Genomic DNA, 54,861 nt, shown 5'->3' on the forward strand with positions numbered 1-54,861 from the left:
TCAGCCTCGGCGAACTCGCGGCGGCCGGAGAGCACGCCGCGGCCGCGGTCGACAACCCCGCGCACGACCGGGGCCGCGTGCACCGGCTCGCCATACTCAGCACGATCGAACTGCGGCAGGGCAACGCCGACAAGGCGGCGGCCACCGCGGTGCGAATGGCCGAACAGGCCCGTGGCATGGAGTCCCAGCGCCTGCGCGACAGACTCCGCGCGGTACGCGAGCACCTGGTGCGCAACGGGTGCGCGGGCACCGCCGAGGCCGCCGAACTCATCGACGGCGCACTGCGCGTACCGCTCTGACGTCCCGGCCCGGGGCACACCGCGCCACCGCCACGCCGTGAGCGGCCGTCGTGCGCCTGCTGCCGGACCGCTGCTGCTGCGATATTGCCACCTACTCAAGGAAGGTGGCAGAACCGTGCAGTGGACGAAACAGAACGAACAAACTGTGTACTCAAATCGCTGGTTCAGCGTCAATCTCGCCGACGTCGGGTTACCGGACGGCCGGCATCTCGACCACTTCCTCATACGGATGCGCCCCGTGGCCGTGGCCACGGTCGTCAACGAGGCGAGCGAGGTCCTCCTGCTGTGGCGGCACCGGTTCATCACCGACAGCTGGGGCTGGGAACTGGCGGCCGGTGTCGTCGAGGACGGCGAGGACATCGAGGTGGCCGCGGCCAGGGAACTGGAGGAGGAGACCGGCTGGCGGCCGGGACCACTGCGCCACCTGATGAGCGTGGAGCCGTCCAACGGGCTCACCGACGCCCGGCACCACATCTACTGGGCCGACGAGGGCGTGTACGTCGGCCACCCCGTGGACGACTTCGAGTCGGACCGCCGGGAATGGGTCTCCCTCAAGCTCGTTCCCGACATGGTCACCCGCGGGGAGGTCCCGGCCGCCAACATGGCGGCAGCGTTACTCCTGCTTCACCACCTCAGGCTCGGCCAGGACACTGCCTAGTGTCCGAGGGCCTGCCAGACCGCCACGACCAGGGCGCCCACGGCCGTGACGACCGTGACCGCGGGCAGTGGCCAGCGGGCGTGCTCCAGGATGGTCAGCCGTGCGTTCAGGTCCTCCAGCTCCTTGGCGGCCTCCTCGGTGCGGTGGGAGAGCAGGGCCAGCCCGCCCTCGACGCGGGCGTAGGCCACGTCCAGCCGGCGTCGTAACTCCGCGAGTTCTCCCTGGGCGACGGAATGCTCGGGATCGGCGGTCACGAACCGCTCCTTTCCGTAGTCGTCTCACATCCCTTGCATGTGCATGGTGAGTCAACCCGCCTGGTGGGCGAGTGGGGAGCGTGTGCGTACGGCATATGCGAGCCCGAGCCGCACACGCCGTGTGAATGCCGCGGGCCCGGCACCTCGACAGGTACCGGGCCCGCGGCGCGTCGCTCTTGGTAATCAGCCGTAGGAGTAGAACCCCGACCCGCTCTTGCGTCCCAGCCGCCCGGCGTCGACCATGCGCTGGAGCAGCGGGGGAGCGGCGTACAGCGGCTCCTTGTACTCCTCGTACATCGAGAAGGCGACCGAGGCGACCGTGTCCAGGCCGATCAGGTCGGACAGCTTCAGCGGGCCCATCGGGTGGGCGCAGCCCATCTCCATGCCGTTGTCGATGTCCTCGCGGCTGGCGATGCCCGACTCGAACATCCGGATCGCGGAGAGCAGGTAGGGGATCAGCAGCGCGTTGACCACGAAACCCGAGCGGTCCTGGGCGCGGATGGAGTGCTTGCCCAGCACCTTCTCGGTGAAGAGCTGGGCCCGGCTGAGCGTGCCCTCGGAGGTGGTGAGCGCCGGGATCAGCTCGACGAGCTGCTGCACCGGGGCCGGGTTGAAGAAATGGATGCCGATGACGTGGTCGGGCCGCGAGGTGGCGACCGCCAGCTTCACCAGCGGGATCGAGGAGGTGTTGGAGGCCAGGATCGCGTCCGGCCGGGTCACGACCTGGTCGAGCACCTGGAAGATCTCGGTCTTGACCTGCTCGTTCTCGACGACGGCCTCGATCACCAGATCACGGTCGGCGAACTCGCCGAGGTCGGTGGTGAAGCTCAGCCGCGCCTGGGTCGCGTCCCGCTCCTCCTCGGTGATCTTGCCGCGCTCGGCAGCCTTGGTGAGCGAGTTGTACAACCGGGTCCGGCCGATCTCCAGAGCCTCGCCGGTGGTCTCGGCGACCATCACCTCCAGACCGGAGCGGGCGCACACCTCGGCGATGCCCGCCCCCATCTGACCGCAGCCCACCACGCCGACACGTGCGATATCTCCCGAGATGCCGGTCACATCGTCCCTTTCGCTGACTCCACGACTGAGGCAGGTACGCCGGGGTCCCCGGCGCCTGCTCCGATCGTGCACGTTACCTCCGAATGGTCACGGATCCGTCCTCCGGGTCGGGCATGCTGAGAGACCGTCCACGATCCGTGACCGTGCGGATCCACAGCGTTCAGGAGGTTCCCCCATGGGCCGTGTCTCGCGTCGTGCCTTCGCGGTGGCGGCGTTGTCGGCGTTCACGATGGCGCCCGGGGCGTCGGCGGCGCCGGTTCCGTCCGGCGCGCGGACCCCGCCGACGGCGCCGGGCCCCGCCGCCGTACCGTCCGCCCGCGGCGTCGCCACCGGGATGCGGGGCATGTGGCTGGCCACGGTGGCCAACCGCGACTGGCCCACCCGACCGGGGCTGCGCGCCGCGGAGCAGCGCGCGGAACTCGTCGGACACCTCGACACAGCGGTCCGGCACCGTCTCAACACGGTGATCTTCCAGGTGCGGCCGGCGGCCGACGCGCTCTGGCCGTCGGCGTACGAACCCTGGTCGCAGTACCTGTCCGGCAGCCAGGGCCGCGACCCGGGCTGGGACCCGCTGGGCACGGCCGTCGAGGAGGCCCACGCCCGCGGCCTGGAACTGCACGCCTGGTTCAACCCGTACCGCGTCGCCACCCACGACGACCCGGCCCAGCTCGTGCCCACCCACCCCGCGCGCAAGCACCCCGAGTGGGTGGTGCCGTACGGCGGGAAGCTCTACTACAACCCGGGGCTCCCCGAGGTCCGGGCCTTCGTCCAGGACGCGATGATGGACGCGGTGGAGAAGTACGCCGTGGACGGCGTCCACTTCGACGACTACTTCTACCCCTATCCGGTGGCGGGCCGGAGCTTCGACGACGGAGGCACCTACAGCACCCACGGCAGCGGCTTCTCCACCAGGGCCGCCTGGCGGCGGGACAACATCGACCTGCTGGTGCGCGAGACGGCGGCCCGCGTGAAGAAGGTCCGCCCGGCCGCCCGCTTCGGGGTCAGCCCGTTCGGGGTGTGGCGCAACGCGGCCACCGACGCGAAGGGCTCGGACACCCGGGCGGGGGTGCAGACCTACGACGACCTGTACGCGGACACCCGCAAGTGGGTGCGCGAGGGCTGGCTCGACTACATCGTGCCGCAGCTGTACTGGAACATCGGTCTGGACGCCGCCGACTACGCGAAGCTGCTCCCCTGGTGGGCGCAGGTGGCCAAGGGCAGCCGGACGCGGTTGTACGTGGGTGAGGCGCTGTACAAGGCCGGCGACCCGGCGCAGCCCGCCGCCTGGCAGGATCCGGACGAACTGTCCCGGCACCTCACACTGGCACGCGAGCACCCCGAGGTACGGGGGCATGTCTTCTTCGCGGCGAAGGACATCGCCGACGACCGGATCGGCGCGATGGCACGGGTGCGGGCCGACCACTACGCGCGGGCGGCCGGCACCCCGCGCCAGGACGGGTAGGCGGGCGGAACGGGCACGGACGGGCGGGGCAGCCGTCCGCTGCCGCCGGACTTCGGCCTACAGCTGTATCTCCCTGTGCCGGATCTCGGAGTCGGGGCCGGGCGAGCACACCGCCTCGTGCCCGTCCTGGAACCGGACCCGGTACGGGGGAGCGCCCTCCTCGCCCATGACTTCGACGATCTCCGCCACCTTGTCGTGTTCGCCGACCACCCGGCCGTGCTGGACCAGCTGGTCGCCCTTGGTTGCTCGCATGCGTGAGGCCTCCTCACCTGTGTGTGCCGCTCAGCCCCGGGCCCGCTGGGTGACCGCGATGCAGACCAGTACCGCCGCGGCGGTCAGCGGAGCGGCCACCGTCAGGTGCTCGCCCAGGAGAAGTACCGACCACACCAGTGTGAGCAGCGGCTGGGCCAGCTGCAACTGGCTGGCCTTCGGAACGCCGATGGCCGCCATGCCCCGGTACCAGACGACCAGTCCGAGGAACTGCGAGCCCACCGCGACCCACAGCAGCCCGGTCACGCTGTGCGCCGTCAGCCGCACCGGCTCGAACGACAGCGCCACGGCGGCCATCGGCACGGTCAGCGGCAGGCACAGCGTCAGCGCCCATCCGATGACCTGCCAGCCCGGCATCACCCGGGCCAGCCGGCCGCCCTCGGTGTAGCCGGCCGCGCACACCAGCAGCGCCGCGAAGAGGAAGGCGTCGGCCGTGTTCAGGGCGCCGCCGCTCTGCTGCGCCGTGAAGGCGAGCACGGCCGCCGCACCCGCGAGGGCCGCGAGCCAGAAGGTGCGCGAAGGGCGGGTGCCCAGACGCAGCGCGGACAGCAGCGCGGTGGTGAGCGGGAGCAGGCCGACCACGACGGCGGCGTGCGCGGTGGTGGAGGTCCGCAGGGCGAGCGTGGTCAGCAGCGGGAAGCCCAGGACGACGCCACCGCCCACCACCGCGAGTCCGAACCAGTGCCGCCGCTCGGGCAGCGGGACCCGCAGCGCCAGCAGACAACCGCCGGCGATCAGCGCGGCGAGGATGCTGCGCACGGCGATCAGGGACCAGGGGCCGAAGCCCTCCAGCCCCCAGGCGGTGGCGGGAAAGGTGAGCGAGAAGGCGACGACACCGAGGGCGGCCTGAAGCGTGCCGAACGAGCGAGCGCCGGACGCGGAGTGCTGACTTCCCGGGCTGCTCGCGCTGCTGGGGCTGCTCGGGCTTTCCGGGCTGCTCGGGCCGCCGACTGCTATCGCCCTTGAGGGGGTAGCGCTACTCTCTGCTCTCATGCATGAGCGTAGCAGCGTTGCTGAGCTGGCGAGCCAGTTGCGGCGGGAGTTGGACCGCTACTCACCCGGCGGAAAGCTCCCGTCCAGCCGGGCCCTCGTCGACCGGTTCCGGGTGAGCCCGGTGACCGTCTCCCGCGCCCTGGCGCAGCTGGCCGCCGAGGGGCTGGTGGTCACCCGGCCCGGCGCCGGGGCCTTCCGCGCCCGGCGGCGCGAGCCGGCCGCGCCCTCGGGGGACACCTCGTGGCAGGAGGTCACGCTGAGCGCCGACGGCGCCGCCGACCTCGTACCGCGCTCGGTGGACGCCTCCGGAGTCCTGGTCTCGCTGACCGCCCCGCCGCCCGGGGTCGTGGAGTTCAACGGCGGCTATCTGCACCCGTCGCTGCAGCCGGAACGGGCGATGGCGGCGGCGCTGTCGCGGGCCGGGCGGCGTCCCGGTGCGTGGGGCCGCCCGCCGATGGACGGGCTGCCGGAGCTGCGGGAGTGGTTCGCGCGCGGCATCGGCGGAGCCATCACGGCGGCGGAGGTGCTGATCACCGCGGGCGGCCAGTCCGCGCTGACCACCGCCCTGCGTGCCCTCGCACCGCCCGGCACCCCCGTTCTCGTCGAGTCCCCGACCTACCCGGGCATGCTGGCCATCGCGCGGACGGCCGGCCTGCGTCCGGTACCGGTCCCCGTGGACGCGGACGGAGTGCGCCCGGCCCTGCTCGCCGACGCCTTCCGGGCGACCGGCGCCCGTGTCTTCGTCTGCCAGCCCCTGTTCCAGAACCCGACCGGTGCCGTGCTCGCCCCCGAGCGGCGCGGCGAGGTGCTGCGCATCGCCCGCGCGGCAGGCGCCTTCGTCGTCGAGGACGACTTCGTACGGCGGCTGGCGCACGAGGACGCGGGCCCCCTGCCCGCTCCGCTCGCCGCCGACGACCCGGACGGCGTCGTCGTCCACGTCTGCTCGCTGACCAAGGCGACCTCACCCAGCTTCCGGGTGAGTGCCCTGGCCGCGCGCGGGCCGGTGCTGGAGCGGCTGCGGGCCATCCAGGTCGTCGACACCTTCTTCGTGCCCCGGCCCCTCCAGGAGGCGGCACTGGAACTCGTCGGCTCGCCCGCCTGGCCTCGCCATCTGCGATTCATCTCGGCGGAGTTGCAGGCCCGCCGGGACGCGATGGCGTCCGCGCTGCGCCTGCACCTGCCCGAGCTGTCCCTGCCCCACGTCCCCTCCGGCGGCTACCACCTGTGGCCGCGCCTGCCCGACGGGACGGACGAGGCGGCGCTCACCTCGGCGGCCCTGCGCGCGGGCGTCGCCATCACCCCCGGCCGGCCGTACTTCAGTGCCGAACCCCCGGCCGCCCATCTGCGGCTGAGTTTCGCCGCGGTCGCGGGCGCCGGGGAGATCGCGGAAGGGGTACGACGCCTGTGCGCGGCCCGCGAGGAGGTGTGGGGCGGAAGCCCATGAGCGGAGGCCCGCAGGCGGAGGCCGCAGGCGGAGGCCGGCAAGGGGACGCCCGCGGGCGGACGCCCAAAAGGGGTCGACGTGGTCTCACCCCTCCTGCGAGCATCCCGGCATGAAGGCGACGCCGCCCCTCCCCGAGGGCTACGAGATCTCCACCGACCCGCACCGGATCGACGCCGGACGCGTGCACCACTGGCTGTCCACCGACGCGTACTGGGCCCTCGGACGCCCCAGGGACAAGCACGACCGGGCGGTCGAGAGCTCGCTCAACTTCGGGATCTACGACGCGGCGTCCGGGGAGCAGGTGGCGTACGCCCGGGTCGTCACCGACCGGGCGACCTTCGCCTGGCTGTGCGACGTGTACGTCGACCCCTCGGTGCGTGGCAAGGGACTCGGGACGGCGCTGGTCGCGGCGGTACGCGAGCACCTGCGGCCGGACGGGCCGCGGCGTCTCCTGCTGGCCACGCACGACGCGCACGGCGTCTACGAGAAGCTCGGCTTCACGGCGCTGGACCGGCCGGACCAGTGGATGGTGCTCGCCTTCGGCCAGTGAGCCGTGGCACACCCTCGGTAACCCGCAGGTAACACCCCTTGACCTGGGTACCTCCGCGCAGCACCATCACCGCATGGCGCTTCGGGTCACGTTCGTCGCGGCCGCACGCAGCTCACCGCTGCTCGCGGAGCGTTTCGACGACGACCGGCCGCTGGACCAGGCCGGATGGGACGAGGTGCTGCGCGCCGCGGGCCACCTGCTGCCGCTCGCGGCGGCCGAGCTGCGCTACTGCTCGCCCACGCCCCGCAGCCGGGCCACCGGGGACGCCCTCGGCTGCGCGCCGCTCGTTCAACTCGCCCTGCGGGAGTGCGACATGGGTCGCTGGCGCGGGCTGACCCTCGGGGAGGCCATGGCCCGCGAGCCGGCCGTCGTGGACGCCTGGCTCGCCGACCCGCGGACGGCTCCGCACGGCGGGGAGCCGCTGCTGGCCTTCATCTCCCGGGTCGGCGGCTGGCTCGACACCCGTCCCGGCGCGGACGGCGACCGTATCGTCGCCGTGGCCGAGCCGTCCGTGATCCGGGCCGCGCTGGTGTACGTCCTGAAGGCGCCGCCCGCGACCTACTGGAACCTGGACGTGCGGCCCCTGTCGACGACCACCGTCACGGGCCGCGCGGGCCGCTGGCACCTCCGCTTCGAGGGGACGGCCGCCTAGAGTGCCACGAACGCCTGCCCGGCGGCCCGGGGAACCGACGTCTCACGGAGGTGGTCCGTCGTGAGCAGCAGGTCCTTGGCCGGGCCGCCCACGCGCCACACGGTCCGCCAGTGGTCCTCGTCCCGGACGGTGAACTCGCCGCGGTAGAGGTCGGCGGCGCACGGGTGGTCGGCCACGTGGCGGCCCGAGGTCAGATCCAGACCGTGGAAGGGCCGCCCGTCCGCGAACCGCACCTCGGCGGTGCCCGGTGCGGCGCCCGGTTCGTATCGCAGCGTCCGCTCGGCTGGGCGGGTCACGCCCTGCCAGGTGAAGTCCCCGGTCTCCCGGCTCAGCAGCCCGCCGCCGGCGAGTGCGTCGAACGCCGTGGTCCCCGCGAAGCGGCCCTCCGCGCCGCTCGCCAGATCCCGCACCGACCGCTCTGTGCGCCACCGGCCCGCGAGATACGCCAGCACATCGGGCACCGGCCACAACTCGCCCATTTCCACCCGCTTTCCGTCTCCGGCCCCCTGGTTGCCGCGCGAACCATTGACGCGCCTTCGCCCCCTCCCTATCTTGCCGTTCGAAGTGCTGACCAAAGTCCGATATTTCGAACGACCTAGTGAGAGCCGCGGAGTATCCATGTCACGCACCCGCTGGAGACTCGGTCTCAGCGTCACCGCCCTCCTGGCCGCCTCGGCCCTGCTGCCGTCGCCGGCGCACGCGGAGGCCGTCACCGACTACGCGATCACCGTCGACCCGTCCGCCGAGGGCGCCGCGATCGACGACACGATGTACGGCGTCTTCTACGAGGACATCAACCGGGCGGCCGACGGCGGCCTGTACGCCGAACTCGTGCAGAACCGGTCCTTCGAGTACTCCACCGCCGACAACGCCTCCTACACGCCGCTCACCTCCTGGGCGGCCGAGGGCACGGCCCAGGTCGTGAACGACGACGGCCGCCTCAACGAGCGCAACCGCAACTACCTCTCCCTGGGAGCCGGTTCGTCCGTCGCCAACGCCGGCTACAACACCGGCATCCGGGTGGAGAAGGGCAAGAAGTACGACTTCTCCGTGTGGGCCCGCGCCGAGAGCGGCACGACCCTCACCGTCACCCTCCGGGACGCCGCCGGCACGCTCGCGAAGGTCCGACAGGTCGCCGCGAAGGGGAAGTGGCGCAAGTACACCGCCACCTTCAAGGCGGCCCGCACCAGCAGCCACGGCCGCCTCGCCGTGGCCACCACCGCCCCCGCCGCCCTCGACATGGTGTCCCTCTTCCCCCGCGACACCTACAAGCACCAGTCCAACGGCCTGCGCAAGGACCTCGCCGAGAAGATCGAGGCCCTCGACCCCGGCTTCCTGCGCTTCCCCGGCGGCTGCCTGGTCAACACCGGCTCCATGGAGGACTACAGCGAGGCGAGCGGCTGGCAGCGCCAACGCAGCTACCAGTGGAAGGACACCATCGGCCCGGTCGAGGAGCGCGCCACCAACGCCAACTTCTGGGGCTACAACCAGAGCTACGGCCTCGGCTACTACGAGTACTTCCGCTTCGCGGAGGACATCGGCGCCATGCCGCTGCCCGTCGTCCCCGCCCTGGTCACCGGCTGCGGCCAGAACCGGGCCACCGACGACGACGCGCTGCTGAAGCGGCACATCCAGGACACCCTGGACCTCATCGAGTTCGCCAACGGCCCCCGCACCAGCGAGTGGGGCGGTGTGCGCGCCGAGATGGGCCACCCGAAGCCCTTCCACCTCACCCACATCGGCGTGGGCAACGAGGAGAACCTCCCCCGGGAGTTCATGGCCCGCTTCGAGGAGTTCCGCGCCGCGATCGAGGCGGAGTACCCGGACATCACCGTCGTCTCCAACTCCGGCCCGGACGACTCCGGCACCACCTTCGACACCGCCTGGCAGCTGAACCGCGAGGCCGGCGTCGAGATGGTCGACGAGCACTACTACAACAGCCCGCGGTGGTTCCTCCAGAACAACGACCGCTACGACTCGTACGACAGGAACGGCCCGAAGGTCTTCCTCGGCGAGTACGCCTCCCAGGGCAACGCCTGGAAGAACGCGCTGTCCGAGGCCGCCTTCATGACCGGCCTGGAGCGCAACGCGGACATCGTCAAGCTCGCCTCCTACGCCCCGCTGCTCGCCAACGAGGACTACGTGCAGTGGAGCCCGGACATGATCTGGTTCAACAACCACGCGTCCTGGAACTCGGCCAACTACGAGGTCCAGAAGCTCTTCATGAACAACACCGGTGACCGCGTCGTCCCCTCGAAGGCGACCGGCACACCGGCCGTCAGCGGCCCCATCACCGGCGCCGTCGGACTGTCGACGTGGGCGACCAGCGCGGCGTACGACGACGTGAAGGTGACGTCGGCGGACGGGAAGACCCTCCTGACCGACGACTTCTCCGGTGACGCGTCCCAGTGGACCCACTCGGGCACCGGCAGCTGGGCCGTCCAGGACGGCCAGTACGTCCAGACCGACGCCGCCGCCGAGAACACCCTGGTCACGGCCGGCGACCCGGCCTGGGAGAACTACGACCTGCACGTCAAGGCCACCAAGAAGTCCGGCGACGAGGGCTTCCTCGTCGCCTTCGGCGTCAAGGACACCGGCAACCACTACTGGTGGAACCTGGGCGGCTGGAACAACACCCAGTCCGCCGTCGAGCAGGCGTCGGACGGCGGCAAGTCGACGCTCCTGTCCAAGGCCGGCTCGATCGAGACGGGCCGCGCCTACGACATCGACATCAAGGTGCGGGGCCGCCAGGTGACCCTCTACCTCGACGGCCAGGAGTGGGGCAGCTTCACCGACGACAAGCCGGCCGAGCCGTTCCGCCAGATCGTCACCGAGGACGCGCGCACCGGCGACCTGATCGTCAAGGTCGTCAACGCCCAGGACGCGGCGGCCCGCACCGCCGTCGACCTCGGCGGGGCGAAGGTCGCCGCCAAGGCCCGCGTCACCACGCTGGCCGCCGACCCGGACGCGGTCAACACCGAGACGGACACCCCGGTCACCCCGGTGCGGTCGACCTTCTCCGCGGTGGCGGGTGAGTTCACGTACACCTTCCCGGCGAACTCGGTGACCTTCCTGCGGATCAGGCAGCGGTAACCACCGGAACCGGCCTGGGACGGCCCCGCCAGTACGCGCGGTCGTCCCCGGCCCGGGACCCGGCGCACCCCACCGGGCCGCCCTCCTCGTCCGAGTACCCGCCCCCGCGGCCCCCACGGCGCTAGCGTGGGGTCCCATGATCGTATGGCTCAACGGCACCCACGGCGCGGGCAAGACGACGACCAGCGCGTTCGTGCAGCGGCTGATCCCGAACTCGCGGGTGTTCGACGCCGAGAAGGTCGGCGAGACACTCATGGACATCACGCCGGGGCTGCCCGGGGCCGGTACGGACAACTTCCAGCACTGGCCGCCGTGGCGGCCCCTCGTCGTCGAGACCGCCCGCCACGTACTCGACTACACCGGCGGCGTCCTGGTGATGCCCATGACGGTCCTGGTCGAGCGGTACTGGCGCGAGATCGGCGCGGGCCTCGCCCGGCATTCCATTCCGGTCCGGCACTTCGTCCTCCACGCCGACCAGGACACCCTCCGGGGGCGCATCGAGGGCGACATGGTCCTCGGCCCCTCCTCCTTCCGTCTCGCACACCTCGAGCCCTACGCCGAAGCGGCCCGTACGTGGCTGCACGACGAGGCCGAGGTCGTCGACACCACGCACCTCACACCCGCCGAGGCCGCCCTGCGGATCGCCGATGCCGTCAAGAGCTGAGGCCGTGCCCGCCACGCGAGCCGGGGCGGGGGACCGCACGCACACGCTCGGTGGCACGGGAAGCCGATTGCATAAACGTGCAGCGAAACGTATAGTCATGCCATCTAGGAGGAGGGTTTTTCATGGCGGTACGTGCGGCGGTGGCCGGAGCGAGCGGGTATGCGGGCGGTGAGCTGCTGCGTCTGCTCCTCGCGCACCCCGAGGTCGAGATCGGCGCCCTGACCGGCAACTCCAACGCGGGCCAGAGGCTCGGCACGCTGCAGCCGCATCTGCTGCCGCTGGCCGACCGGATCCTGGAACCGACCACGGCGGAGGCGCTCGCCGGGCACGACGTCGTCTTCCTCGCCCTGCCGCACGGGCAGTCCGCCGCCGTCGCCGAGCAGCTCGGGCCGGACGTGCTGGTCGTGGACATGGGCGCCGACTTCCGGCTGAAGGACGCCGGTGACTGGGAGCGGTTCTACGGTTCCCCGCACGCCGGCACCTGGCCCTACGGCCTCCCCGAGCTGCCGGGCGCCCGCGCCGCGCTGGAGGGGTCCAAGCGCGTCGCGGTGCCCGGTTGCTACCCGACCGCCGTGTCCCTGGCGCTCTTCCCGGCCTACGCCGCCGCACTCGCCGAGCCCGAGGCGGTGATCGTCGCCGCCTCCGGCACCTCCGGCGCGGGCAAGGCCGCCAAACCGCACCTGCTCGGCAGCGAGGTCATGGGCTCCATGTCGCCGTACGGCGTCGGCGGCGGCCACCGGCACACCCCCGAGATGATCCAGAACCTCGGCGCGGTCGCCGGCGAGCCGGTCTCCGTCTCCTTCACGCCGACCCTCGCGCCGATGCCCCGCGGCATCCTCGCCACCTGCACCGCCAGGGCGAAGCCCGGTGTCACCGCCGAGTCCGTCCGCGCCGCCTACGAGAAGGCCTTCGCCGACGAGCCCTTCGTACACCTGCTGCCCGAGGGCCAGTGGCCGGCGACCGCGTCCGTCCACGGTTCCAACGCCGTTCAGGTGCAGGTCGCGTACGACGCCGCCGCGGGCCGCATCATCGCCATCAGCGCCATCGACAACCTGGCCAAGGGCACCGCGGGCGGTGCCGTCCAGAGCATGAACATCGCCCTGGGTCTCGACGAGACCACCGGACTGACGACGATCGGAGTCGCGCCGTGAGTGTGACGGCAGCAAAGGGGTTCACGGCGGCCGGTATCGCCGCCGGGATCAAGGACAGCGGCGGCCCCGACCTGGCCCTCGTGGTCAACACCGGCCCCCGCCGCGCCGCCGCGGGCGTCTTCACCTCCAACCGGGTCAAGGCGGCGCCGGTCCTGTGGTCCGAGCAGGTACTGAAGAGCGGGCAGCTGTCCGCCGTCGTCCTCAACTCCGGCGGCGCCAACGCCTGCACCGGCCCCAAGGGCTTCCAGGACACCCACGCCACCGCCGAGAAGGTCGCGGAGGTGCTCGGGACGGGTGCCGGAGAGGTCGCCGTGTGCTCCACCGGGCTCATCGGCGTACTCCTCCCCATGGACAAGCTGCTCCCGGGCGTGGAGGCGGTCGCCGGTCAGCTCTCCGAGCACGGCGGTGAGAAGGCCGCCATCGCCATCAAGACCACCGACACCGTGCACAAGACGTCCGTGGTGACGAAGGACGGCTGGACCGTCGGCGGCATGGCCAAGGGCGCCGGCATGCTCGCGCCCGGCCTGGCCACGATGCTCGTCGTCCTCACCACCGACGCCGACCTGGAGACCGAGGTGCTCGACCGCGCCCTGCGCGACGCCACCCGGGTCACCTTCGACCGCGTCGACTCCGACGGCTGCATGTCCACCAACGACACGGTGCTGCTGCTCGCCTCGGGCGCCTCGGGTCTGGCTCCGGAGTACACCGAGTTCGCCGAGGCCGTACGCACCGTCTGCGACGACCTCGGACAGCAGCTCATCCGGGACGCCGAGGGCGCCAGCAAGGACATCAAGGTCGAGGTCGTGAACGCCGCGACCGAGGACGACGCCGTCCAGGTGGGCCGCACCATCGCCCGCAACAACCTCCTCAAGTGCGCCATCCACGGCGAGGACCCCAACTGGGGCCGCGTGCTCTCCGCCATCGGCACCACCTCCGCCGCCTTCGAGCCGGACCGCCTCAACGTCGCCATCAACGGCGTCTGGGTCTGCAAGAACGGCGGCGTCGGCGAGGACCGCGAGCTGGTCGACATGCGCTACCGGGAGGTGCACGTCGTCGCCGACCTCGCCGCCGGTGACGCCACGGCCACCATCTGGACCAACGACCTCACCGCCGACTACGTCCACGAGAACAGCGCGTACAGCTCATGAGCACGACGAGGAAGCACACCGCGCTCCCCAAGGCCCAGATCCTCATCGAGGCGCTGCCCTGGCTGACCCGGCACCACGGCAAGACGGTCGTCATCAAGTTCGGCGGCAACGCCATGGTGGACGAGGACCTGAAGGCCGCCTTCGCCCAGGACGTCGTCTTCCTGCGCCACGCCGGCCTCAAGCCCGTCGTCGTGCACGGCGGCGGGCCGCAGATCAGCCGGGCGCTCGACAAGGCCGGCATCGTCAGCGAGTTCAAGGCCGGCCTGCGCGTCACCACCGAGGACGCCATGGACGTCGTACGCATGGTGCTGGCCGGGCAGGTGCAGCGCGAGCTGGTCGGGCTGCTCAACGAGCACGGGCCGTTCGCCGTCGGCCTCACCGGCGAGGACGCGCACACCATCACCGCCACCAGGCACCAGCCCGAGATCGACGGCGAGTTCGTCGACATCGGGCGGGTCGGTGAGATCACCGAGATCGACACCGGCGCCATCGAGGCACTGCTCGCCGACGGCCGCATCCCGGTCGTCTCCTCGATCGCCCGCTCCCAGGACGACGGACATGTCTACAACGTCAATGCTGATACGGCGGCTGCGGCACTCGCTGCGGCGCTCGACGCCGAGACTCTCATGGTCCTCACCGACGTCGAGGGCCTCTACGAGGACTGGCCGAACTCCGACGAGGTGATCAGCCGCCTCACCGCCTCCCAGCTGGAGAAGCTGCTGCCCGAGCTGTCCAGCGGCATGGTGCCGAAGATGGAGGGCTGCCTGCACGCCGTACGGGGCGGCGTCACCACCGCCCGCGTCATCGACGGCCGGGTCCAGCACTCGATCCTGCTGGAGATCTTCACCGACGAGGGCATCGGCACGATGGTCGTGCCGGACGAACAGGGGGAGTCGTGAGCAACACAGGGGGAGCAGTGCGCAACGAAGAGCTGACCGAGCGGTGGCAGGGGGCGCTCATGAACAACTACGGCACCCCGCGCCTGCCCCTGGTACGCGGCGAGGGCGCCCGGCTCTGGGACGCCGACGGCAACGCGTACCTCGACTTCGTCGGCGGCATCGCGGTCAACGCGCTCGGCCACGCCCATCCGGCCGTGGTCGAGGCGGTGAGCCGGCAGATCGCCTCCCTCGGCCACGTCTCCAACCTCTTCATCGCCGAGCCGCCCGTCACCCTGGCCGAACGGCTCCTCCAGCACTTCGGCCGCGACGGCAAGGTCTACTTCTGCAACTCCGGCGCCGAGGCCAACGAGGGCGCCTTCAAGATCGGCCGGCTGACCGGACGGCCGCACATGGTCGCCACCGACGGCGGCTTCCACGGCCGCACGATGGGCGCCCTGGCGCTGACCGGCCAGCCCGGCAAGCGGGAACCGTTCCTGCCGCTGCCCGGCGACGTCACCCACGTACCGTACGGCGACGCGCAGGCGCTGGCGGCGGCGGTGACCGAGGAGACCGCCCTCGTCGTCATCGAGCCGATCCAGGGCGAGAACGGCGTCGTCGTCCCGCCGCCCGGATACCTGAAGGCGGCCAGGGCCATCACCGCCGCCACCGGGGCGCTCCTCGTCCTGGACGAGGTGCAGACCGGGGTCGGCCGGACCGGGCACTGGTTCGAGTACCAGGCCCACGAGGGCGTCCTGCCGGACGTCGTCACCCTCGCCAAGGGCCTCGGCGGCGGCCTGCCGCTGGGCGCGACGGTCGCCTTCGGACGCGCCGCCGAACTCCTCCAGCCCGGTCACCACGGCACGACCTTCGGCGGCAACCCGGTCGCCTGCGCCGCCGGACTCGCCGTCCTCGACACCATCGCGGACGAGGGACTGCTGGACAACGTCAAGCGGCAGAGCGAGAGGATCCGCGGCGGCGTCGAGACCCTCGGCCACCCGCTGGTCGGCCACGTCCGGGGCGCGGGTCTCCTCCTGGGTATCGTGCTCACCGAGCCGCTGGCACCCCGGGTGCAGCAGGCGGCTCAGGACGCCGGAATCCTGGTGAACGCGCCCGCACCCGATGTCGTACGGCTGATGCCCGCGCTGAACCTCGGCGACGACGTGGTGGAAGCGTTCCTCGGGGCGCTGCCCGGCATCCTTGACCAGGCCCACGCGGCCCACGGGGACGGACGATCCGGAGAATGAGACGACGATGAGCCATGCGCAGGAGCACGAGCAGACGGCCGGGCCCGCCCTTCCGCAGACCCGCACCGCACGCCACCGCCGGATCGTGGACATCCTCAACCGGCAGGCGGTGCGCTCGCAGAGCCAGCTGGCGAAGCTGCTCGCCGACGACGGGCTGACCGTCACGCAGGCGACGCTCTCCCGGGACCTGGACGAGCTGAACGCGGTGAAGATCCGCAACACCGAGGGCGACCTCATCTACGCGGTGCCCAGCGAGGGCGGTTTCCGCACCCCGCGGGCCCCGCTCGGGGAGTCGGCGAAGGAGGAGCGGATGCGGCGGCTCTCCGCGGAGCTGCTGATCTCCGCGGAGGCGTCGGCGAACCTCGTGGTCCTGCGGACCCCTCCGGGGGCGGCACAGTTCCTCGCCTCGGCGATCGACCAGGCGGAGCTGCACGACATCCTGGGCACGATCGCGGGCGACGACACGCTGATGCTGATCAGCAGGGAGCCGACGGGTGGGCAGGCGCTGGCGGATCACCTGCTGCGGTTGGCCGGGAACGGCCACTGAGCGCCGCGGCGGCTCGTGCTGGTGGCCGGGTGCGGGTGATCTGTGGCTGGTCGCGCAGTTCCCCGCGCCCCCCCGCTGCGGGCAGTCGTGCCGCTGGGGCGGCACGGGTGGGCGCGGCGGTACCCCGCCTGCGCGGCGAGTGACACCCCGGTACCTCAGCCGGAGCGCGGTTCACCCCAGCCACCCCGCCAGACCCCCCGTGCACCGCACCTCATCCCCGGCAGTCACCAACAGCCCCTCGGCCCCGTCCAGAGACTCCAGCCACCGCAACCCCTCCCGCGACCCCATCGCGAACGCCGCCGTCGCCCAGCAGTCCGCCCACGTCAGCCGGGCCGCCACCACCGTCACCGACACCAGGTCGGTCACCGCGGAGCGCCCGGTGCGCGGATCGACGATGTGCGCACCCCGCTCCGCGCTGCCGGAGGTCGCCACCGCCAACTCGTCCGCCCCCGCCGCGGAGACGACGGCCGCCAGCCCGCCCGGACGCAGCGGGTCCGACACGCCGACCCGCCACGGCCGCCCCGCCCCCGGCGCTCCGAGCAACTGCACGTCCCCGCCCCCGTTGACGCTGACGCCACTCGCCCCCGCCGCCGCGACCCGCCGGGCGGCGCGCTCCACGGCCCAGCCCTTGACGATCCCGGTCGGGTCGAGACGGCCCTGGTACGACGTGCTGAACCAGCCGTCGCTCACCCGCTCCGCCTCGGCGGCCAGTTCCAGCACCTCGGCGACCTCGGGCGCGCACGCGTCGACGGTCAGTTCACCGTGCGCCAGACGGGAGACCTGGCTGTCCTGCCGGTAGGTGCTGAACACCTCGTCGACCCGGCGCAGCCCCGCGACCGCCTCGTCCAGTGCCGCGTGAACGGCCGTGGGTTCCCCGCCGCGGACGTCGAGGGAGAAGACGGTCCCCATCGTCTCCTCCACACGACGCACCGCGGCGGGAGCCTGTGCGGATCCGGCGGATTCGGCCACGACGTCAGCCGCCGGCCTGGTCCAGCGCGGACTGCAGCGACTGCTTGTCTCCGGCGCTGGTGTAGGTGGCGCCGGAGACGGCGTCGATGTCGGCGTTGCCGGCGGTGAGGGCGGCCTGGTTGAGTCTGGGTACGGCGTCGGCGGTGATCTGGTCGCTCTGTCCGCCCCTGGGCGCCTGGAGGGTCTCGGCGCCCGTGATCTTCCCGCCGCTGACGGTGACGCGGACCTGCACGGGCCCGTACCGGGTCTGCGCGGCGGTACCGGTGAGCGTCTGAGCGTCCTGGGCGCCCCCGTCCGCACCCGCGCCGCCCGAGCCCTTTCCGGCGGACCCCGCGGCCACCTGGTCCAGCGCCGACTGCAGCGATTTCATGTATCCGGCGCTGGTGTAGGTGGCGCCGGAGACGGCGTCGATGTCGGCGTTGCCGGCGGTGAGGGCGGCCTGGTTGAGTCTGGGTACGGCGTCGGCGGTGATCTGGTCGCTCTGTCCGCCCCTGGGCGCCTGCACGGCCTCGGCGGCCGTGATCTTCCCGCCGTTCACCGTGAGCCGGACCTGCACCGGGCCGTACCGGGTACTCGCCGCGTCACCGGTGACCGTGCCGGCGCCCGCGCCCCGCCCGCCCTGCGGCGACCGCGCGGCCACCGGCGGGGCCGCGCCGCCCGCCGCCGAGGCGGAGCCCGGGTCGGACGCCGGTTTCAGCGACAGCAGCAGCACGATCCCGGACACGGTCGCGGCGCCGGCGAGCACGGCGCGCCGGACGGGGTGGCTTTTCCTCATCTGTCCTGGACTCCTGATGTCCGTCGCTCACATCTCGAACGACTCGTGATGGATACGGCGGGCGGGGACTCCCGCGCCGCGCAGTGCCTCGTACACCGACCGGGCGAAGCCGGGCGGCCCGCACAGGAAGACGTCGTGGCGGTCGACGTCCGGGATCTTGCGGCTCAGGGTCTGGGCGGAGATGTCGGGGCGCTCCCCGTCCGGACTGTTCACCGCGTACATCAGCCGGGCCCCGCGCTCGTCGGCGATCCCGGCGAGCTCGTCCCACAGCGCCAGATCGTGGGTGCTGTTGGCCCGGTAGAGCAGGGTGATGTCGCCGGACGCGCCGGGCAGCGTCTCGAACAGCGCCCGCATCGGCGTGATCCCCACCCCGCCCGCCACCAGCAGCACCTTGCCGCGGCTGCGGCGCTGGGCGGTCAGGGCGCCGTACGGGCCCTCCGCCCACACCCGGGTGCCGGGCTCCAGCTCACGCAGCCGGGCGCTGTGGTCGCCGATCGCCTTCACGGTGATCCGCAGCATGTCCGGGCGCGGGGCCGCCGACAGCGAGTACGGGTGCGAGCTGAACCGCATCCCCGGCGCCAGGAACCGCCAGCGGAAGAACTGCCCGGCCTGCGCGCCCATCCGGTGCAGCCGGCGTCCGCCGATCAGCACCGACACGATGCCGGGCGTCTCCTCGATCACCGCCTCGACCCGCATCCGGTGCCGCAGGTTGAGACGGAGGGGAGTCAGCACCCGGTACCAGAGGACGAGCGCGGTCACCGCCCCGTACAGCGCGTACCAGGCGGTCCTGGCGACCGGCTCGACGGCGAAGTCGTTGCCGGTGGTCAGCTGGTGCCAGAAGGTCAGGAACACCGCCACGTAGGTGAGCAGGTGCACGTGGTACCAGGCGTCGTACGGGATCCTGCGGCGCACCGGGCCGGCCGACAGCAGCCCGATGAGGACCAGCAGGCCGGTGCCGATGGCGGCCTTGCCCATGTCCGGCAGCTGGTTCACGGAGCTGATCGTCTGCCGCACGATGTCGCCGAGGCCCTGGCCGGCCTGGGCGGCGTATCCCCACATGATCAGGAAGACGTGGGCGAGGACCAGGCAGAGCGTGTAGCGGCCGGTCACGGCGTGCCAGCGGGCGACCCGGTCCGAGCCCACCCGACGCTCCAGCGCCGGCACGCGTGCCATCTGGAGCACCACCAGGGCCATCAGGTATCCGGCGAGCAGGCCGGTGATCCGGCCCGCGTTCAGGATCATGCCGGTCCGGTCGGAGATGGCGGGCGTGTTGCGCCACCACAGCCACAACACGCCCGCCGCGCCCGCCCACACGGCGAGCAGCAGGGGGACGGCGGGGGAGCGGCGCGGACGGATGCGCCGCATCGTCTGACGGCGGGCGGCACGGCCGCCGGCGAGCGTGGTGGTCACGGTTCCTCCGTGGGACTCGGCCCTTGGCCCACAGATACGCGCCGCGCCACCCGGGCGTTCAGCCCGGCACCGTACCCGTCCCTCGCCCGGGAGCTCAGTAGCGCGTGATCGCCGTCGCCCCGCCCGAGGTGCCGATCGCCAGGTGCGGCCGGGCCGCCGGGTCCGCCCACCGCAGGATGCGGCGCATCGCCTCCGCCGGTACCGACACGCAACCGGCCGTCGCCCCGCGCCCGTCGACGTGCAGGAAGATGCCCGCGCCGCGTCCGCGTACCGGACGGTGGTAGTTGAAGCCGACGACCAGGGCGTGCGCGTACTGCGCCGTGTAGGTGATCAGGTGCTCGGCCTCGGCGGCGCGGCAGTCGGCGGGGCGCGGCTCGGTCCAGCGGTTGTAGGAGTGGGAGGCGTTGTCCTGGCACCACCAGGAGTCCTGGCGCACCGGGCGGTACCGGTACCGCGTCCCGCGCGGCGCCGCGCGGATGCCGAAGGCGTACGGCAGGTCGTACAGCCCGGTCGGGGTGGTGTTCGTGCCCTGTTCGCGGGTGGCCCCGTCGGTCAGCCCGCCGGAGCCGAAGCGGGCGGGCGCGGAACCCGCCTCCACCCATCGCCCGCCGCCCCCGCCGCCTCTGCGGTCCCACCAGGTGACCCGGCCCTCGGTCGAGCCGGTCTCCGGCGCGACCGCGGTGATCAGCTGACCGCCGCCGCCGGTGTCCGCCATCCGGGCCGGCAGCGGCCGGGGGACGGGCCCGCCGGCGGGCGCGGCGGCGAGCACCAGGAGGGACGCGGAGACGAGGACGGCGACGGCACCGGGGCGCATGGGTCAGACGGTAGACGGGGGCAGCGGCAGCGGCAGCCCGGGGAGGCCGTCCAGGCTCGTCGCCACGTGGTCCTTCTTGGTGAAGTACTCGTTGAGCGAGGCGTCGTCCTCGCGCGCGAACCGCTTGCCGTGCAGGTCCCGCTCCGATTCGTACGCCATGAAGGGGACGGCGTAGCCGCAGGTGTCGCGGATGAGTCCGGCGGTCACGACGATGATCGCGCGCAGTCCGTGCCGGGTGGTGTCGATGTCCGGGAAGTGGGTGAGGAGCTCCGGGAAGCGGGGGTCGTCGCGGAAGACGGGCTCGCCGCTGCCGTGCACCCGGACGATGTTCGGCGGACCCTGGAAGGCGCACCACATGAGGGTGATCCGCCCGTTCTCCCGCAGGTGGGCGATGGTCTCGGCGGTGGATCCGGCGAAGTCGAGGAAGGCCACGGTGAGTTCGTCGAGCACCGCGAAGCTGCCCGTGAGGCCCTTGGGGGACAGGTTGACCGTGCCGTCACCGGCCAGGGGAGCGGTGGCGGTGAAGAAGAGGGGCTGCGCCTCGATGAAGGTGCGGAGTCTGCCGTCTATGCGTTCATAAGTCTTTCCCATGACTAACGATTATGTGTGCTGATCGTTCGCCTGTCCGGAGAATCACCGGCGGTCCCGTCATGCGGACGCGACTTCGCCCGCCCCTCGACCGGTTCGCCGGATTGACGAATCATGCATCGCTCTGCATACTCATGCATGTCACCGGATGTACCGTGCGAAGGCGGTGGCACATCGACGGCCCTGAGGAGCGACCCAAGTGAGCAGCAACAGCGGTGACGTCCGGCTCTGGGGCGGCCGTTTCGCCGACGGTCCCGCCGAGGCCCTGGCGAAGCTGTCCGCGTCCGTCCACTTCGACTGGCGGCTCGCGCCCTACGACATCGCCGGCTCGCGTGCCCACGCGCGCGTGCTGCACGCGGCGGGGCTGCTCACCGAGGACGAGCTGACCCGGATGACCGCCGGCCTCGACCGGCTCGAAGCGGACGTCGCCGACGGCTCCTTCGTCGGCACCATCGCCGACGAGGACGTCCACACCGCCCTGGAGCGCGGCCTGCTGGAGCGGCTCGGCCCCGACCTCGGCGGCAAACTGCGCGCGGGGCGCTCCCGCAACGACCAGGTGGCGACCCTCTTCCGCATGTACCTGCGCGACCACGCCCGGACCGTCGGCGCTCTGGTCGCCGACCTCCAGGACGCGCTGATCGGCCTCGCCGAGGCCCACCCGGACGTGGCGATGCCCGGCCGCACCCACCTCCAGCACGCCCAGCCGGTGCTCTTCGCCCACCACGTGCTCGCCCACGCGCAGGCGCTGTCCCGGGACGCGGAGCGGCTGCGCCAGTGGGACGAGCGCACGGCCGTGTCGCCGTACGGTTCCGGAGCGCTCGCGGGCAGCAGCCTCGGCCTGGACCCGGAGGCGGTCGCCCGCGACCTCGGCTTCGAGCACGGCAGCGTCGGCAACTCCATCGACGGGACGGCTTCGCGCGACTTCGTCGCCGAGTTCGCCTTCATCACCGCGATGATCGGCGTGAACGTCTCCCGGATCGCCGAGGAGATCATCATCTGGAACACGAAGGAGTTCTCCTTCGTCACCCTGCACGACGCCTTCTCCACCGGCTCGTCGATCATGCCGCAGAAGAAGAACCCGGACATCGCCGAGCTGGCCCGCGGCAAGTCCGGCCGCCTCATCGGCAACCTCACCGGCCTGATGGCCACCCTCAAGGCCCTCCCGCTCGCGTACAACCGCGACCTCCAGGAGGACAAGGAGCCGGTCTTCGACTCCATCGACCAGCTGGAGATCCTGCTCCCCGCCTTCACCGGCATGATGGCCACCCTCACCGTGCACCGCGAGCGGATGGAGGAGCTGGCCCCGGCCGGGTTCTCGCTCGCCACCGACATCGCCGAGTGGCTGGTGCGGCAGGGCGTGCCGTTCCGTGTCGCGCACGAGGTGGCCGGCGAGTGCGTGAAGGCCGCCGAGGCCGAGGGCAAGGAGCTGGACGAGCTCACCGACGAGCAGTTCGCGAAGATCTCCGCCCACCTGACCCCCGAGGTCCGCTCGGTCCTCAACGTCCCCGGCGCCCTCGCCTCCCGCGACGGCCGCGGCGGTACGGCGCCCAGCGCGGTCGCCGTCCAGCTCGCCGAGGTGAAGGCGGACGTGGCCGGCCAGCACGCGTGGGCGGACGCCCGGAAGTAGCAGCCGGTGTGCCGACGGGGCATCGCGGTTACGTTGGTCGCCAGGGCCTGTCCGCCGGACGGACCCCGGATTCAGCACCGACCGAACGGAGCCCGCGATGCCCTTCGCCCGCCTGGCCGCGGCGACCACCCCCACCTGCCACATCGGCCTGGGACTCGCCGCCGTCGGCCGCCCCGGCTACATCAACCTCGGCCGTGACGGGGACCTGCCGGCCGACCGCAGCGTCGAGGCGATGCGCGAGCGCACCCACGACCTCCTCGACGCCGCCTACGCGCAGGGGGTCCGGTACTTCGACGCGGCCCGCTCCTACGGGCTCTCGGAGGAGTTCCTGGCCGGCTGGCTCCGGGACCGCCCCGACGTCGACGACGTGGTCGTCGGCAGCAAGTGGGGCTACACCTACACGGCCGACTGGTCGGCCGACGCCGAGCGGCACGAGGTCAAGGACCACGGCGCCGCGACGTACGAGCGCCAGCACGAGGAGACCGACGCCCTGCTCGGCGACCGGCTCGACCTCTACCAGATCCACTCGCTGACCCCCGACAGCCCGGCGCTCACCGACAAGGAACTGCACGCGAAGCTGGCCCGGGCCGCCGCGCGGGGTGTCACCGTCGGCTTCTCCACCAGCGGGCCCGCCCAGGCCGACGCCATCCGTGCCGCGCTCGCGGTGACCGTCGACGGCGAGCCGCTCTTCCGGACCGTGCAGTCGACGTACAACGTGCTGGACACCTCCGCCGGGCCCGCGCTGGCCGAGGCGCACGAGGCCGGACTCACCGTGATCGTCAAGGAGGGCATGGCCAACGGCCGCCTCGCGGAGCCCCACGCGCCCGGCGCTCTCAGGGCCGTCGCGGAGGAGGCGGCCCTGGGCTGCGACGCGGTCGCTCTCGCGATGGTCCTGCGGCAGCCCTGGGCCGGCGTCGTCCTCTCCGGCGCCGCGACCGTGAACCAGCTCGGCTCGAACCTGCACGCCGCCGTCGTCGACCTCGACGACGACCAGGTGGCCCGCCTCGGCGCACTCGTCGAGGAACCGCGCGCCTACTGGGAGCGGCGCGGGCAGCTGCCCTGGCACTGAGCCTCCACCGAGGGGACGCTGCCGAGCGGGTCCGAGCAGGGTCCTGGCCGCCCACCCACCGTGACTGACCCCCAGAGGTGAGTCACGCACGCCCTGTATGAGACAAAGATGTCTCATGTGGGCTATCGTTGTCTCATGGCTGTTGACCGAGACCAGGTGCTGCGCAGCGCGGCGGCCCTGCTGACCCGCAGGGCCACCGCGACCATGGACGAGGTCGCCAGGGCTGCCGGGCTGAGCCGGGCCACGCTGCACCGGCACTTCGCCGGACGTGACGCCCTCGTCCGGGCGCTGGAGTCGCTCGGCATCGCCGAGTGCGAGGCCGCCCTCGACGCGGCCCGCCTGGACGACGGGCCGGCGACCGACGCGGTGCGCCGGCTCGTGCGCGAGATCGAGTCCGCCGCCGGTCTGCTCGCCTTCCTCTACACCGAGAACCAGCTGTTCGAGGGCGAGGAGCAGAACGAGGGCTGGGCCCGCATCGACGCCCGGCTGGCCGCGGTCTTCCGCCGTGGCCAGGAGAGCGGCGAGTTCCGCATCGACCTCACCCCGGCCTGGCTCACCGAGGCGCTCTACGGCCTGCTGGCCTCCGGCGCCTGGGCGGTGACCGAGGGCCGCGTGGCCCGCAACGACATGTCCCACATGGTCGTCGAGCTGCTGCTCGGCGGCGCTGTCCGAAGAGAGAAACCATGACCCGCACCCTGCAGCCGGCCCACCCGACCGAGGCGGTGAAGCGTCCCGGCCGCTGGCTCGCGCTGTCCGTCCTCGTGCTGGCCGTGCTGCTGGTGGCCGTCGACGCGACCGTGCTCGGTCTCGCGACTCCCTACATCAGTGAGGACCTCGCCCCCACCGGCACCCAGCTGCTCTGGATCGGCGACGTCTACTCCTTCGTCATCGCCGGTCTGCTCGTCTCCATGGGCAGCCTCGGCGACCGCATCGGCCGCAAGCGGATCCTGCTCATAGGCGCCACGGCGTTCGGTGCGATATCCGTACTCAACGCCTACGCGTCCACACCCGAGCTGATGATCCTCGCCCGGGCCCTGCTCGGCGTCGCGGGCGCCACCCTGATGCCCGCCACCCTCGCCCTGATCCGCAACCTCTTCCACGACCCGCGCGAACGCAGCCTCGCCATCGGCGTCTGGGGCGCCGCGGCCTCCGCCGGCATGGCGGTCGGCCCGGTCGTCGGCGGATTCCTGCTGGAGCACTTCTGGTGGGGCTCGGTCTTCCTGATCAACCTGCCCGTGATGGCCGTCCTGGTCGTCGTCGGCATCAAGCTGCTGCCCGAGTCGCGCAACCCGGACCCGGGCCCGTGGGACCTGCTCAGCGTCACCCTCTCCCTGGCCGGCATGGTCGGCATCGTGTACGCCGTCAAGGAGGCCGCCGCGCACGGCTTCGCGTGGGCCACGCTCGCCGCGGGGCTGCTGGGCGCCGCCGCGCTCTACGGGTTCATCCGCCGTCAGCTGACCATGCCGATGCCGCTGCTCGACATGCGGCTGTTCCGCAGCCGTGGTTTCAGCGGCGCGGTGCTGGCCGACCTGCTGACCATCCTGGGCCTGTCGGGGCTGGTGTTCTTCCTCTCCCAGTACCTGCAACTCGTGCAGGGCAGGCGTCCGTTCGAGGCGGGCCTGGCCGAACTGCCCGCCGCCGTCGGCGCGGTGGCGGCCGGCCTGATCGCCGGCCGCGCGGCCCGGCGCTTCTCGGTGCGTGCCGTGGTCTCCGGCGGACTCGCCGCCGTCGGTCTCGCGCTCGCCGCGCTGACCGTCATCGACCAGAACACCGGCTATCCGCTGCTCGGCGGAGTCCTGCTGGTCGTCGGTGTCGGCGCCGGGTTCGCGTTCACCGTCACCGCCGACGTGATCCTCTCCAGCGTGCCCAAGGAGCAGGCGGGCGCCGCCTCCGCGGTCTCCGAGACGGCGTACGAACTCGGCGCCGCCCTCGGCATCGCCGTGCTCGGCTCGATCGTGACCGGCGTCTACCGCGGCTTCACCGGCCCGGACGGCACCCCCGCCGCGGCGCACGAGTCGCTGGGCGGCGCGGTGGAGGCGGCCTCCGGCCTCCCGGCCCAGCCGGCCGAGGCCCTGCTGGACGCCGCCCGCCAGGCCTTCGTCGACGGCCTGACCCTCGCGGCGGGCGTCGGCGCGGCCGTCCTGCTGGCCGCCGCGGTGGCCTCCTGGTTCCTGCTGCGGGGCCAGCGCCTGGAGGACGGGGTGGAGCACCCGTAGGAGCGGCACCGGCCGCGGCACCGGCAGCGGTACGCGTACGGGGCGCCAGCTTCACCGGAACACCGGCGTTCGGTACGCGAAGACGGCGGGTCGCTCACCGAGCGACCCGCCGTCTTCGTATCCGTTCGCGTCCGTTCGTCCCGCTGCCCTACGCCGCCTTCGCCTTGCTCGCGTACATGTCCACGTACTCCTGGCCGGACAGCCGCATGACCTCGGTCATCACGGAGTCGGTCACGGCCCGCAGGACGTAGCGGTCGCGGTCCATGCCCTCGTAGCGCGAGAACTCCATCGCCTCGCCGAAGCGCACCGTGACCCTGCCCGGCCGGGGCAGGCCGGCGCCGCCCGGCTGGAGCTTGTCGGTGCCGATCACGGCGAACGGGACGACGGGGGCGCCGGTCATCAGGGTGAGCCGGGCGATGCCGGTACGGCCGCGGTAGAGGCGGCCGTCGGGGGAGCGGGTGCCCTCCGGGTAGATGGCGAAGACCTTGCCCTCGTCCAGCACGCGGCGGCCGGTCATCAGGGCCGCGACCCCGCCCCGGCCGCCGTCCCGGTCGACCGGGATCATGCCGACGCCGGTGAAGAACCAGGCCATCAGCCGGCCCTTGAGGCCCTTGCCGGTGACGTACTCGTCCTTGCCGATGAAGAAGACCTGCCGGTCGCACTTCAGGGGCATGATCACCGAGTCGATGAAGGTGAGGTGGTTGCCGGCCAGGATCACCGGACCGTCGCCCGGGATGTTCTCCACGCCCTCCACCCGTGGGCGGAACATCAGGCGCATGATCGGGCCGAGCACTGCCTTGATGAGCGCGAAGCGGGACAACGGGTCCTCCGGTGTCGGGGATGCGGTATGAGTCTGTGCAGGTGAGGACATTACTCGCGGCCGAGGGGGTCACGCACGTCGGGTCATCCGGGTCTTACACGGTGTTGACGTGTGCTCACCTGCGGTGCAGGCTGTCGCGGGGCCGTGAGGCCCTCAGGAGGATGTGAGGCAGGTCGCGTCCGCAGGGGAGGGAACCGCGTGCCGATCCTCGCCGCACTCGCCGTGCTCCGTGTCGTCATGGCCGCCGCCGTCACCGTCCTGGTCCGCAGGGACCGGCGTCGCTGGTCCGGGGGACCGGACACCGCACGGATCGAAGCACGGGCGACGAGCGGACTGCGCGAGGCGCGCCGCTGGAGCCGTGCCGCCGACCCCTTCTCCGTGGCCACGGGGCTCGTCCGGCACCGCCACGACGAACGCGGCCACTGACCGCGTACCCCGCCCGGCCGCCGCGAAGCCGACGACGCGTCAGACGTCCTCTCCCACCCCCCTCACCGGCCCCTCCACTCCCACACGACATCCCCGGGCACCCGCGTGTTCCGGTCGCGGTCTCCCGCTCGTCATGTACGCGCCCCTACGATCGGCCCGCACTGACGGTCAACGGCAGGAGGGCCCTGATGGGAACGCAGGAGTCGGACGAGCAGCTGGGCGGCACCGGACGGCGGGCGCTCCTCGGAGCGGCGGTGCTCGGCGCGGGCGGAGCCGTACTCGGCCTGTCCGGCACGGCGAGAGCCGCCGACACCCGGCACGGCGGCGGACACGGCGGTCACGGCGGCGGGGTGAAGAGCCTGTCCGTGCCGACGGTCATCGGGCACCGCGGCGCCAGCGGCCACCGCCCCGAGCACACCTTCGGCGCCTACGAGCTGGCCCTCGACATGGGCGCCGACATCGTCGAGGCGGGTGACCTGGTCCCCACCAAGGACGGTCACCTCGTCTGCCGGCACGAGCCGGAGATCGGCGGCACCACGGACGTCGCAGACCACCCCGAGTTCGCCGGCCGCAAGCGCACCAAGCAGCTCGACGGCGCCTCGGTCACCGGCTGGTTCACCGAGGACTTCACGCTCGCCGAGCTCAAGACGCTCCGCGCCACCGAGCGCATCCCGGCCAACCGCCCGCACAACACCCTCTACGACGGCCGCTGGGAGATCCCCACCTTCGAGGAGGTGCTGCGCTGGCAGGACGAGCAGACGCGCAGGCGCGGCAAGCAGGTCTGGATCTACCCCGAGCTCAAGCACCCCACCTACTTCCGCAAGCTGGGCCTCGGTACGGAGGAGCGCCTCGCGCGGCTGCTGCGCAAGTACGGCAAGGACCGGAAGAACTCGCCCGTCATCATCCAGTCCTTCGAACCCACCAGCATCCAGCGGATGAACCGGCTCGTCGGCAACCCCCTCGCCGTCCTGCTGTCCGGCGCGAAGAGCCGTCCCTGGGACTTCGTCGAGACCGGCGACCCGCGCACCACGGCCGACCTCGTCACGCCGAAGGGCCTCAGGGAGATCGCCTCCTACGCCCAGGGCATCGGCCCGACCCTGGACCTGATCATCCCGAAGGACTCCGCCGGCCGGCTCACCGAGCCGACCACGCTGGTGCGTGACGCGCACCGCGCGGGCCTGATCCTGCACCCCTACACCATGCGCAACGAGAACCCCTTCCTCCCCGCCGACTTCCGCAAGGGCAGCGACCCGGACGCCTACGGCGACGCCTTCGGCGCCTTCCGGGCGTACTTCGCCACCGGCATCGACGGGATCTTCACCGACCACCCGGACACGGGCGTGCTGGCCCGCGAGGACTTCGTCAACAAGTGAGCCACCGCCCCCGGTTGGGGTGAATTCGCGGCCGCCCGGGCAACCGTGGCCCGGGCGGCCGCGTCGACCTGCATATGACGCACGACCTGGTCACCTCCCTGCGCCCCCTGCTCACCGCCGAGGTCTCCGCCGAGGCATATGCGTCCGGAGCCGAACCCGGCGACCTCGAACAGGCGGTCTGGCTGCGCCTTCTGGAACGACTGGAGACCGAGGGTCCGCCCCGCGACCCCCGCCGCTGGCTGCGCAGCGCCGTCCGCATCGAGGCCCGCCGCACCCGCCGTACGACCCGCGACGAGCGGCCGTACGAGATCGAACCCGCCGGCGCCGCCGAGCACGAGCCCGAGCAGCTCGCGATCACCGCGGCCCGGCACCGCGCCCTGCGCGACGCCGCGCGCCGGCTGCCCGGCCGCTGCCCCCGGCTGATCGAGGCCCTGCTGTCGCCGAAGGACCTCACATACCGGGAGATCGCGGGGGAGTTGGGTATCTCACAAGGCAGTCTTGGACCGGAACGTTCCCGATGTCTGGGATGTCTGCGCCGATTGCTGACGCCGGAGGTTGCGGCCCGCTGAGGACGGGGATAGGAGTGGGGGACCACAGGTGATCAGGTGAGCGGGAGGCATGCGCACATGGGCATGAGCGTGACCATCTCGGCGGCGTCCGAGCAGGACGCCGAGCAGATCTTCCGGCTGCAGTACCTCTGTTTCCAGAGCGAGGCGGCGCTGTACGGCAACTACCGCATCGACCCGCTCGTCCAGACCCTCGACTCCGTGCGCGAGGAGGTCGCCGACGACTGCGTCTTCGTGGCACGGCTCGGTGACGAGGTCGTCGGCTCGGTACGCGGCCGGGCGGGCGAGGACGGGGCCGCGTCCATCGGCAAACTGTGCGTGCACCCCCGGCTCCAGGGACACGGGATCGGCGCCCGACTGCTGCGGGCCGCCGAGTCCGCCCTCGCCGAGGAGCGCGGCGCCAAGCGCTTCCGTCTGCACACCGGGCACCGCAGCGAGAGCAAACTGCGGCTCTACCGGCGGGTCGGCTACGAGAGGGTGGGCACCGCGCGGGGCGCGGACGGCGTGGCCATGATCGTCCTGGAGAAGCCGGCCGGGACGTACGCGACCACGGCCTGAGACGCCCGCGGCATCCGGGCCCTGCCGTCGCTACGCGGCACGGGCCCGGCGCAGCCAGTACAGGGCCGACAGCGGCAGCAGCACGGGAATGAAGAGGTACCCCATCCCGAAGTCCGACCACACGGTCGTGTCGGGGAAGGCGGACGGTTCCAGCAGGGTCCAGGTACCGACCGTCAGGACGCCCACGAGTTCGGCGGCGCAGCACACCAGCGCCGCCCTGCGGGCCGTCTCGCCGCCACGCACCAGGGTGTACGTGATGAAGCCGTAGACGACGCCCGCGACGGCCGACAGGGTGTAGGGGAGCGGTGCCCGGTCGAACTCGGTCGCGATCTGGTAGGCGGACCGGGACACGGCGCCGACGACCATCACCCCGTACAGCCACACCAGCAGGATGCCCGGCCCGCCGATCAGCCGCTGCCGGGCCGGCTTCTCCTGCGTGGCCACCATCTCAGCCTCCCCAGATGTCGTACAGCCGTACCTCGAGGACGGCGAGGACGACACCGCCGGCGGCGACCGTCACCGAACCCCAGCGGGTGCGCTCGGCCAGCGACATGAACCCCGCCGCCGGGACGCAGGCGAAGGCGCCCAGCAGATACGAAACGAAGATCGTCGTGCCCTGCGCCGGCTCCTCGCCACGCGCCAGCAGCACGACCCCGACCACCAGCTGGATCAGCGCCAGCACCGAGACCACGGCCATGCCGATGAAGTGCCAGTCCTTCGTCGGCTGGTCACGGTAGGCCGCCCAGCCGCACCAGGCGGCGAGCAGCAGCGCGGCGACGCCGGTCACCAGCGTCAGGACGTCAAGCATGGCAGCGACCCTATTACGCCCCAAAAGCCCCGCCGCCCCCGGCCCCGCTTCCGGCCCCGCCCCTGGCCCCGTCCGCCGCTCGGTACCGACCTGATCCGCCGGACAGGCCCTCGTGCCCGCGCGCCCGCGCCCGCGCCCGCGCCCTCGGCGTCGACCCGGCCGCCCGCGTCGTCTTCGAGGACGCCCCCGCGGGTCTCCGGGCCGCCCGCGCCGCCGGCATGACCACCGTGGCGTTGGCCACAGCCCACCGGGCCGACGGACTCGACGCCGACCCGGTGGTCGCCGGCCTGTCGGCCCTGTCGGTACTGGTCACCGATACCGGAGTCGAGATCTCCGCCCGGGGCTGATCCGCGCCCCCGCGAGCGTCCACCGTCCGGCCAACCGTCCATGGCTGTCCACCATCCGGACGGCGGTGTCCGATCAGGAGTACACGTCTGCTTTACTGATCGCATGAGCACGACGAGCGACCGCACCCCTGCGACCGAGGCGACGATGACGCCCGGTGCTCGTTGTATGTGTCGAATGTGCGCCTTCTAGAGGGCCCCCGCACCACCTGAGCCTCGCGCCCCGAAGCGAGCGCCCGCTCATGTCCGCCACCGCGCCCCGCGCACGCGGCTGAGTCATGCCCCGCGCACACGTTCTCCCAGGTCCCACCGCCACCGCGCATCGCCACCGCGAGACCGTGCCGCGTTCCGAAGGACCCCAAGCCCCAGAAGAACAACGCCCCGTGCCCGGCGCACAGCACCGCGCCGCGCACTCGACAGTGACGGAAACCCACGTGATCACCACATCGGGCCTTACCAAGGTCTACCGCTCACGCGGCCGCGAGGTCACCGCCCTGGACGGCGTCGACCTGCACGTCCGCGAGGGCGAGGTGTACGGCGTCATCGGCCAGTCCGGCGCCGGCAAGTCCTCGCTCATCCGCTGCGTCAACCTCCTGGAGCGCCCCACCGCCGGCACGGTCACCGTCGCCGGCCAGGACCTCACCGCGCTCGCCGGCCGGGGCCCCCGGGCCGGCAAGGAGCTGCGGCAGGCGCGCAGCCGTATCGGCATGGTCTTCCAGCACTTCAACCTGCTCTCCACCCGGACCGTGCGGGACAACGTCGAACTGCCGCTGGAGATCCTCGGCAAGTCCGGGAAGGAACGTTCCCGCAAGGCGTTGGAACTGCTCGACCTCGTCGGTCTCGCCGACAAGGCGGGGGCCTACCCGGCTCAGCTCTCCGGCGGCCAGAAGCAGCGCGTCGGCATCGCCCGCGCCCTGGCCGGCGACCCCAAGGTCCTGCTCTCCGACGAGGCCACCAGCGCCCTCGACCCGGAGACCACCCGCTCCATCCTCCAGCTGCTGCGCGACCTGAACCGGCAGCTCGGGCTGACCGTCCTGCTCATCACCCACGAGATGGACGTCGTCAAGAACGTCTGCGACTCGGCCGCCCTCATGGACCGGGGCCGCATCGTCGAGTCGGGCACGGTCGGCGAGCTGCTCCGCACGCCGGGCTCCGAGCTGGCCGCCACCCTCTTCCCGGTCGGCGGCGAGGCGTCCGGGGACGACCGCACCGTCCTCGACGTCACCTTCCACGGCGACGCCGCCACCCAGCCCGTCATCTCCCAGCTGTCCCGCACCTACAACATCGACATATCGATCCTCGGTGCCGCCATCGACACCGTCGGCGGCCACCAGGTCGGCCGGATGCGCATCGAACTGCCCGGCCGCTACGAGGACAACGTCGTGCCCGTCGGCTTCCTGCGCGAGCAGGGCCTCCAGATCGACGTGATCAGCGGTGAGCCGTCGCTGCTGGTGAAGGAAGGTGCCAAGTGACCTGGTCCGAGATGCAGCCACTGTTGGAGCAGGCGTCCTGGGAGACCCTGATCATGGTCGGCTGGTCCACCCTGATCGCGGTGGTGGCCGGGCTCCCGCTCGGTGTACTCCTCGTCCTGACGGACCGTGGCGGCCTGCTGCAGAACGTCGTGGTGAACAAGGTCATCGGGCAGGTCGTGAACATCGGCCGGTCGATGCCGTTCATCATCCTCATGGTCGCGCTGATGAGCTTCACCCGCTGGGTCACCGGGACGACCATCGGCAGCGAGGCCGCCATCGTCCCGCTCGCCATCGGCGGCATCCCCTTCTTCGCGCGGCTCGTCGAGACCGCCGTCCGCGAGGTCGACGGAGGGCTCGTCGAGGCAGTCCAGTCCATGGGCGGCAACACCTGGACCATCGTCCGCAAGGTCCTGGTCCCCGAGGCGCTCCCGTCGCTGATCGCCAGCACCACGACCACGATCATCGCCCTCATCGGCTACTCCGCCATGGCCGGCACCGTCGGTGGCGGCGGACTCGGCGACCTCGCCGTCCGCGTCGGTTACCAGCGCTTCGAGACCGGAATGATGTGGATCACCGTCGCGATCCTCGCCGTCGTCATCTCCCTCATCCAGTTCGCCGGCGACTACGCGGCCCGTACCCTGCACCGCCGCGGCGGGCGCGGGGGCGCGGCCCCCAGGCTCCGGCTGCTCAAGGCCAAGGAGCCCGCGGCCGCCGACGTGAGCAAGGCCGCGTAACCCACCCCCCCCAGACTCCCCGTACCTACCCAAGACGGGGTCGCACCACCTCAGGAAAGGCACTTTTCGTGCGTAACACCGCCAAGACAGCCACCGCCGTCCTCGCCGCCGGAGCCCTCACCCTCGGTCTCTCCGCCTGCGGCTCGGACCAGGACTCCGCCTCCGACACCTCCGGCCCGCTGGTCGTCGCCGCGACGCCCGTCCCGCACGCCGAGATACTCACCTACGTCAAGGACAACCTGGCGCAGAAGGAGGGCCTCGACCTCGAGGTCAAGGAGTTCACCGACTACGTCACGCCGAACACGGCGACGGAGGACGGCTCGGTGGGCGCGAACTACTTCCAGACCGAGCCCTACCTCGCGGACTTCAACAAGAAGAACGGCACCCACCTGAAGTCCGTCGTCTCGGTGCACCTGGAGCCCCTCGGCCTCTACTCGAAGAAGGCCGAGAACGCCGGCGACCTGAAGAACGGCGCGACCGTCGCCCTCCCCAACGACACCGTCACCGAGGCCCGCGCCCTGCAGCTGCTCGCCTCGGAGGGGCTGATCACCCTCAAGGACGGCGCCGGCAACTCGGCCACCCCCGCCGACATCACCAAGAACCCGAAGGACCTCGAGTTCAAGGAACTGGAGGCGGCCCAGACCGCGCGTTCCCTGGGCGACGTCGACGCGGCGGTCATCAACGGCAACTACGCCCTGGAGGCCGACCTCAAGCCGGCCGAGGACGCCCTCGTCCTGGAGTCCGCCGAGGACAACCCGAACGTCAACCTCCTCGTCGTCAAGGAGGGCCAGGAGGACGACCCGCGTGTGAAGAAGCTCGCCAAGCTCCTCACCTCGCCCGAGGTCGAGAAGTTCATCGAGGACAACTACGCCGGGTCCGTGCTCCCGACCTTCTGATCCGGGCCCCGAGTCCCCACCGGGTCCGCTCCGAACCGGGGCGGACCCAGTGGTGTGGTTGAGTGCTTGCATGCTGCATGCTGGGCAGTTCGAGCAGGCCCTGACGGTCACACAGGTTACGGAGCGGCGCATGACGAGCACCTTCCCCAACATCTCCATCAGCACGGAGCGGTTGGTGCTGCGCCCCCTCGACGAGGACGACGTCCCCGCCCTCACCGCCATGATGAACGACGAGCAGGTCGCCGCCTGGACGCACGTCCCGCAGCCCTTCGACGAACAGGGCGCACACACCTGGATCGGCGAGTACGCCCCCGCCCGGCGCACGGCCGGCCGCGGACTCGACCTCGCGGTCACCGAGTTCCTCACCCAGCGACTGGTCGGCATCATCCGGCTGACCGGCACCGACTGGCACGTACGGGCCACCGAGCTGTCGTACATCGTCGCCCCCTGGGCCCGGGGCGAGGGATACGCCTCCGAGGCGGCGCTGGCCACCGCGCAATGGCTCTTCGCCGACCAGAAGTTCGAACGTATCGAGCTGCGCACCGCCGCCGGCAACACCGCCTCCCAGCAGGTCGCCCAGCGCATCGGCTGCATCAGCGAGGGCGTGCTGCGCAACGCCTGCATAGCCCGCGTCCGTACCGACGACGGTGTCTGGACGGACGTACGCACCGACTTCATCGTGTGGAGCCTGCTGCCGGAGGACCTCGAGGGCGCGGCCGGGCCACTGACCGACCACAACGGTTTCACCACCTTCACCGACTGGAACTGATCCAGCGGGGCCCGACCGCGCCACCACCCCGCCCCCGGACCGCACCAGGTACCCTCACGGGGCGCGCCCGCGAACGGTCCCGCACCACGACCCGCGAACACCCTGGAGACTGACGACGATGGCCGACCGGGTCACGGTGATCGGCTGGGACGGTTCGCCACTGACCGCCGCGGCACGCTCCGCACTGGGCGCCGCCACGCTGGTGGCCGGCGCCGCCCACCACCTGGCACTTCCCGAGGTGCCCCCCGCGGCCGAGCGCATCCGTCTCGGCAGCGTCGCCCTCGCCGCCCGCCGCGTCGCCGCCCACCGGGGCACGGCGGTCGTGCTCGCCGACGGCGACCCCGGCTTCTTCGGCGTCGTCCGCACCCTGCGCGACCCCGAGTTCGGCCTGGAGGTCGAAGTCGTCCCGGCGGTCTCCTCCGTGGCCACCGCCTTCGCGCGCGCCGGTATGCCCTGGGACGACGCCCATGTGGTCGTAGCCCACCCCCGCACCCTGCGACGCGCGGTGAACGTATGCCGGGCCCACACCAAGGTCGCGGTCCTCACCTCCCCTGGCGCCGGACCCGCCGAACTCGGCCTGTTGATGGAGGGCGTCCACCGCACCTTCGTCATCTGCGAAGAGCTCGGCACCACCCGAGAACGGGTCACCGTCGTCACCTCCGACAAGGCCGCCGACCACACCTGGCGCGACCCGAACGTCGTCATCGTCGTCGGCGGGAGCGTCGGCCCCGGCACCGCGACCGACGGCACCGGCTGGATCGCCGGCCGCGACCCCGCCGCCGGGCCGCGCGGCTGGGCCCTGCCCGCCGAGGCGTACGGCGCCGGACTGGGCGAGGGCGAGACCGACCTGCTGCGCACGGCCCAACTGGCCCGGCTCGGACCGCGCCTCGGCGACCTGGTGTGGGACATCGGCTGCGGCAGCGGTGCCTTCGCCACCGAGGCCGCCCGCGCGGGCGCCGCCGTCATCGCGGTCGACCGCGCCCCGGACGCCTGCGCCCGCACCGAGGCCACCGCCCGCCACTTCGGCGCTCAGCTCCAGATCGTGCACGGCACCGCCCCGCACGTCCTGGAGGACCTCCCCGAACCCGATGTCGTCCGGGTCGGCGGCGGGGGAGCGGCCGTGGTCTCCGCGGTCGCCGACCGGCGGCCGCAGCGCATCGTCGCGCACGCCGCCACCCGTGACGCGGCCGAACTGGTCGGCAGGGACCTGACGGAGCACGGCTACCGGGTGGAGTGCGCTCTGCTGCAGTCCGTCGGACTCGACACCCGGGCCTGGACGGAGACGGAGCGGAGCGTCGCGTTCCTGCTCACCGGAGAAATTGTGCGGCGCGAAGCGTCTCGTTGAGGGGCGGCGGTCGGGTGACGGGTGGGACTTCGCGACCGCGCCCCGTGATCGGGTTGTCATACAGCGCGGGGTAGGCTGGCGGATTGTTGTACCGCGTTCGGACACCCGGCACTTCGTCGGTCAATGTCCGTAAAAACCGGCCCGTTCCGGGCCGGACGTGGTAGGGCAGAACCGGAGGACGCGCAACGTGGCGCAGTCCACAGCGGGCCGTCGCGGATCAGGCTGTCGTGACGGGGGAACGACCGCGACAATGCCACTCAATGGCTTTGTCGTCTTTTCCGGCGGGTCGTTCGTGCCGCTGGGCACGCACGCTCGTTCTTCACTACGGGGCGGTCGGTGCGCCGTCCCGGGTGTAGCTGGTCGTAGAAGCACTAACCGATGGGCGAGGGGTTACGCATGACCGACACCGGCCAGATCCCGGGCGAGGGGCTGCCGGAGAACGCAGGCATGGTGGAGCAGCCGGGCGTCCCCGCACCCGGCGCGTACACCTACCTCTCCGAGACCACCGCCGAGGACGAGGACCTGTTGTTGCTGCCGGGAGCCCAGAGCGCCTGGGGCAACGAGGTCGCGCCGCCCGCGCCGGAGCCGGTCGTCGAGACCGTGCACCAGCCGGGCGCGCACGAGCTGTCGGGCCGCGACAGCGGCTCGGTCGACCTTCGTGGCGTCCGCCTGCCCGAGCCGGCGCCGGAGCCCGCGTCCGCCCCGGTGCCGCCGCGCAGACCGCTGCACCTGGGTCCGCCGATCCCCGACACCTCCGCGAGCCCGGTCCGCTCCCTCGCCGACCGCGGCCCGGCCGACGTGCCCGTCCGGCACGCCGGTCCGCCGAGCGCCGGTCCCGAGTACCTCGACGTCCCGCAGGCCGCCGCGATGCCGCCGCAGGGGGCGGCGCCCTGGGGAGCGCAGGCCGCTCCGCAGGCGCCGGAGGCTCCGGTGAACTCCGGGGCCGCGTATGCGGAAACGGTTGCTCCGGTACCGGAGCAGACGCCGGTTCCGGTGCCGGAACCCGTACAGGTGCCCGAGCCGGTGGGCGCGGCCCAGGCGCTCGTGACCCGCGTGGCGACGGAGGCCGTGGCGGCGACGGGCGGGACGACCGGGGAGGCCGAGGCCGAGGCTCAGGCCGGGGACGCCCCTGCCGTTGCCCTTGCCGAGGTTCGGACAACCGAGACCGTGTCCGGCGACGCCGACGGGTCTGACACCGTGCCGGGCGACGAGGTGACGTACGGCCCGCAGACGCCGGTCGTCGGTGACCATGGGCAGGAGCCCGTGGACGTGGACGTGAGCGTGGCCGAGACCGGCGCGGGCGAGGTGACCGCACCGGAGGCGGTGCGGGTACCGGAGGCCGAGCAGGCCGCCGCCCCGCCCGCTCCCGAGGCCGAGGCCGAGCAGGCGGCCGATCCGGGCTCTGCTCCCGCCCCCGCCCCCGTCGAGGAAGCCGTACCGGCTCCCGAGGCGGTCGCCCCGGAGCCCGCGCCCGAGCCCGTGCAGCCGCTCCAGCAGCCCCTCGAGGTCGCCGAAGAGCCCGTGTCGGAGAAGCCGCAGGTCGCGGAGGCGCCCGAGGCACCCGCGCCCGAGCCCGTCCGGGCGGCCGAGCCGGCCGAGGCCCCCGAGCCGCAGGAAGCCACGCCCGCCGAGGCCCCCGTGGCCCTGGATGTCCAGGAACCCGACGTGCCCACGGTGGTCCAGGCCTCCGATGCGGTCCAGGCCCCCGATGTGGTCGTCCCAGAGCCCGCTGCGTCCGAACCGACCCCGGAGGCACCGGCCGCCACGCAGCAGCCCGCACCGGCACAGGAAGCGGCCGTGCAGCCTGAGCCGGCCGTGCAGCCTGAGCCGGCCGTGCAGCCTGAGCCCGCCGTGCAGCCTGAGCCCGCCGTACCGTCAGCGGATACGCACCCGCAGTCGGACGTGCGGCCCGCACCGCAGGGTGTCGCCGCGCCGCGATCGGACGAGCCGTCCGCCGCGCAGGGTGACGCCGCGCCGCAGCCGGACGTCCAGCCTCCGGCCCAGGACCAGCCGCTCTTCCAGCCCGCCGCCGCACACCAGTCGGACGGCCGGACCGCCGCCGCGCACCAGCAGCCCCCCGTCCCGGGCGACCCGCAGCCCGCTCAGGGGCCCCAGTCCCTCATGGACGCCGGTGTACCGCACGTAGCGGACATGGCCCACAGCGCGCCCGAGCCCTCGGAAGCCGACGTGGCCCCCGCGAGCACCAGCGACCCGGAGGCGGCTCACCCCGACCAGTCCGTGGGCCAAAGCCCCGACCAGGCCGCAGGGCAGCGCCCGGACCCGGCGGTAGCGACGCACCCCGACGAGTCCGCAGGCCAGTTCGTGCCGGTCGACGGCGGTCAGGTGCCCACCGCTCCGCATCTCGCGCCGGCGCCGCCCGAGGCTCTCGTCCTCCCCCTGGAGCCCCAGGTACCCCAGATGCCCCAGATGCCCCAAGCGGCAGCGCAGGTGCCGGACCCCGTCGCCCCGGTCCCCGCCCCGCGCGAGGCCGACCCCGAACGCGTCCAGAACGCCGACGACCTCGACACCCACGCCGCCGACCAGGAAGACCCCGCGGCGCGGGTGGCCGAGGCGGAGAAGGCCGGCCGCGCGCACCAGGAAGCCGGCGCGGAGCGGGAAGCCGGCGAAGTCCGGGCCGACCCGCACGACGTGAGCACGGGCGAGGTGACGGAAGTACGGCAGTCCACCGGCCCGGCGGCACCCGCCTACGCCGACGCCGAACGCGAGGCCGTCCTGAAGGTCATGCGGGAACGCCGTGACATCCGCAACGGCTTCCGCGGCGACCCCATTCCGCACGAGGTGCTGCTCCGTGTCCTGGAGGCCGCCCACACAGCGCCCTCCGTCGGCCACTCGCAGCCCTGGGACTTCGTCGTCATCCGCTCCGCCGACACCCGCCGCGCGATGCACGAACTGGCGACGCGTCAGCGAGACGCGTACGCGAAGTCCCTCCCCAAGGGCCGGGCCAAGCAGTTCAAGGAACTGAAGATCGAGGCCATCCTCGACACCCCGGTCAACATCGTCGTCACCGCAGACCAGACCCGCGGCGGCCGGCACACGCTGGGCCGGCACACCCAGCCCCAGATGGCGCCGTACTCCTCCGCGCTCGCGGTCGAGAACCTCTGGCTCGCCGCCCGTGCCGAAGGCCTCGGCGTCGGCTGGGTCAGCTTCTTCGACGAGCGCGAGATGGTCCGCGCCCTGGGCCTGCCCGAACACCTGGACGTCGTCGCCTACCTGTGCGTCGGGTACGTCGACGAGTTCCCGGACGAGCCCGAGCTGATGCAGGCCGGCTGGTCCAAGCGCCGCCCGCTGTCTTGGGTCGTGCACGAAGAGACGTACGGCCGCCGCGCCCTGCCCGGAGAGGAACCCCACGACCTGCTTGCCGAGACCGTCGCACAGATCCGCCCGCTCGACGCCAAGGCACTCGGCGAAGCCTGGGAACGGCAGAAGCGCATGACCAAGCCGGCCGGCGCGCTCGGCATGCTGGAGATCATCTCCGCCCAGCTCTCCGGCCTGTCCCGCCAGTGCCCGCCGCCGATCCCGGAGCCCGCGGCCGTCGCGGTCTTCGCCGGCGACCACGGGGTGCACGCCCAGGGCGTCACCCCCTGGCCGCAGGAGGTCACCGCCCAGATGGTGGCCAACTTCCTGGGCGGGGGAGCGGTCTGCAACGCCTTCGCCACGCAGGTCGGCGCCGAGGTGTGCGTCGTGGACGTCGGAGTCGCCGCCGACCTGCCCGCCACGCCCGGCCTGCTGCCCCGCAAGGTCCGCGCGGGTACGTCCGACATGACCGCCGGCCCCGCGATGACCCGCGAGGAGGCCAAGCAGGCCATCGAGGTCGGCATCGAGACCGCCCGCGACCTGGTGGCGGCCGGCAACAAGGCGCTGCTCACCGGAGAGATGGGTATCGCGAACACCACCGCGTCCGCCGCGCTCATCTCCGTCTTCACCGGAGCGGACCCCGCCGAGGTCACCGGCCGGGGCACCGGCATCAACGACGAGACCCTGGTCCGCAAGACCGAGGTCGTGCGCCGGGCGCTCGAGGTCCACCAGCCCGACCCGGCCGATCCGATCGGCGTCCTCGCCGCGGTCGGCGGCTTCGAGCACGCGGCCATGGTCGGCCTGCTGCTCGGCGGTGCCTCCCTGCGCACGCCGGTGATCCTGGACGGCGTCAGCGCCGGCGCCGCCGCCCTGGTGGCCCGGGCCATCGCCCCCGAGGTCCTCGCGGCCTGCATCGCCGGCCACCGCAGCGCCGAGCCCGGCCACGTCGCCGCGCTGGGCAAGCTGGGCCTGCGCCCGCTGGTCGACCTCGACCTCCGCCTCGGCGAGGGCACCGGCGCACTGCTCGCCCTGCCGATGGTGCAGAGCACCGCGCGGGCGATGCACGAGGTCGCGACGTTCGACTCGGCGGGTGTCACCGAGAAGTAGCCCCGCGGCGGGGGAGGGAGGGCACGGCGGAGAACCGTCGCCGCCGCCCCACCCCCGCCGCACTTCACCCCCCCGCCCCACCCCCGCCGCACCCCACCGCACTCCACCCCCGCTGTACGCCGCACCCACCTCACCGGGGACCCGCGGACCACCACGCACCGGTTGGTCCCACGGATACCCGCGCATCCGCACGTCTCATAGAATCCGCACGTCAGGGCCGCTCCAGAGTCGCAGCGCCCACCGCACCGCCAGGACGAGGAGCCCTCCCTCATGGCCGAACACCCCGCCTACCCCGTAGGTCTCCGCCTCACCGGCCGTCGCGTGGTCGTCCTCGGCGGCGGCCAGGTCGCCCAGCGCCGCCTGCCCGCCCTCATCGCGGCGGGCGCGGACATCCGCCTCGTCTCTCCGGAGGCGACCCCGTCGGTGGAGGCCATGGCGGACGCGGGCGAGATCGCCTGGGAGCGGCGCGCCTACGCGGACGGCGACCTCGCGGACGCCTGGTACGCCCTGATCGCCACCAGCGACACCGGCGCCAACGCCGCCGCCTCCGCCGAGGCCGAGCGCCACCGCGTCTGGTGCGTCCGGTCCGACGACGCCGACCAGGCCACTGCCTGGACCCCGGCGACCGGCCACAGCGAGGGCGTCACCGTCGCCGTACTCACCACGAGCGCGCGCGACCGCGATCCCCGTCACACCGCCGCCATCCGCGACGCGGTCGTGGAGGGCCTGCGCGACGGCACCCTCGTCGCCCCGCACCAACGCACCCGCACCGCCGGCGTCGCCCTCGTCGGCGGCGGCCCCGGCGACCCCGACCTGATCACCGTCCGCGGCCGCCGCCTGCTCGCCGAGGCCGACGTCGTCATCGCCGACCGGCTCGGCCCGCGCGACCTGCTCGCCGAGCTGCCGTCGCACGTCGAGGTCATCGACGCGGCGAAGATCCCGTACGGCCGTTTCATGGCCCAGGAGGCCATCAACAACGCGCTGATCGAGCACGCCAGGCAGGGCAAGGCGGTCGTGCGACTCAAGGGCGGTGACCCGTTCGTCTTCGGCCGCGGCATGGAGGAGGCGCAGGCGCTGGCCGAGGCCGGCATCCCGTGCACCGTCGTCCCCGGCATCTCCAGTTCGATCTCGGTCCCCGGCGCGGCCGGTATCCCGGTCACCCACCGGGGTGTCGCCCACGAGTTCACCGTGGTCAGCGGGCATGTCGCCCCCGACGACGAGCGGTCCCTCGTCGACTGGCCGTCCCTCGCCAAGCTCACCGGCACGCTCGTCATCCTGATGGGCGTCGACAAGATCGGCCGGATCGCCGAGACCCTCGTCGCGCACGGCAAGTCCCCGAAGACCCCGGTCGCCCTGGTCCAGGAGGGCACGACGGCGGCCCAGCGCCGGGTCGACGCGACCCTCGCCACGGTCGCCGAGACCGTCGTCGCGCGGGACGTCAGGCCGCCCGCCGTCATCGTCGTCGGCGAGGTCGTCGGCGTCGGCCCGCACGGGGCGGCCTGACATGGGCGAACTCGTCACGATCGACAACCCCGACGACCCGCGCCTGCACGACTACACCGGCCTGACCGACGTCGAACTGCGCCGCCGCCGCGAACCCGCCGAGGGCCTGTTCATCGCCGAGGGCGAGAAGGTCATCCGGCGGGCCGGCGAGGCCGGCTACGCGATGCGGTCGATGCTGCTCTCGGCCAAGTGGGTCGACACCATGCGCGACATCATCGACGAGGCCCCCGCCCCGGTGTACGTCGTCGACCCGGCGCTCGCCGAACGCGTCACCGGCTACCACGTGCACCGCGGCGCGCTCGCCTCCATGCGGCGCGAGCCACTGCCGACGGCGGCCGATCTGCTGCGCACCGCCCGCCGCGTCGTCGTCATGGAGTCGGTCAACGACCACACCAACATCGGCGCCATCTTCCGCTCAGCCGCCGCTCTCGGCATGGACGCGGTCCTGCTCTCGCCGGACTGTGCGGACCCGCTGTACCGGCGCAGTGTGAAGGTGTCGATGGGCGCGGTCTTCTCCGTGCCCTATGCCCGTCTCGGCCTGTGGCCGGCCGGCCTGGAGACGGTGCGCGGGGCGGGCTTCACGCTCCTCGCCCTCACCCCCGACGAGCGGGCCAGGTCCCTCGACGAGGTCGCCCCGCACCGGATGGACCGGGTGGCCCTCATGCTGGGCGCCGAGGGCGACGGCCTGTCCCGGCGGGCCCTGGCGGCGTCCGACGAGTGGGTCCGCATCCCGATGTCCCACGGCGTCGACTCCCTGAACGTGGGCGCGGCGGCAGCGGTCGCCTTCTACGCGGTGGCAACGGGCCGGCCCTCGGCGTAGTCCCCGCCAAAGGGCCCGGCCGTGGGGTAGTCCCCGCCAAAGGGCCCGGCCGCGGGCGTGCGTTCGCGTCGTTCGCCGGACGGGCGGACCCGTCCGTCTGCCCGCCCCCGGAGGGCTGCGGGCCGGGCGTCCACTTGGCCGGCGGCCGTCTTGGGTCCGGCCGCCCTCAGCTCGGGCGCCCGCACCGGGGCGCCTACAGTCCGGATGCCTGCCGTCCGGGAGCGTCGCTCCGTACGTCCGTCCGTTCCAGCTGCGTCCGGACGCCGGTCCGATCGTCGCCGAGTCCCTGCGACGGCCCCTGGCAGCCCTGCGCCGCGGCGATTCCCAGCGCGACCAGCAGCGTCACGACCACGAACACGAACAGGCGCTGCCGCAGCAGCCGAGGGTTGGCGGGCCGCCGCCATTTGGTCCCCGTGGCCCTCGGCGCCGTACGACCGGCTCCACTGCGCGGGGCGGGCCGGCCGCCGCTGTCGTTGCGGGAGGTGTTCCGGCCGGTGGTCTCGCGGGATGCGGGTGTGGGCCGCGATCCGGACCGTGCTCCCGCTCCACCACCACGCGAGGCGCTCTTGCCCCGGGCGGCGGATCCGTTGCGCGCCGGTGTGCCACCACGTGACGGTGTGCCACCGCGCGATGGTGTCCCACCACGTGACGGCGGGCCACCACGTGAGGGCGTACCGCCGCGCGAGGGGTCGGCACCGCGTGACGGATCGCCGCCGCGCGCGGGTGCGGGGCCCCGGGCCCCCGACGTGCTCCGCGGCGCGGGCGTGCCCTGAGCGCCCGGCCGGCCCTGCGGACGTCGCTGCGTACGCTCCGGGTAGGTGTCGGCGAGCCGCCCCGTGGGCATGTCCGCCTCCCCGCCGCGCGGCGCGGGCGGCCGTACGTCGGCCAGGCCCTGGGCCTCCCGCGTGGCGATCTCCTTCAGCCGCAGCGACAGTTGCAGCGTGCTGGGCCGCTCCTCGGGATCCTTGGCCAGGCACGCCCGCACCAGCGGGGCGACGGCGTCGGGCACACCGTGCAGCTGGGCCTCCTCGTGCACCACGCGGTAGAGCATCACCTCGGAACTTCCGTGGCCGAAGGGTGAGTCGCCCATCGACGCGTACGCCAGTGTGGCGCCGAGCGAGAACACGTCCGTCGCCGGTGTGACCGCCGCCCCGCGCACCTGCTCCGGCGCGAGGAACCCGGGGGAGCCGACCGCGGTGCCGACGTGCGTGAGCGTCGAGGCGCCCGTCGCCCAGGCGATGCCGAAGTCGATGATCCGCGGCCCCTTCGGGGACAGCAGGATGTTGGAAGGCTTCAGGTCCCGGTGCACCACCCCGGCCTCGTGCACCGCGACGAGTCCCTCGGACAGGGCGGCGCCCACTGCGGCGATGTCCGCCGCGCCGAGCGGGCCCCCGTCGGCGACCTTGTCGTGCAAGGAGGGGCCGGGCACGTACTGCGTGGCGAACCAGGGTCGGTCCGCCTCCAGATCCGCGGCGACCAGCCGCGCGGTGCAGCCGCCCCGGATGCGCCGGGCCGCGGAGACCTCGCGTGCGAACCGCGAGCGGAACTCCTGGTCCTCGGCCAGGTCAGGCCGGATGACCTTCAGCGCGACCCGTTGCCCCTTCTTGTCGGAGCCCAGGTAGACCACGCCCATCCCACCCGCGCCGAGCCGCCTGTGAAGCCTGAACGAGCCGACGACGCGCGGGTCCTCGCGCCTCAGGCGCATCATCGCCATGTTCATCCCCGCTGCCCGGTCCCTGTGACGAGCCACAGCTTACGTTTCCACAGCCGCCCGCGCGCAGAGGCCGCGCCCTCTCGGCGCGACGGATTGTCAGTGCGGGAGGGGAGAGTTGAGGGGCGGTCAGGGGGTGCGAGGGCGGGCCGGCCCCGATTCGCCGGTGATCTCAACCAGCCGCCGAAGGGCGGGCATTGGACCGGGGGAGGACGCTCGGGGGGAGAGGGTGGGAGACGCCGCGCGGACGCCCCGCCCGCATGGCGTGGTGGTGGCCGGTGTGCCGCGCCGGGCGGGGACAGGGGGGCGCGGGGACCCGTCGGACGTGAGCGATGTCACCGGACAGCGCGGAGATACCGGGCACGGCGGACGCCCCCTCCGGGAAGACCCCGAGAACCGGGACCCGGTCTCCACCCAGGGGAGTACACCGCAGGTCATGGCTCATCCTCCGGGAGGCCCGGCATTCGGTACGAGGGCATGACGTCGGGCGAACGCCGGACGCATAGATTTGAGGTCAAGCGGCGGGTGCAGCACTCGTCCCCCGAGGTCAGACGCCCGCCGCTGCCAGAGACAACGGAATCGGTCAGGAGAGGGACCATGGCCCAGACGGTACCGCGGACGCTGGTCCGCACACGGGAAAGCCGCCGTCAGGGACGTCGCCACCCCTTGGTGGCGACGCTCATGGCCCTGCCCCTGGCGGCCCTGCTCCTCCTCGTCTTCGACGGGTGGGAGACGGTGGCCACACAAGCGTCGTCCGTGGGTGTGATGCTGGGGCGCTGAGCGGCGACCCCAGGCCCGGAAGAGCGGTCCGGGCGGGGACATCCATCCATGAAACCCCGTGGGGACGGGGGTGCGGCGGACGGCAAAATGCCGGCGCAGCTGGGGAGCTGCGCCGGCATTGCTTTTGCCACCGGGGCCACCGGGACCACCGGGGCCGGGCGGGAAGAACGCTTGCGTACCCTCACTCCGTGACCACGGACGCCCTCCTCCCCGCCCTGACCGCCCGCGTCAGGGCGACGGCCCACACCCGCACCCCGGCCTGCCCCTGCGGCGCGACCACCCCCGCCGAGACCACCGTCTGCGACGTCACCCTCGCCGACCGCGCCGACGCCACCGTAGTCCGGCACGCCGGCACCGTCGCCAAGGCCCACGCGGCGGACGCCGACCCCGCCGAGCTGGCCCTCCGTGTCGCCGTCGCCGCCCGGCTCCCCGGCATCCTCCTGCCCCCGCTCGGCCCGACGCCCGTCACCCTGCACGGGCGGCTGGTCACCTACTGGCCGTACGGCACCCCCGTGGACCCCGAGGACCCGGACGCGGCGCCCTGGGAGGCCGCGGCCACCCTGCTCGCCCGCCTCCACCGGACGCCGGCCCCCGTCGCCTTACCCCCCATGCGCGGCCCCGCGAAGGCGGCCGGGGCCGTCGCCCGCCTCCGGGCCACCGCCCCGCACCACCCCGCCACCGCCCCCGTGCTGGACGCCTGGACGGCCCTCCCCGCGTGGGCCCGCGGCGAGGAGGCCATGCCCGACACGGCCACCCTCTGCCACGGTGACCTCCACCTCGGCCAGCTCATACGCCACCCAGCGCCCGATGGCCCCTGGCTCCTGATAGACGTCGACGACCTCGGCACCGGAGTCCCGGCCTGGGACCTGGCCCGCCCGGCGGCCTGGTACGCCTGCGGACTGATCGCGCCCGACGAGTGGCACCGCTTCCTGACCGCCTACCGCACGGCCGGCGGCCCCGCCGTCCCGTCGCACGACGACCCCTGGCCGGCCCTGGACGTCCCGGCCCGCGCCCTCACCGCGCAGACCGCCGCCCGCGCCGTCACCAAGGCGGTCGCGGAGGACCGGCCCCTGGACGAGGTGGACCGGTCACTGGTCGACGCCTGCACGCGGATGGCCTCCGCCCGCCCCTCCGCCCCACGCGGTTGAGCAGAAGTTTCGCGAAGTAGGGTGCAACCGACCCGCAGCCGGACAGAGTCTGTCCTGGCGATACGCGAAGCAGGACCGACCGGCGAGGAGTTGAGCCGAGCATGCAGTGCCCCAAGTGCCACGCACCGATGCACACCTACAACCGCAACGGCGTTCAGATCGAGCAGTGCGGCGGCTGCCGCGGCATCTTTCTCGACTACGGCGAGCTGGAGTCGCTGACCCGACTGGAGGCCCAGTGGTCCCAGCCCGCTCCGCCGCCCCCGCCCACCGCCCCGCAGGCCTATCCGGCAGCGCCGGCTCCCGCCTGGGGAGCCCCGCACGCCGGCCACGGCCACCACGGCCACCACGGTCACCACCGGCAGAAGGGCTTCGGCCGCATGCTCTTCTCCAGCTGACCAGGGTGCCCTCCGGGGTCCTGGCCGGCTGAGCGCGGACACGACCTGCGCACGGACACGACGAAGCCCCCGGCTGTACGAGACGGCCGGGGGCTTCGGTCAGCGTGGACGATACTGGGATTGAACCAGTGACCTCTTCCGTGTCAGGGAAGCGCTCTCCCGCTGAGCTAATCGTCCTGGGAGTGCTACGAGTACTGCGTGCGCGATACTGGGATTGAACCAGTGACCTCTTCCGTGTCAGGGAAGCGCTCTCCCGCTGAGCTAATCGCGCGGGGATCCTCGCGGATCAGGTCCTTGCGGACCAGTGGACGATACTGGGATTGAACCAGTGACCTCTTCCGTGTCAGGGAAGCGCTCTCCCGCTGAGCTAATCGTCCTTGGAGGTGGAGACGGGATTTGAACCCGTGTAGACGGCTTTGCAGGCCGTTGCCTCGCCTCTCGGCCACTCCACCAGGAGTGCAGAAGACCCGGAGGCCCCCTTCTTCCTGCGAGCGGACGACGAGGTTCGAACTCGCGACCTCAACCTTGGCAAGGTTGCGCTCTACCAACTGAGCTACGTCCGCCTGTCGGTTCGGTCCGCTTCCGCGTCCCGGCGACGTCATGAACTCTAGCGGATTCCGGGGCCAGCACAAAAACGCGTTTGTGCAGCGTGCTGCGGTGCGTCCACGCGCGGTCCTGGCCAGGGCACCCGGAAGGACACGTTCGGGTGTCCTCAGGGGCACCGGCCTAGACTCGACAGCGTGCTCGACCTCCCCCCTCTCGCCCGCTTCGGCGACCGACTCGCCACCGGCCTCCTCGACGTCACGAGCGATCCCGCGGCCCTGGACTCCAGCGGTTTCTGGGCGGTCTGCGCGGACTTCGAAGGCCGTCTGACCTGCGCACGCTTCGCGGAGGTACGGACGGCACAGGTACCGGCGCCGGTGCCCGGCGGCTGGCGGGGGCCGGCCGTCGGCGACTGGACCACCTCCCTCGACCGCGCCGCGTACACGGCGGCCGTACGGCGCATCCGCCGGCACATAGCCGCCGGCGAGGTCTACCAGGCCAACCTCTGCCGGGTGCTCTCCGCGCCCGTCGACCCCGACGCCGACGTGGACGCCCTCACCGCCCTGCTGGCCCGCGGCAACCCGGCGCCGTACGCCGGAACGATCCGGCTGCCCGGGCACGGCGTCGAGATCGCCACCGCGTCGCCCGAGCTGTTCCTGCGCCGGGCCGGCCGGACCGTCGGGTCCGGGCCGATCAAGGGGACCGGGCGGACCGAGGCCGACCTGCTGGAGAAGGACTACGCCGAGAACGTGATGATCGTGGACCTGGTCCGCAACGACATCGGGCGGGTCTGCGCCACGGGCACCGTCACGGTGCCCGACCTCTGCGCGGTCGAGAAGCATCCCGGGCTCGTACACCTGGTGTCGTCGGTACACGGCGAACTGCGCGCGGGCGCCGGCTGGCCGGAGCTGCTCGACGCGGCCTTCCCGCCCGGGTCCGTCACCGGGGCGCCCAAGTCGAGCGCCCTGCGGATCATCGACGCGCTGGAGACCGCGCCCCGGGGCCCGTACTGCGGGGGCATCGGCTGGGTCGACGCCGACCGGGGGACCGGCGAGCTGGCCGTCGGTATCCGCACCTTCTGGATCGACCGTGCCGCGGGCCTGCTGCGCTTCGGCACAGGCGCCGGCATCACCTGGGGCTCCGATCCCGAAGGGGAGTGGCGGGAGACCGAACTCAAGGCGTCCCGGCTGCTCGCGGTAGCGTCGGGTGCGTACGAGGTGAACGGAAGCGGAGAGGCGCTACTGACGTGAAGATCTGGCTCGACGGCGGGTTGCAGGACCTCGAGTCCGCCCGCGTCTCCGTCCTCGACCACGGCCTGACCGTGGGCGACGGCATCTTCGAGACGGTGAAGGCGGTGGACGGCAGGCCGTTCGCGCTGACCCGGCACCTCGACCGGCTGACCCGGTCGGCCCGCGGCCTGGGGCTGCCCGACCCCGACCTCGACGAGGTGCGCCGCGCCTGCGCCGCCGTCCTGGAGGCCAACCCCATGCCGCTGGGCCGGCTGCGCCTCACCTACACCGGCGGCCACGGCCCCCTCGGCTCCGACCGCGGTGAGCACGGACCGACCCTCGTGGTAGCCCTCGGCGAGACCGGCCGCCGCCCCGACTCCACGGCCGTCATCACGGTGCCCTGGACCCGCAACGAGCGGGGCGCGCTCACGGGCCTGAAGACCACCTCCTACGCCGAGAACGTCGTCGCCCTCGCCCGCGCCCGCGAACGGGGCGCCACAGAGGCGCTGTTCGGCAACACGGTGGGGCAGCTGTGCGAGGGAACCGGGTCGAACGTCTTCGTCGTCCTCGACGGCGAGATCCACACCCCGCCGGTCGCCTCCGGCTGTCTCGCCGGCATCACCCGCGCCCTGGCCGTCGAGTGGACCGGCGCCCGCGAGACCGATCTCCCGCTGGACGTCCTGGACCGCGCCGACGAGGTCTTCCTGACCTCGACCCTGCGGGACGTCCAGGCCGTGCACCGCGTCGACGACCGTCAACTGCCGGGCGCGCCGGGACCGGTGACCGCCAAGGCCATGCGGATCTTCGACGAGCGGGCCGGCAACGACCTGGATCCGTGACCTGGACGCACGGCGGCCGGATATTCGGCTGCCCTTCGCCTCCTCGGCGGGTAGAACACCCGTGATGACCACGACCCTGCGGCCGACCGAGCCGCTTCAGCGCGCCGCCGACGGGACGCGTTCACGCCGCTACCAGGTGTGCGTGAACAGCCGTCCCGTCGGCGCGATACACCTCGGCACCTCGCACGCCTTCGGCAGCTCGGTAGCCGTGATCCGCGAGCTGCGCATCGACGAACCGGATCGCCGGCGAGGCCGGGGCACGGTGGCCGCGCTCGCGGCCGAGGAGGTCGCGCGGGGCTGGGGCTGCCGGCAGATCGAGGCGAGCGTCGACCCGGGCACCGGGGCGGGCCTGCGGCTGGCCCAGGCGCTGGGCTACGTCCTGCGCACCCGCGGCATGACCAAGCCGCTCGGCGACACCCCGCCCGCCCTGCCCGCGGACAGCCACGCACGACCCATGAGACCGGACGAGTTCGACGCCTGGCACGCCTATGGGTCGGAGCAGTACGCCCGTACCTGGATCGAGAGCGGCGTGCCGGAGGCCGAGGCGTACGCGAAGGCGCGCAGCGACCACGAGACGCTCCTGCCGCAGGGCCTTCACACCGAGAACATGGTGTTCAGTGTGCTGGAACACGCGGGGACGCGGGTCGGCGTCCTGTGGCTGGCGCTGCGGCAGGAGCGGGCCTACGTCTTCGACGTCGAGGCCGACGCGGCCCACCGGGGCCGGGGGCACGGCCGAACGCTGATGCTGCTGGCCGAGGCTCAGGCGATCGCCGCCGGCCGGCCGCAGATCGGCCTCAACGTCTTCGCGGGGAACACCCCGGCCGAGCGGCTCTACGAGTCGCTCGGCTACGGGACCACGCGGTACAGCTTCTACAAACCCCTGCTGTAGCGGCGGTGGCCGGCCGACCGGGCTCGTGGCCGGCCACCGGCTCAGCCCTGTGCCCGGCCCCGGTCGCGGCCTTCCCGGTCGCGGACTTGTGTTCAGCCCTCCGGCTGGCCGGCCAGCAGCCGGTCCGCGATCTCCTCGACGCGCTCACGCAGCCCTTCCTGGCTCTTGCCGCCGTCGAGGCGCTCGCCGCCGATCACGTACGTGGGGGTGCCGGTCACGCCGATCGCCTTGCCCTCCGCCTGGTCGGCGTCGACGATCAGGATGTGCCGGCCGTCGATCAGCGCCGTGTCGAACTCCTCCGCGTCCAGCCCCAGCTCCCGGGCCACCTCGACCAGCAGGGGCTCTCCCTCACGGTCCAGCTCCGCGACCCGGTCCAGGACGGCCTCGGCGTACGGCCACCCCTTCCCCTGGGCCACGGCCTCCTCGGCGGCCTGGGCCGCGGCGAAGGAGTGCTTGTGCTTCTCCAGGGGAAAATGCCGCAGCCGCAGCTCCAGACGGTCGCCGTAGCGGGCGCGCAGGGCGCGGAGGTCGTCCAGGGCGGTGTGGCAGTCCGGGCACTGGAGCTCGCACCAGATGTCGAGGACGGGCGCGGCGGGACGGGCGGGGGAGGAGTCGCTCATGGGCCCCATTCTCCCAGCCCACGGGAGGCCGCTCCGACCACCGTCGTACGCCCGTCACCGGCACCTGGGGAGGAGCCGACCCCGAGATCTCCCTGATCTCGGGCCGGAGCATGGCCTCACGGCGCTCGGACGGTGCAGGATGGAAGGGACAGAAGTACTCATGCCCGACCGAGCCCAGCCTGGAGGACCGGATGATTGCCGAGACCGTCTGCTCCGCGGTGTCCGCGGCGGGCCTGGGCATCGCGGCGGTCACCGCGTACCGCAGGCGTTTCCTCACCGCGGCCCGCATCGCCGCCTACTCACTCGTTCCGGTCGGCCTCGTGATGACGGGAGTCGTCGAGTGGCTGGCCGACACGGCCTTCAGCCCGGTGGCCTGGGCCGGCTTCGCCGTGCTGGGGGTGTCGTGGCTCCTCTTCATGACCACGCGCACCGTGGAGCGCCGCCGCGGCGGCACCCGTAAGGAACGCAAGGAGGCCCGCGCCGCCGCACAGCGCGACGCGGTGGCCCCGGCTGCCTCGGAGCCCTCTCTCGGCCCCGGTGCCCGCCCGGCCGCCCGGCCCGCCGCCAAGCCGGCGACCGCCTCCCGTGGCGATGACGACTTCAGTGACATCGAGGCCATCCTGAAGAAGCACGGGATATGACCGCCGGCTGACCGTCGATTCCCCCGGACCGGAACGGCCCAGCGGTCCCAGGCCGTCAGCGCCCGCTCCGGAATGATCACGATCCGACCGGACATCGCGACATTGAACGAACTCCCGGTCTTTACGAGCGTGTTGATCGCCCAGGTCCCGCGTACTGCGTCATGATCGCGGCGAGATGCCGGACACCACTCAGCTGGATACCCAGCTGGATACGAGACAGAGCGAAACCGCGCCAACGCAGAGCGAACCGCGCGGCTGCCTCTTCGCCCTTTCCCAGCCACCGCTCATGATCTTCCTTGCGGTGATCGGGTGTCTGCTGCTCATGGCTTCGTTGCACGACCTGCTGTTGCTGTGAGCCGTACCCGCGTTCCCCGGCGCCACCCGCCGGGGACCGCGTCGCCACCGAGGCATCGGTGTCCGTACCGGTCCGAAACGGCGGCCTCAGCCCGCCGCCTCCTTCCGCCGCGCGCGGTACGCGGCCACGTGCAAGCGGTTTCCGCAGGTGCGGCTGTCGCAGTACCGCCGGGAGCGGTTCCGGGAGAGGTCGACGAAGGCGCGGCGGCAGTCGGGAGCCTCGCACCGCCGCAGCCGTTCCTGCTCCCCGGCGACCACGAAGAACGCCAGCGCCATTCCGCAGTCGGCGGCCAGATGGTCTGCGACGGAGGCGCCGGGTGCGAAGTAGTGGATGTGCCAGTCGTAGCCGTCGTGGTCGGTGAGCCGGGGTGTGGTTCCGGCAGCGGCGACCAGGTCGTTGATCAGCCCCGCCGCGATCCGCGCCTCGGGGGCCGCGAAGACAGCCGCGAACCGGCCGCGGATCTTGCGTACCGCCGAGAGGTCCAGCTCCGAGAGCACGCCGACGTCGCTGATTTCGTGCGTTCCCACGAATTCCAGGAGGGCCGAGAGGTCCGGCAGTCCGTCCGGCGCCGATTCGTCCTCCGGCATGGTGTTCACCAGATCCACCACGGTGTCGAGGGCGCACCGGGTGTCGTGGGTGATCAGCACATTTCGCTCCCTGGCCTGGGGTCGGGCGGGCGCCCGCCGATGCTGGCCGATGGTAGTGGCTTCCGCGGCGGGCGAACCGGCCCAGATCCCGGTCCCACCGCCGGTTGCCCGTACAACGGCGGCTGACCGGCCTTCGTTCCCCGCCGGGAGGAGCCGGGGGCCGGCTGTGGCCTGCCGGGCCTGCCGGGCCTGCCGGGCCTGCCGGGCCTGCCGGGCCTGCCGGGCCTGTCGGGGTCTGCCGGGCTCGGCAGGGCGAGGAGGCGTCCCGCCGAGGCGAGTCTGCCGCCGCCGCGCACGCGCCGGCGCCGCCCCCGCGGAGGACCGCGGCGACGACGCCGGTGTGTGCCGTATGCGGTTGTCCGGGCCCGTGCCGTCACCCCGAGTCGACGGCGACGGGCGGCTTCACGGGGCCTCGCCCTAGCTTTCCGCCAGGATGTGCGAGAGCTCCTGATCGAGATCGAAATGCCGGTGTTCCGTGCCGGGCGGCACGGCGGCGTCTGTGCGCTTCAGGAAGGACTCCAGAGCCCTCGCCGGGGCCTCGAGCAGTGCCTCGCCCTCCGGAGAGCTCAGGGCGATGCACACGACGCCCTGGCCATGGCTGCGGGACGGCCAGACGCGGACGTCGCCGGTGCCGGTGGGCCGGTGAAGGCCTTCGGCGAGGAGGTCGCGGGCGAACACCCACTCGACGGTTTCCTCGGCTCCGGTGTGGAAGGTGGCGTGCACGGCGTAGGGGTCGGCCGTGTCGTACCGCAGGCCTGCGGGGACAGGCAGGGAGGACTCGCTCGACACAACGAGGCGCAGGTGCAGCTCGCAGCTGACCGTGGTGTTCATAAGCGCCAGGGCCTTTCGCTCAGTGTGCGCTCGGGGATTCGCACGTCGGCGAAATCGACATGCCACCTACGGTGCCGTTGTAAACCCCTCTGAGTGTTTTGCGTGTGTTTAGGTAACTCTTCCGGCCGAGAGATCGTTCGGGTCGTGCGCCCATTCCGGTGACAGGTTTCGCTCCGGTAGTGTTTGGCTGTATGAACACGGGGAGTAACAAGCCCGGCGAGGCAGCCGTGGCGGAAGACCGTACGGGGACGGACGAGGCCGCGACCGAGCGTGCGCTCGGTTCGAGAGCACCGGATTTCATCAAGGCGCGCCGCGCCCTTCACCTGAGCTGGCAGGTCGGCGTCTTCATCGTCGGCCTCGCGGTCGTGGTGGCAGGCGCCGCCATGCTGGTGCTGCCCGGGCCGGGCTGGGTCGTGATCTTCGGAGGCATGGCGATCTGGGCGACCGAGTTCGTCTGGGCCCAGATCGTCCTGCGCTGGACCAAGCGCAAGGTCACCGAGGCGGCACAGCGCGCCCTCGATCCCAAGGTGCGGCGTCGGAACATCATCCTGACCTCGATCGGTCTGGTGATCGTGACCGCGCTGGCCGGGATCTACCTGTGGAAGTTCGGCCTTCAGATGCCCTGGAAGATCGAGGACCAGTGATCCGTGGCGGGGGTTCGCCGACCAGGCCCCCGCTGATCACAGGCAGCGTCACGGGCACCCCGTGACATGGGGTAATGTTCTTCCTGCGTCCGGGCGATTAGCTCAGTGGGAGAGCGCTTCGTTCACACCGAAGAGGTCACTGGTTCGAACCCAGTATCGCCCACCGGATCATCAGGCGGCCCGGCTCACGATCGTGAGCCGGGCCGCCTTGTCGTGCGGGTGTGCCCACGCGGCGAGGGCACACCCCCGGGCGGCCCCGGGGGATGCCGGAGCGTCCCGTGCGGTACCTCCAGAAAGCCGTACGGCGACTTCGAAGCGCCCACGGACCGACGGCGCCGCCCATGACCGAGCGTGCTGCGCGTCCCTGGCCGACCGGCACCCCGGCCCCGGCCGGCCGCGCTGTGCGTACCAGGCCGAGCGCGCCGACCATCCTGGCCCGACCGACCACGCGCGTGTCCCGGGCGCCGTCCGGCCTCGTCCCGCCCGACTGCGCGGGGTGCCCCGGGCCGGCCGGCAGCCGCCCTGGCCGGCGACGCTGTGCGTCCCCGGCCGACCGCGTCCCGTGTCCCGGGCCGACGGCCCTCTCGCGGCCAGCCACGCGCTGTGCGCGCCGGGCCGACCGTGCCGTGCGGATGCGTGGGTGCGTCCCGGGTCCGGCTGGTCACGCCCCGAGAGGGCCGGCTGACCGGCCGGCCGGTCGTGCGGCGCGTCCCGGCCGGCCGCACGGCCGTTCCCCTTCCGCGCGTCTTCACCCAACCGTGACCTTCCGCGCCGCCCGCCCCCGCGAGCTCTCCGGCGTTCGGTCCGTCGGTCACGCCGCGCCGACCTGGGTATTTTCCCCGGCTGCCAGGGGCAGGGCCGGAGTGGCCGGCTCCGCCCTCCCCGCCCGGCGCCCATCAATT

Annotated in this window: 55 protein-coding genes, 6 tRNA genes and 1 pseudogene (1 of these 62 only partly in view); 40 read left to right on the top strand and 22 right to left on the bottom strand. The window is 72.6% G+C overall.

All coding sequences use genetic code 11. The annotated features are described in order from the left end of the window. Window positions 1-299: the 3' end of a transcriptional regulator gene (locus ACH4NX_RS24105; RefSeq protein WP_351401347.1), read on the top strand. 1,042 nt of this gene lie to the left of the window's left edge; the window shows 299 of its 1,341 coding nt (coding positions 1,043-1,341); its start codon lies off the left edge, out of view; it ends in the stop codon at window positions 297-299. A 115-nt stretch (window positions 300-414) separates the two neighbouring features. Then, on the top strand, window positions 415-957 hold the full coding sequence (locus ACH4NX_RS24110; protein WP_398128416.1) for an NUDIX hydrolase: 543 nt from the start codon (window positions 415-417) through the stop codon (window positions 955-957). Here ACH4NX_RS24110 and ACH4NX_RS24115 read toward each other — a convergent pair. Both ACH4NX_RS24115 and ACH4NX_RS24120 read right to left on the bottom strand, forming a co-directional pair. Further along, a complete protein-coding gene (locus ACH4NX_RS24115) occupies window positions 954-1,211 on the bottom strand; it encodes a hypothetical protein (protein ID WP_351401343.1) in 258 nt (85 codons plus the stop codon). The genes ACH4NX_RS24110 and ACH4NX_RS24115 overlap by 4 nt on opposite strands. Before the next feature lie 183 nt (window positions 1,212-1,394). Beyond that, on the bottom strand, window positions 1,395-2,267 hold the full coding sequence (locus tag ACH4NX_RS24120) for a 3-hydroxybutyryl-CoA dehydrogenase (RefSeq protein ID WP_345589959.1): 873 nt from the start codon (window positions 2,265-2,267) through the stop codon (window positions 1,395-1,397). Window positions 2,268-2,442: 175 nt separating this feature from the next. On the opposite strand from ACH4NX_RS24120, the gene ACH4NX_RS24125 reads away from it, so the two are divergent. Further along, window positions 2,443-3,729: a family 10 glycosylhydrolase gene (locus ACH4NX_RS24125; protein WP_351401338.1), complete on the top strand. Its 1,287-nt coding sequence runs from the start codon at window positions 2,443-2,445 to the stop codon at window positions 3,727-3,729. Between the two features lie 57 nt (window positions 3,730-3,786). Here the strand turns inward: ACH4NX_RS24125 and ACH4NX_RS24130 are convergent, their stop codons facing one another. Both ACH4NX_RS24130 and ACH4NX_RS24135 read right to left on the bottom strand, forming a co-directional pair. Further along, entirely contained in the window at window positions 3,787-3,981 is a 195-nt protein-coding gene (locus tag ACH4NX_RS24130; protein WP_279565098.1) for a DUF1918 domain-containing protein, read from the bottom strand. Between the two features lie 30 nt (window positions 3,982-4,011). Then, window positions 4,012-4,992 carry a DMT family transporter gene (locus ACH4NX_RS24135; protein WP_351401334.1) on the bottom strand — a complete coding sequence of 327 codons (981 nt, stop codon included), beginning with the start codon at window positions 4,990-4,992 and terminating at the stop codon, window positions 4,012-4,014. Here ACH4NX_RS24135 and ACH4NX_RS24140 point away from each other — a divergent pair. From ACH4NX_RS24140 to ACH4NX_RS24150, 3 genes are all read left to right on the top strand, one after another. Continuing rightward, the gene (locus ACH4NX_RS24140; RefSeq protein WP_398128415.1) at window positions 4,991-6,436 is read left to right on the top strand and encodes a PLP-dependent aminotransferase family protein; all 1,446 of its coding nucleotides are present in this window, start codon (window positions 4,991-4,993) and stop codon (window positions 6,434-6,436) included. The genes ACH4NX_RS24135 and ACH4NX_RS24140 overlap by 2 nt on opposite strands. A 109-nt stretch (window positions 6,437-6,545) precedes the next feature. After that, the gene (locus ACH4NX_RS24145; RefSeq protein ID WP_398128414.1) at window positions 6,546-6,986 is read left to right on the top strand and encodes a GNAT family N-acetyltransferase; all 441 of its coding nucleotides are present in this window, start codon (window positions 6,546-6,548) and stop codon (window positions 6,984-6,986) included. Window positions 6,987-7,059: 73 nt separating this feature from the next. Continuing rightward, complete coding sequence (locus tag ACH4NX_RS24150) at window positions 7,060-7,638, top strand: histidine phosphatase family protein (protein WP_351401327.1); 579 nt, start codon at window positions 7,060-7,062, stop codon at window positions 7,636-7,638. Here ACH4NX_RS24150 and ACH4NX_RS24155 read toward each other — a convergent pair. After that, window positions 7,635-8,117 carry a DUF6314 family protein gene (locus tag ACH4NX_RS24155; protein WP_398128413.1) on the bottom strand — a complete coding sequence of 161 codons (483 nt, stop codon included), beginning with the start codon at window positions 8,115-8,117 and terminating at the stop codon, window positions 7,635-7,637. The two genes, ACH4NX_RS24150 and ACH4NX_RS24155, sit on opposite strands and share 4 nt — an antisense overlap. 139 nt (window positions 8,118-8,256) lie before the next feature. Here ACH4NX_RS24155 and ACH4NX_RS24160 point away from each other — a divergent pair, with 139 nt between their 5' ends. The 7 genes from ACH4NX_RS24160 (at window position 8,257) to ACH4NX_RS24190 (ending at window position 16,363) form a co-directional block, all read left to right on the top strand. Beyond that, window positions 8,257-10,731 (top strand): alpha-L-arabinofuranosidase C-terminal domain-containing protein, encoded by a 2,475-nt coding sequence (locus ACH4NX_RS24160; protein WP_398128412.1) that lies wholly within the window; start codon window positions 8,257-8,259, stop codon window positions 10,729-10,731. A gap of 136 nt (window positions 10,732-10,867) precedes the next feature. Further along, window positions 10,868-11,395: an ATP-binding protein gene (locus ACH4NX_RS24165; RefSeq protein ID WP_398128411.1), complete on the top strand. Its 528-nt coding sequence runs from the start codon at window positions 10,868-10,870 to the stop codon at window positions 11,393-11,395. 122 nt (window positions 11,396-11,517) lie between these two features. Next, window positions 11,518-12,546, top strand: coding sequence for an N-acetyl-gamma-glutamyl-phosphate reductase (gene argC, locus ACH4NX_RS24170; RefSeq protein WP_398128410.1), 1,029 nt, complete (start codon window positions 11,518-11,520; stop codon window positions 12,544-12,546). Next, window positions 12,543-13,694 carry a bifunctional glutamate N-acetyltransferase/amino-acid acetyltransferase ArgJ gene (gene argJ / locus ACH4NX_RS24175; RefSeq protein ID WP_351401316.1) on the top strand — a complete coding sequence of 384 codons (1,152 nt, stop codon included), beginning with the start codon at window positions 12,543-12,545 and terminating at the stop codon, window positions 13,692-13,694. Before argC ends, argJ begins: the two co-directional genes overlap by 4 nt. Continuing rightward, window positions 13,691-14,593 (top strand): acetylglutamate kinase, encoded by a 903-nt coding sequence (gene argB, locus ACH4NX_RS24180; protein WP_351401314.1) that lies wholly within the window; start codon window positions 13,691-13,693, stop codon window positions 14,591-14,593. Before argJ ends, argB begins: the two co-directional genes overlap by 4 nt. 17 nt (window positions 14,594-14,610) lie before the next feature. Then, a complete protein-coding gene (locus ACH4NX_RS24185) occupies window positions 14,611-15,816 on the top strand; it encodes an acetylornithine transaminase (RefSeq protein WP_351401367.1) in 1,206 nt (401 codons plus the stop codon). Between the two features lie 7 nt (window positions 15,817-15,823). Next, on the top strand, window positions 15,824-16,363 hold the full coding sequence (locus ACH4NX_RS24190; protein ID WP_351401312.1) for an arginine repressor: 540 nt from the start codon (window positions 15,824-15,826) through the stop codon (window positions 16,361-16,363). Between the two features lie 171 nt (window positions 16,364-16,534). On the opposite strand, the gene ACH4NX_RS24195 is transcribed toward ACH4NX_RS24190, so the two are convergent. The 5 genes from ACH4NX_RS24195 to ACH4NX_RS24215 all read right to left on the bottom strand — a co-directional run bounded on the left by ACH4NX_RS24195 (window position 16,535) and on the right by ACH4NX_RS24215 (window position 20,922). Continuing rightward, on the bottom strand, window positions 16,535-17,272 hold the full coding sequence (locus tag ACH4NX_RS24195; RefSeq protein WP_351401310.1) for an FAD:protein FMN transferase: 738 nt from the start codon (window positions 17,270-17,272) through the stop codon (window positions 16,535-16,537). A 64-nt stretch (window positions 17,273-17,336) separates the two neighbouring features. Next, window positions 17,337-18,107 (bottom strand): FMN-binding protein, encoded by a 771-nt coding sequence (locus tag ACH4NX_RS24200; RefSeq protein ID WP_398128409.1) that lies wholly within the window; start codon window positions 18,105-18,107, stop codon window positions 17,337-17,339. Window positions 18,108-18,134: 27 nt separating this feature from the next. Beyond that, a complete protein-coding gene (locus tag ACH4NX_RS24205; protein ID WP_351394114.1) occupies window positions 18,135-19,517 on the bottom strand; it encodes a ferredoxin reductase family protein in 1,383 nt (460 codons plus the stop codon). A gap of 94 nt (window positions 19,518-19,611) precedes the next feature. Next, complete coding sequence (locus ACH4NX_RS24210; protein WP_351394117.1) at window positions 19,612-20,331, bottom strand: L,D-transpeptidase family protein; 720 nt, start codon at window positions 20,329-20,331, stop codon at window positions 19,612-19,614. A gap of 3 nt (window positions 20,332-20,334) precedes the next feature. Further along, window positions 20,335-20,922, bottom strand: coding sequence for a pyridoxamine 5'-phosphate oxidase family protein (locus ACH4NX_RS24215; RefSeq protein ID WP_351394119.1), 588 nt, complete (start codon window positions 20,920-20,922; stop codon window positions 20,335-20,337). Window positions 20,923-21,118: 196 nt separating this feature from the next. On the opposite strand from ACH4NX_RS24215, the gene argH reads away from it, so the two are divergent. The 4 genes from argH (at window position 21,119) to ACH4NX_RS24235 (ending at window position 25,831) form a co-directional block, all read left to right on the top strand. Next, a complete protein-coding gene (argH, locus tag ACH4NX_RS24220; RefSeq protein WP_351394122.1) occupies window positions 21,119-22,546 on the top strand; it encodes an argininosuccinate lyase in 1,428 nt (475 codons plus the stop codon). 97 nt (window positions 22,547-22,643) lie between these two features. After that, window positions 22,644-23,615 carry an aldo/keto reductase gene (locus ACH4NX_RS24225; RefSeq protein WP_398128408.1) on the top strand — a complete coding sequence of 324 codons (972 nt, stop codon included), beginning with the start codon at window positions 22,644-22,646 and terminating at the stop codon, window positions 23,613-23,615. Window positions 23,616-23,750: 135 nt separating this feature from the next. Continuing rightward, window positions 23,751-24,302 (top strand): helix-turn-helix domain containing protein, encoded by a 552-nt coding sequence (locus ACH4NX_RS24230; protein WP_279565080.1) that lies wholly within the window; start codon window positions 23,751-23,753, stop codon window positions 24,300-24,302. Then, a complete protein-coding gene (locus ACH4NX_RS24235) occupies window positions 24,299-25,831 on the top strand; it encodes an MFS transporter (RefSeq protein ID WP_351394128.1) in 1,533 nt (510 codons plus the stop codon). The genes ACH4NX_RS24230 and ACH4NX_RS24235 overlap by 4 nt, the downstream gene beginning before the upstream one ends. A 148-nt stretch (window positions 25,832-25,979) precedes the next feature. On the opposite strand, the gene ACH4NX_RS24240 is transcribed toward ACH4NX_RS24235, so the two are convergent. Beyond that, a complete protein-coding gene (locus ACH4NX_RS24240; protein ID WP_345589911.1) occupies window positions 25,980-26,651 on the bottom strand; it encodes a lysophospholipid acyltransferase family protein in 672 nt (223 codons plus the stop codon). Window positions 26,652-26,849: 198 nt separating this feature from the next. On the opposite strand from ACH4NX_RS24240, the gene ACH4NX_RS24245 reads away from it, so the two are divergent. From ACH4NX_RS24245 to ACH4NX_RS24260, 4 genes are all read left to right on the top strand, one after another. After that, a complete protein-coding gene (locus ACH4NX_RS24245; RefSeq protein WP_351394132.1) occupies window positions 26,850-27,077 on the top strand; it encodes a hypothetical protein in 228 nt (75 codons plus the stop codon). Window positions 27,078-27,265: 188 nt separating this feature from the next. Then, window positions 27,266-28,450, top strand: coding sequence for a glycerophosphodiester phosphodiesterase (locus ACH4NX_RS24250; protein WP_398128407.1), 1,185 nt, complete (start codon window positions 27,266-27,268; stop codon window positions 28,448-28,450). Between the two features lie 74 nt (window positions 28,451-28,524). Next, window positions 28,525-29,019, top strand: a complete 495-nt coding sequence (locus ACH4NX_RS24255) for a sigma-70 family RNA polymerase sigma factor (protein ID WP_351394138.1) — start codon at window positions 28,525-28,527, stop codon at window positions 29,017-29,019. Between the two features lie 57 nt (window positions 29,020-29,076). Then, window positions 29,077-29,574, top strand: coding sequence for a GNAT family N-acetyltransferase (locus ACH4NX_RS24260; RefSeq protein ID WP_351394511.1), 498 nt, complete (start codon window positions 29,077-29,079; stop codon window positions 29,572-29,574). Between the two features lie 30 nt (window positions 29,575-29,604). Here ACH4NX_RS24260 and ACH4NX_RS24265 read toward each other — a convergent pair whose 3' ends face one another. Continuing rightward, window positions 29,605-30,021, bottom strand: coding sequence for a hypothetical protein (locus ACH4NX_RS24265; protein ID WP_351394141.1), 417 nt, complete (start codon window positions 30,019-30,021; stop codon window positions 29,605-29,607). 1 nt (window position 30,022) lies between these two features. Continuing rightward, window positions 30,023-30,382, bottom strand: a complete 360-nt coding sequence (locus ACH4NX_RS24270; RefSeq protein WP_351394144.1) for a hypothetical protein — start codon at window positions 30,380-30,382, stop codon at window positions 30,023-30,025. 134 nt (window positions 30,383-30,516) lie between these two features. Between ACH4NX_RS24270 and ACH4NX_RS24275 the strand changes: the two are divergent. From ACH4NX_RS24275 to ACH4NX_RS24315, 9 genes and pseudogenes are all read left to right on the top strand, one after another. Continuing rightward, window positions 30,517-30,729 (top strand): annotated as a pseudogene (locus ACH4NX_RS24275) (HAD-IA family hydrolase); the annotation flags it as partial. Between the two features lie 431 nt (window positions 30,730-31,160). Beyond that, window positions 31,161-32,198 carry a methionine ABC transporter ATP-binding protein gene (locus ACH4NX_RS24280; RefSeq protein WP_398128406.1) on the top strand — a complete coding sequence of 346 codons (1,038 nt, stop codon included), beginning with the start codon at window positions 31,161-31,163 and terminating at the stop codon, window positions 32,196-32,198. Beyond that, window positions 32,195-32,932 carry a methionine ABC transporter permease gene (locus ACH4NX_RS24285; RefSeq protein WP_351394150.1) on the top strand — a complete coding sequence of 246 codons (738 nt, stop codon included), beginning with the start codon at window positions 32,195-32,197 and terminating at the stop codon, window positions 32,930-32,932. The genes ACH4NX_RS24280 and ACH4NX_RS24285 overlap by 4 nt, the downstream gene beginning before the upstream one ends. 68 nt (window positions 32,933-33,000) lie before the next feature. Continuing rightward, the gene (locus ACH4NX_RS24290) at window positions 33,001-33,828 is read left to right on the top strand and encodes a MetQ/NlpA family ABC transporter substrate-binding protein (protein WP_351394153.1); all 828 of its coding nucleotides are present in this window, start codon (window positions 33,001-33,003) and stop codon (window positions 33,826-33,828) included. Between the two features lie 130 nt (window positions 33,829-33,958). Then, entirely contained in the window at window positions 33,959-34,597 is a 639-nt protein-coding gene (locus ACH4NX_RS24295; RefSeq protein ID WP_351394156.1) for a GNAT family N-acetyltransferase, read from the top strand. Window positions 34,598-34,715: 118 nt separating this feature from the next. Further along, entirely contained in the window at window positions 34,716-35,942 is a 1,227-nt protein-coding gene (gene cbiE, locus ACH4NX_RS24300; RefSeq protein ID WP_351394159.1) for a precorrin-6y C5,15-methyltransferase (decarboxylating) subunit CbiE, read from the top strand. A 396-nt stretch (window positions 35,943-36,338) separates the two neighbouring features. After that, window positions 36,339-40,364 (top strand): nicotinate-nucleotide--dimethylbenzimidazole phosphoribosyltransferase, encoded by a 4,026-nt coding sequence (cobT, locus tag ACH4NX_RS24305; protein WP_398128405.1) that lies wholly within the window; start codon window positions 36,339-36,341, stop codon window positions 40,362-40,364. A gap of 270 nt (window positions 40,365-40,634) precedes the next feature. Next, window positions 40,635-41,867 (top strand): uroporphyrinogen-III C-methyltransferase, encoded by a 1,233-nt coding sequence (gene cobA / locus ACH4NX_RS24310; protein WP_351394164.1) that lies wholly within the window; start codon window positions 40,635-40,637, stop codon window positions 41,865-41,867. 1 nt (window position 41,868) lies between these two features. After that, window positions 41,869-42,687 carry an RNA methyltransferase gene (locus ACH4NX_RS24315; protein ID WP_351394167.1) on the top strand — a complete coding sequence of 273 codons (819 nt, stop codon included), beginning with the start codon at window positions 41,869-41,871 and terminating at the stop codon, window positions 42,685-42,687. Window positions 42,688-42,880: 193 nt separating this feature from the next. On the opposite strand, the gene ACH4NX_RS24320 is transcribed toward ACH4NX_RS24315, so the two are convergent. Continuing rightward, on the bottom strand, window positions 42,881-44,407 hold the full coding sequence (locus ACH4NX_RS24320) for a protein kinase (protein WP_351394170.1): 1,527 nt from the start codon (window positions 44,405-44,407) through the stop codon (window positions 42,881-42,883). A 588-nt stretch (window positions 44,408-44,995) separates the two neighbouring features. On the opposite strand from ACH4NX_RS24320, the gene ACH4NX_RS24325 reads away from it, so the two are divergent. The 3 genes from ACH4NX_RS24325 (at window position 44,996) to ACH4NX_RS24335 (ending at window position 46,721) form a co-directional block, all read left to right on the top strand. Then, window positions 44,996-45,178 (top strand): hypothetical protein, encoded by a 183-nt coding sequence (locus ACH4NX_RS24325; protein ID WP_279565064.1) that lies wholly within the window; start codon window positions 44,996-44,998, stop codon window positions 45,176-45,178. 188 nt (window positions 45,179-45,366) lie between these two features. Then, a complete protein-coding gene (locus ACH4NX_RS24330; protein WP_398128404.1) occupies window positions 45,367-46,326 on the top strand; it encodes a phosphotransferase family protein in 960 nt (319 codons plus the stop codon). Window positions 46,327-46,427: 101 nt separating this feature from the next. Next, window positions 46,428-46,721, top strand: a complete 294-nt coding sequence (locus ACH4NX_RS24335) for a zf-TFIIB domain-containing protein (RefSeq protein WP_351394177.1) — start codon at window positions 46,428-46,430, stop codon at window positions 46,719-46,721. Between the two features lie 105 nt (window positions 46,722-46,826). Here the strand turns inward: ACH4NX_RS24335 and ACH4NX_RS24340 are convergent. The 5 genes from ACH4NX_RS24340 to ACH4NX_RS24360 form a co-directional block, all read right to left on the bottom strand. Continuing rightward, window positions 46,827-46,898 (bottom strand) — tRNA-Val (locus tag ACH4NX_RS24340). Window positions 46,899-46,920: 22 nt separating this feature from the next. Next, window positions 46,921-46,992: transfer RNA gene (locus ACH4NX_RS24345), tRNA-Val, on the bottom strand. A gap of 34 nt (window positions 46,993-47,026) precedes the next feature. Then, window positions 47,027-47,098: transfer RNA gene (locus ACH4NX_RS24350), tRNA-Val, on the bottom strand. A 1-nt stretch (window position 47,099) separates the two neighbouring features. Then, window positions 47,100-47,173: transfer RNA gene (locus ACH4NX_RS24355), tRNA-Cys, on the bottom strand. A gap of 38 nt (window positions 47,174-47,211) precedes the next feature. Beyond that, window positions 47,212-47,284, bottom strand: a tRNA-Gly gene (locus tag ACH4NX_RS24360). A gap of 177 nt (window positions 47,285-47,461) precedes the next feature. Between ACH4NX_RS24360 and ACH4NX_RS24365 the strand changes: the two genes are divergently transcribed. From ACH4NX_RS24365 to ACH4NX_RS24375, 3 genes are all read left to right on the top strand, one after another. Further along, window positions 47,462-48,514: a chorismate-binding protein gene (locus ACH4NX_RS24365; RefSeq protein WP_398128403.1), complete on the top strand. Its 1,053-nt coding sequence runs from the start codon at window positions 47,462-47,464 to the stop codon at window positions 48,512-48,514. Then, window positions 48,511-49,332: an aminotransferase class IV gene (locus ACH4NX_RS24370; RefSeq protein WP_398128402.1), complete on the top strand. Its 822-nt coding sequence runs from the start codon at window positions 48,511-48,513 to the stop codon at window positions 49,330-49,332. The genes ACH4NX_RS24365 and ACH4NX_RS24370 overlap by 4 nt, the downstream gene beginning before the upstream one ends. 64 nt (window positions 49,333-49,396) lie before the next feature. Then, window positions 49,397-50,221 (top strand): GNAT family N-acetyltransferase, encoded by an 825-nt coding sequence (locus ACH4NX_RS24375; protein ID WP_398128401.1) that lies wholly within the window; start codon window positions 49,397-49,399, stop codon window positions 50,219-50,221. A gap of 92 nt (window positions 50,222-50,313) precedes the next feature. Here ACH4NX_RS24375 and ACH4NX_RS24380 read toward each other — a convergent pair whose 3' ends face one another. Continuing rightward, window positions 50,314-50,841: a DsbA family protein gene (locus ACH4NX_RS24380; RefSeq protein WP_398128400.1), complete on the bottom strand. Its 528-nt coding sequence runs from the start codon at window positions 50,839-50,841 to the stop codon at window positions 50,314-50,316. 191 nt (window positions 50,842-51,032) lie between these two features. On the opposite strand from ACH4NX_RS24380, the gene ACH4NX_RS24385 reads away from it, so the two are divergent. After that, window positions 51,033-51,482 (top strand): hypothetical protein, encoded by a 450-nt coding sequence (locus ACH4NX_RS24385; RefSeq protein ID WP_351394192.1) that lies wholly within the window; start codon window positions 51,033-51,035, stop codon window positions 51,480-51,482. 175 nt (window positions 51,483-51,657) lie between these two features. Continuing rightward, window positions 51,658-51,837, top strand: a complete 180-nt coding sequence (locus tag ACH4NX_RS24390) for a hypothetical protein (RefSeq protein WP_279565056.1) — start codon at window positions 51,658-51,660, stop codon at window positions 51,835-51,837. 86 nt (window positions 51,838-51,923) lie between these two features. On the opposite strand, the gene ACH4NX_RS24395 is transcribed toward ACH4NX_RS24390, so the two are convergent. Together ACH4NX_RS24395 and ACH4NX_RS24400 are read right to left on the bottom strand one after the other, a co-directional pair. Beyond that, window positions 51,924-52,484, bottom strand: coding sequence for a CGNR zinc finger domain-containing protein (locus ACH4NX_RS24395; RefSeq protein ID WP_398128399.1), 561 nt, complete (start codon window positions 52,482-52,484; stop codon window positions 51,924-51,926). Between the two features lie 417 nt (window positions 52,485-52,901). After that, a complete protein-coding gene (locus ACH4NX_RS24400; RefSeq protein ID WP_004002642.1) occupies window positions 52,902-53,315 on the bottom strand; it encodes an SsgA family sporulation/cell division regulator in 414 nt (137 codons plus the stop codon). A gap of 191 nt (window positions 53,316-53,506) precedes the next feature. Between ACH4NX_RS24400 and ACH4NX_RS24405 the strand changes: the two genes are divergently transcribed. Together ACH4NX_RS24405 and ACH4NX_RS24410 are read left to right on the top strand one after the other, a co-directional pair. Continuing rightward, window positions 53,507-53,959: a TIGR02611 family protein gene (locus ACH4NX_RS24405; RefSeq protein WP_351394199.1), complete on the top strand. Its 453-nt coding sequence runs from the start codon at window positions 53,507-53,509 to the stop codon at window positions 53,957-53,959. A 91-nt stretch (window positions 53,960-54,050) separates the two neighbouring features. Continuing rightward, window positions 54,051-54,122: transfer RNA gene (locus tag ACH4NX_RS24410), tRNA-Val, on the top strand. Window positions 54,123-54,861 lie beyond the last annotated feature (739 nt).

Source organism: Streptomyces sp. NPDC017225, from assembly GCF_044331465.1.
Classification (GTDB): domain Bacteria; phylum Actinomycetota; class Actinomycetes; order Streptomycetales; family Streptomycetaceae; genus Streptomyces.

Coding starts and splice junctions, on each gene's coding strand:
- ACH4NX_RS24125 (WP_351401338.1), top strand. CDS start 2,443: ATGGGCCGTGTCTCGCGTCGTGCCTTCGCGGTGGCGGCGTTGTCGGCG.
- ACH4NX_RS24130 (WP_279565098.1), bottom strand. CDS start 3,981: ATGCGAGCAACCAAGGGCGACCAGCTGGTCCAGCACGGCCGGGTGGTC.
- ACH4NX_RS24140 (WP_398128415.1), top strand. CDS start 4,991: ATGCATGAGCGTAGCAGCGTTGCTGAGCTGGCGAGCCAGTTGCGGCGG.
- ACH4NX_RS24135 (WP_351401334.1), bottom strand. CDS start 4,992: ATGAGAGCAGAGAGTAGCGCTACCCCCTCAAGGGCGATAGCAGTCGGC.
- ACH4NX_RS24145 (WP_398128414.1), top strand. CDS start 6,546: ATGAAGGCGACGCCGCCCCTCCCCGAGGGCTACGAGATCTCCACCGAC.
- ACH4NX_RS24150 (WP_351401327.1), top strand. CDS start 7,060: ATGGCGCTTCGGGTCACGTTCGTCGCGGCCGCACGCAGCTCACCGCTG.
- ACH4NX_RS24155 (WP_398128413.1), bottom strand. CDS start 8,117: ATGGGCGAGTTGTGGCCGGTGCCCGATGTGCTGGCGTATCTCGCGGGC.
- ACH4NX_RS24160 (WP_398128412.1), top strand. CDS start 8,257: ATGTCACGCACCCGCTGGAGACTCGGTCTCAGCGTCACCGCCCTCCTG.
- ACH4NX_RS24165 (WP_398128411.1), top strand. CDS start 10,868: ATGATCGTATGGCTCAACGGCACCCACGGCGCGGGCAAGACGACGACC.
- argC (WP_398128410.1), top strand. CDS start 11,518: ATGGCGGTACGTGCGGCGGTGGCCGGAGCGAGCGGGTATGCGGGCGGT.
- argB (WP_351401314.1), top strand. CDS start 13,691: ATGAGCACGACGAGGAAGCACACCGCGCTCCCCAAGGCCCAGATCCTC.
- ACH4NX_RS24190 (WP_351401312.1), top strand. CDS start 15,824: ATGAGCCATGCGCAGGAGCACGAGCAGACGGCCGGGCCCGCCCTTCCG.
- ACH4NX_RS24195 (WP_351401310.1), bottom strand. CDS start 17,272: ATGGGGACCGTCTTCTCCCTCGACGTCCGCGGCGGGGAACCCACGGCC.
- ACH4NX_RS24200 (WP_398128409.1), bottom strand. CDS start 18,107: ATGAGGAAAAGCCACCCCGTCCGGCGCGCCGTGCTCGCCGGCGCCGCG.
- ACH4NX_RS24210 (WP_351394117.1), bottom strand. CDS start 20,331: ATGCGCCCCGGTGCCGTCGCCGTCCTCGTCTCCGCGTCCCTCCTGGTG.
- ACH4NX_RS24215 (WP_351394119.1), bottom strand. CDS start 20,922: ATGGGAAAGACTTATGAACGCATAGACGGCAGACTCCGCACCTTCATC.
- ACH4NX_RS24225 (WP_398128408.1), top strand. CDS start 22,644: ATGCCCTTCGCCCGCCTGGCCGCGGCGACCACCCCCACCTGCCACATC.
- ACH4NX_RS24230 (WP_279565080.1), top strand. CDS start 23,751: ATGGCTGTTGACCGAGACCAGGTGCTGCGCAGCGCGGCGGCCCTGCTG.
- ACH4NX_RS24235 (WP_351394128.1), top strand. CDS start 24,299: ATGACCCGCACCCTGCAGCCGGCCCACCCGACCGAGGCGGTGAAGCGT.
- ACH4NX_RS24250 (WP_398128407.1), top strand. CDS start 27,266: ATGGGAACGCAGGAGTCGGACGAGCAGCTGGGCGGCACCGGACGGCGG.
- ACH4NX_RS24255 (WP_351394138.1), top strand. CDS start 28,525: ATGACGCACGACCTGGTCACCTCCCTGCGCCCCCTGCTCACCGCCGAG.
- ACH4NX_RS24260 (WP_351394511.1), top strand. CDS start 29,077: ATGGGCATGAGCGTGACCATCTCGGCGGCGTCCGAGCAGGACGCCGAG.
- ACH4NX_RS24265 (WP_351394141.1), bottom strand. CDS start 30,021: ATGGTGGCCACGCAGGAGAAGCCGGCCCGGCAGCGGCTGATCGGCGGG.
- ACH4NX_RS24270 (WP_351394144.1), bottom strand. CDS start 30,382: ATGCTTGACGTCCTGACGCTGGTGACCGGCGTCGCCGCGCTGCTGCTC.
- ACH4NX_RS24295 (WP_351394156.1), top strand. CDS start 33,959: ATGACGAGCACCTTCCCCAACATCTCCATCAGCACGGAGCGGTTGGTG.
- cbiE (WP_351394159.1), top strand. CDS start 34,716: ATGGCCGACCGGGTCACGGTGATCGGCTGGGACGGTTCGCCACTGACC.
- cobT (WP_398128405.1), top strand. CDS start 36,339: ATGACCGACACCGGCCAGATCCCGGGCGAGGGGCTGCCGGAGAACGCA.
- cobA (WP_351394164.1), top strand. CDS start 40,635: ATGGCCGAACACCCCGCCTACCCCGTAGGTCTCCGCCTCACCGGCCGT.
- ACH4NX_RS24315 (WP_351394167.1), top strand. CDS start 41,869: ATGGGCGAACTCGTCACGATCGACAACCCCGACGACCCGCGCCTGCAC.
- ACH4NX_RS24320 (WP_351394170.1), bottom strand. CDS start 44,407: ATGAACATGGCGATGATGCGCCTGAGGCGCGAGGACCCGCGCGTCGTC.
- ACH4NX_RS24325 (WP_279565064.1), top strand. CDS start 44,996: ATGGCCCAGACGGTACCGCGGACGCTGGTCCGCACACGGGAAAGCCGC.
- ACH4NX_RS24335 (WP_351394177.1), top strand. CDS start 46,428: ATGCAGTGCCCCAAGTGCCACGCACCGATGCACACCTACAACCGCAAC.
- ACH4NX_RS24375 (WP_398128401.1), top strand. CDS start 49,397: ATGACCACGACCCTGCGGCCGACCGAGCCGCTTCAGCGCGCCGCCGAC.
- ACH4NX_RS24380 (WP_398128400.1), bottom strand. CDS start 50,841: ATGAGCGACTCCTCCCCCGCCCGTCCCGCCGCGCCCGTCCTCGACATC.
- ACH4NX_RS24385 (WP_351394192.1), top strand. CDS start 51,033: ATGATTGCCGAGACCGTCTGCTCCGCGGTGTCCGCGGCGGGCCTGGGC.
- ACH4NX_RS24390 (WP_279565056.1), top strand. CDS start 51,658: ATGCCGGACACCACTCAGCTGGATACCCAGCTGGATACGAGACAGAGC.
- ACH4NX_RS24400 (WP_004002642.1), bottom strand. CDS start 53,315: ATGAACACCACGGTCAGCTGCGAGCTGCACCTGCGCCTCGTTGTGTCG.
- ACH4NX_RS24405 (WP_351394199.1), top strand. CDS start 53,507: ATGAACACGGGGAGTAACAAGCCCGGCGAGGCAGCCGTGGCGGAAGAC.